52 protein-coding genes, 2 tRNA genes and 1 pseudogene (1 of these 55 only partly in view) are annotated in these 56,757 nt (G+C 69.7%); 21 read left to right on the top strand and 34 right to left on the bottom strand.

The genetic code is table 11. The features are described from left to right. On the top strand, positions 1-364 hold the 3' portion of the coding sequence (locus tag Ate02nite_RS35465) for a TetR/AcrR family transcriptional regulator (RefSeq protein WP_203812275.1). Its footprint begins 224 nt before the window's first position; 364 of the gene's 588 nt are visible here — the last part of the coding sequence; its start codon lies off the left edge, out of view; its stop codon occupies positions 362-364. Here the strand turns inward: Ate02nite_RS35465 and Ate02nite_RS35460 are convergent. From Ate02nite_RS35460 to Ate02nite_RS35435, 6 genes are all read right to left on the bottom strand, one after another. Continuing rightward, the gene (locus Ate02nite_RS35460) at positions 347-742 is read right to left on the bottom strand and encodes a hypothetical protein (protein WP_203812274.1); all 396 of its coding nucleotides are present in this window, start codon (positions 740-742) and stop codon (positions 347-349) included. The genes Ate02nite_RS35465 and Ate02nite_RS35460 overlap by 18 nt on opposite strands. 7 nt (positions 743-749) lie before the next feature. Next, a complete protein-coding gene (locus Ate02nite_RS35455) occupies positions 750-1,661 on the bottom strand; it encodes a YihY/virulence factor BrkB family protein (RefSeq protein ID WP_203812273.1) in 912 nt (303 codons plus the stop codon). 35 nt (positions 1,662-1,696) lie between these two features. Further along, positions 1,697-2,227, bottom strand: coding sequence for a 2'-5' RNA ligase family protein (locus Ate02nite_RS35450; RefSeq protein ID WP_203812272.1), 531 nt, complete (start codon positions 2,225-2,227; stop codon positions 1,697-1,699). Positions 2,228-2,233: 6 nt separating this feature from the next. Then, entirely contained in the window at positions 2,234-3,256 is a 1,023-nt protein-coding gene (gene trpS, locus Ate02nite_RS35445) for a tryptophan--tRNA ligase (protein WP_203812271.1), read from the bottom strand. Between the two features lie 96 nt (positions 3,257-3,352). Continuing rightward, positions 3,353-6,262: a hypothetical protein gene (locus Ate02nite_RS35440; protein WP_203812270.1), complete on the bottom strand. Its 2,910-nt coding sequence runs from the start codon at positions 6,260-6,262 to the stop codon at positions 3,353-3,355. 2 nt (positions 6,263-6,264) lie between these two features. Beyond that, entirely contained in the window at positions 6,265-6,750 is a 486-nt protein-coding gene (locus tag Ate02nite_RS35435) for a hypothetical protein (RefSeq protein ID WP_203812269.1), read from the bottom strand. Positions 6,751-7,085: 335 nt separating this feature from the next. Between Ate02nite_RS35435 and Ate02nite_RS35430 the strand changes: the two genes are divergently transcribed. From Ate02nite_RS35430 to galK, 3 genes are all read left to right on the top strand, one after another. Then, positions 7,086-7,508: a hypothetical protein gene (locus Ate02nite_RS35430; protein ID WP_203812268.1), complete on the top strand. Its 423-nt coding sequence runs from the start codon at positions 7,086-7,088 to the stop codon at positions 7,506-7,508. Between the two features lie 102 nt (positions 7,509-7,610). Next, on the top strand, positions 7,611-8,585 hold the full coding sequence (galE, locus tag Ate02nite_RS35425) for a UDP-glucose 4-epimerase GalE (RefSeq protein ID WP_203812267.1): 975 nt from the start codon (positions 7,611-7,613) through the stop codon (positions 8,583-8,585). Continuing rightward, positions 8,582-9,712 (top strand): galactokinase, encoded by a 1,131-nt coding sequence (galK, locus tag Ate02nite_RS35420; RefSeq protein ID WP_203812266.1) that lies wholly within the window; start codon positions 8,582-8,584, stop codon positions 9,710-9,712. The genes galE and galK overlap by 4 nt, the downstream gene beginning before the upstream one ends. Here the strand turns inward: galK and Ate02nite_RS35415 are convergent. Further along, positions 9,709-10,728 carry a LacI family DNA-binding transcriptional regulator gene (locus Ate02nite_RS35415; RefSeq protein WP_203812265.1) on the bottom strand — a complete coding sequence of 340 codons (1,020 nt, stop codon included), beginning with the start codon at positions 10,726-10,728 and terminating at the stop codon, positions 9,709-9,711. The genes galK and Ate02nite_RS35415 overlap by 4 nt on opposite strands. Before the next feature lie 138 nt (positions 10,729-10,866). Between Ate02nite_RS35415 and Ate02nite_RS35410 the strand changes: the two genes are divergently transcribed. Then, a complete protein-coding gene (locus Ate02nite_RS35410) occupies positions 10,867-11,625 on the top strand; it encodes an ATP-binding protein (protein ID WP_239147950.1) in 759 nt (252 codons plus the stop codon). Here Ate02nite_RS35410 and Ate02nite_RS35405 read toward each other — a convergent pair. From Ate02nite_RS35405 to Ate02nite_RS35360, 10 genes and pseudogenes are all read right to left on the bottom strand, one after another. Further along, positions 11,609-12,907 (bottom strand): sulfate adenylyltransferase subunit 1, encoded by a 1,299-nt coding sequence (locus tag Ate02nite_RS35405; RefSeq protein ID WP_203812263.1) that lies wholly within the window; start codon positions 12,905-12,907, stop codon positions 11,609-11,611. The two genes, Ate02nite_RS35410 and Ate02nite_RS35405, sit on opposite strands and share 17 nt — an antisense overlap. After that, positions 12,907-13,818, bottom strand: coding sequence for a sulfate adenylyltransferase subunit CysD (gene cysD, locus Ate02nite_RS35400; RefSeq protein ID WP_203812262.1), 912 nt, complete (start codon positions 13,816-13,818; stop codon positions 12,907-12,909). The genes Ate02nite_RS35405 and cysD overlap by 1 nt, the downstream gene beginning before the upstream one ends. 42 nt (positions 13,819-13,860) lie before the next feature. Next, positions 13,861-14,736 (bottom strand): 3'(2'),5'-bisphosphate nucleotidase CysQ, encoded by an 876-nt coding sequence (locus tag Ate02nite_RS35395; protein ID WP_203812261.1) that lies wholly within the window; start codon positions 14,734-14,736, stop codon positions 13,861-13,863. Positions 14,737-14,755: 19 nt separating this feature from the next. Further along, the gene (locus tag Ate02nite_RS35390; protein ID WP_203812291.1) at positions 14,756-16,498 is read right to left on the bottom strand and encodes a sugar transferase; all 1,743 of its coding nucleotides are present in this window, start codon (positions 16,496-16,498) and stop codon (positions 14,756-14,758) included. A 161-nt stretch (positions 16,499-16,659) separates the two neighbouring features. Continuing rightward, positions 16,660-17,247, bottom strand: a complete 588-nt coding sequence (gene pth, locus Ate02nite_RS35385; RefSeq protein WP_203812260.1) for an aminoacyl-tRNA hydrolase — start codon at positions 17,245-17,247, stop codon at positions 16,660-16,662. Positions 17,248-17,330: 83 nt separating this feature from the next. Further along, complete coding sequence (locus Ate02nite_RS35380) at positions 17,331-17,951, bottom strand: 50S ribosomal protein L25/general stress protein Ctc (protein WP_203812259.1); 621 nt, start codon at positions 17,949-17,951, stop codon at positions 17,331-17,333. A gap of 306 nt (positions 17,952-18,257) precedes the next feature. Further along, positions 18,258-19,238, bottom strand: a complete 981-nt coding sequence (locus tag Ate02nite_RS35375) for a ribose-phosphate diphosphokinase (RefSeq protein ID WP_203812258.1) — start codon at positions 19,236-19,238, stop codon at positions 18,258-18,260. A gap of 29 nt (positions 19,239-19,267) precedes the next feature. Further along, a pseudogene (gene glmU, locus Ate02nite_RS35370) lies at positions 19,268-20,732 on the bottom strand (bifunctional UDP-N-acetylglucosamine diphosphorylase/glucosamine-1-phosphate N-acetyltransferase GlmU). Positions 20,733-20,856: 124 nt separating this feature from the next. Continuing rightward, a tRNA-Gln gene (locus Ate02nite_RS35365) sits at positions 20,857-20,931 on the bottom strand. Positions 20,932-20,979: 48 nt separating this feature from the next. Next, a complete protein-coding gene (locus Ate02nite_RS35360) occupies positions 20,980-21,828 on the bottom strand; it encodes a helix-turn-helix domain-containing protein (protein WP_203812257.1) in 849 nt (282 codons plus the stop codon). Between the two features lie 170 nt (positions 21,829-21,998). Here Ate02nite_RS35360 and Ate02nite_RS35355 point away from each other — a divergent pair, with 170 nt between their 5' ends. Together Ate02nite_RS35355 and Ate02nite_RS35350 are read left to right on the top strand one after the other, a co-directional pair. Continuing rightward, the gene (locus tag Ate02nite_RS35355; protein ID WP_203812256.1) at positions 21,999-22,949 is read left to right on the top strand and encodes an acyl-CoA desaturase; all 951 of its coding nucleotides are present in this window, start codon (positions 21,999-22,001) and stop codon (positions 22,947-22,949) included. 292 nt (positions 22,950-23,241) lie between these two features. Continuing rightward, the gene (locus tag Ate02nite_RS35350) at positions 23,242-23,844 is read left to right on the top strand and encodes a TetR/AcrR family transcriptional regulator (RefSeq protein ID WP_203812255.1); all 603 of its coding nucleotides are present in this window, start codon (positions 23,242-23,244) and stop codon (positions 23,842-23,844) included. Here Ate02nite_RS35350 and Ate02nite_RS35345 read toward each other — a convergent pair. From Ate02nite_RS35345 to rsmA, 5 genes are all read right to left on the bottom strand, one after another. Then, a complete protein-coding gene (locus Ate02nite_RS35345) occupies positions 23,841-24,257 on the bottom strand; it encodes a DUF4383 domain-containing protein (RefSeq protein ID WP_203812254.1) in 417 nt (138 codons plus the stop codon). The two genes, Ate02nite_RS35350 and Ate02nite_RS35345, sit on opposite strands and share 4 nt — an antisense overlap. After that, positions 24,257-24,718 (bottom strand): DUF4383 domain-containing protein, encoded by a 462-nt coding sequence (locus Ate02nite_RS35340; RefSeq protein WP_203812253.1) that lies wholly within the window; start codon positions 24,716-24,718, stop codon positions 24,257-24,259. Before Ate02nite_RS35340 ends, Ate02nite_RS35345 begins: the two co-directional genes overlap by 1 nt. 164 nt (positions 24,719-24,882) lie before the next feature. Beyond that, positions 24,883-26,676 carry an ABC-F family ATP-binding cassette domain-containing protein gene (locus tag Ate02nite_RS35335; RefSeq protein ID WP_203812252.1) on the bottom strand — a complete coding sequence of 598 codons (1,794 nt, stop codon included), beginning with the start codon at positions 26,674-26,676 and terminating at the stop codon, positions 24,883-24,885. Between the two features lie 8 nt (positions 26,677-26,684). Beyond that, positions 26,685-27,632, bottom strand: a complete 948-nt coding sequence (locus Ate02nite_RS35330) for a 4-(cytidine 5'-diphospho)-2-C-methyl-D-erythritol kinase (RefSeq protein WP_203812251.1) — start codon at positions 27,630-27,632, stop codon at positions 26,685-26,687. Positions 27,633-27,729: 97 nt separating this feature from the next. Next, positions 27,730-28,620, bottom strand: coding sequence for a 16S rRNA (adenine(1518)-N(6)/adenine(1519)-N(6))-dimethyltransferase RsmA (gene rsmA, locus Ate02nite_RS35325; protein ID WP_203812250.1), 891 nt, complete (start codon positions 28,618-28,620; stop codon positions 27,730-27,732). A gap of 59 nt (positions 28,621-28,679) precedes the next feature. Between rsmA and Ate02nite_RS35320 the strand changes: the two genes are divergently transcribed. Continuing rightward, positions 28,680-29,063 (top strand): hypothetical protein, encoded by a 384-nt coding sequence (locus Ate02nite_RS35320; protein ID WP_203812249.1) that lies wholly within the window; start codon positions 28,680-28,682, stop codon positions 29,061-29,063. Here the strand turns inward: Ate02nite_RS35320 and Ate02nite_RS35315 are convergent. Then, a complete protein-coding gene (locus tag Ate02nite_RS35315; RefSeq protein WP_203812248.1) occupies positions 29,060-29,959 on the bottom strand; it encodes a TatD family hydrolase in 900 nt (299 codons plus the stop codon). The genes Ate02nite_RS35320 and Ate02nite_RS35315 overlap by 4 nt on opposite strands. Before the next feature lie 69 nt (positions 29,960-30,028). Between Ate02nite_RS35315 and Ate02nite_RS35310 the strand changes: the two genes are divergently transcribed. Further along, the gene (locus tag Ate02nite_RS35310; protein WP_203812247.1) at positions 30,029-31,066 is read left to right on the top strand and encodes a hypothetical protein; all 1,038 of its coding nucleotides are present in this window, start codon (positions 30,029-30,031) and stop codon (positions 31,064-31,066) included. A 1-nt stretch (position 31,067) separates the two neighbouring features. On the opposite strand, the gene metG is transcribed toward Ate02nite_RS35310, so the two are convergent. Then, the gene (gene metG, locus Ate02nite_RS35305; RefSeq protein WP_203812246.1) at positions 31,068-32,864 is read right to left on the bottom strand and encodes a methionine--tRNA ligase; all 1,797 of its coding nucleotides are present in this window, start codon (positions 32,862-32,864) and stop codon (positions 31,068-31,070) included. Between the two features lie 132 nt (positions 32,865-32,996). Here metG and Ate02nite_RS35300 point away from each other — a divergent pair, with 132 nt between their 5' ends. Continuing rightward, positions 32,997-34,328 carry a hypothetical protein gene (locus tag Ate02nite_RS35300; protein ID WP_203812245.1) on the top strand — a complete coding sequence of 444 codons (1,332 nt, stop codon included), beginning with the start codon at positions 32,997-32,999 and terminating at the stop codon, positions 34,326-34,328. Positions 34,329-34,332: 4 nt separating this feature from the next. Here the strand turns inward: Ate02nite_RS35300 and rsmI are convergent, their stop codons facing one another. Beyond that, a complete protein-coding gene (rsmI, locus tag Ate02nite_RS35295) occupies positions 34,333-35,184 on the bottom strand; it encodes a 16S rRNA (cytidine(1402)-2'-O)-methyltransferase (RefSeq protein ID WP_203812244.1) in 852 nt (283 codons plus the stop codon). 61 nt (positions 35,185-35,245) lie between these two features. On the opposite strand from rsmI, the gene Ate02nite_RS35290 reads away from it, so the two are divergent. The 3 genes from Ate02nite_RS35290 to Ate02nite_RS35280 all read left to right on the top strand — a co-directional run bounded on the left by Ate02nite_RS35290 (position 35,246) and on the right by Ate02nite_RS35280 (position 40,384). Continuing rightward, positions 35,246-36,820 carry a dolichyl-phosphate-mannose--protein mannosyltransferase gene (locus Ate02nite_RS35290; RefSeq protein ID WP_203812243.1) on the top strand — a complete coding sequence of 525 codons (1,575 nt, stop codon included), beginning with the start codon at positions 35,246-35,248 and terminating at the stop codon, positions 36,818-36,820. A 451-nt stretch (positions 36,821-37,271) separates the two neighbouring features. After that, positions 37,272-38,108: a hypothetical protein gene (locus Ate02nite_RS35285; RefSeq protein ID WP_203812242.1), complete on the top strand. Its 837-nt coding sequence runs from the start codon at positions 37,272-37,274 to the stop codon at positions 38,106-38,108. Next, on the top strand, positions 38,105-40,384 hold the full coding sequence (locus Ate02nite_RS35280) for a bifunctional polysaccharide deacetylase/glycosyltransferase family 2 protein (RefSeq protein WP_203812241.1): 2,280 nt from the start codon (positions 38,105-38,107) through the stop codon (positions 40,382-40,384). Before Ate02nite_RS35285 ends, Ate02nite_RS35280 begins: the two co-directional genes overlap by 4 nt. A 58-nt stretch (positions 40,385-40,442) precedes the next feature. On the opposite strand, the gene Ate02nite_RS35275 is transcribed toward Ate02nite_RS35280, so the two are convergent. Further along, positions 40,443-41,687: a GAF domain-containing sensor histidine kinase gene (locus Ate02nite_RS35275; RefSeq protein ID WP_203812240.1), complete on the bottom strand. Its 1,245-nt coding sequence runs from the start codon at positions 41,685-41,687 to the stop codon at positions 40,443-40,445. 226 nt (positions 41,688-41,913) lie between these two features. Between Ate02nite_RS35275 and Ate02nite_RS35270 the strand changes: the two genes are divergently transcribed. After that, positions 41,914-42,492, top strand: a complete 579-nt coding sequence (locus Ate02nite_RS35270; protein ID WP_203812239.1) for a hypothetical protein — start codon at positions 41,914-41,916, stop codon at positions 42,490-42,492. Between the two features lie 43 nt (positions 42,493-42,535). Here Ate02nite_RS35270 and Ate02nite_RS35265 read toward each other — a convergent pair whose 3' ends face one another. After that, complete coding sequence (locus tag Ate02nite_RS35265; RefSeq protein WP_203812238.1) at positions 42,536-44,092, bottom strand: pectate lyase family protein; 1,557 nt, start codon at positions 44,090-44,092, stop codon at positions 42,536-42,538. A 187-nt stretch (positions 44,093-44,279) separates the two neighbouring features. Between Ate02nite_RS35265 and Ate02nite_RS35260 the strand changes: the two genes are divergently transcribed. Further along, positions 44,280-45,188 carry a dioxygenase family protein gene (locus Ate02nite_RS35260; RefSeq protein ID WP_203812237.1) on the top strand — a complete coding sequence of 303 codons (909 nt, stop codon included), beginning with the start codon at positions 44,280-44,282 and terminating at the stop codon, positions 45,186-45,188. Positions 45,189-45,248: 60 nt separating this feature from the next. Here the strand turns inward: Ate02nite_RS35260 and Ate02nite_RS35255 are convergent, their stop codons facing one another. Then, on the bottom strand, positions 45,249-46,031 hold the full coding sequence (locus Ate02nite_RS35255; protein WP_203812236.1) for an SDR family oxidoreductase: 783 nt from the start codon (positions 46,029-46,031) through the stop codon (positions 45,249-45,251). Positions 46,032-46,155: 124 nt separating this feature from the next. Between Ate02nite_RS35255 and Ate02nite_RS35250 the strand changes: the two genes are divergently transcribed. From Ate02nite_RS35250 to Ate02nite_RS35235, 4 genes are read left to right on the top strand one after another with little or no spacing between them, the layout of a single operon-like run. After that, a complete protein-coding gene (locus Ate02nite_RS35250) occupies positions 46,156-46,662 on the top strand; it encodes a type II toxin-antitoxin system HicB family antitoxin (RefSeq protein WP_203812235.1) in 507 nt (168 codons plus the stop codon). A gap of 50 nt (positions 46,663-46,712) precedes the next feature. Beyond that, entirely contained in the window at positions 46,713-47,552 is an 840-nt protein-coding gene (locus tag Ate02nite_RS35245) for a DUF4097 family beta strand repeat-containing protein (RefSeq protein ID WP_203812234.1), read from the top strand. 16 nt (positions 47,553-47,568) lie between these two features. Then, positions 47,569-48,492: an ATP-binding cassette domain-containing protein gene (locus Ate02nite_RS35240; protein ID WP_203812233.1), complete on the top strand. Its 924-nt coding sequence runs from the start codon at positions 47,569-47,571 to the stop codon at positions 48,490-48,492. Continuing rightward, positions 48,489-49,283, top strand: a complete 795-nt coding sequence (locus Ate02nite_RS35235; RefSeq protein ID WP_203812232.1) for an ABC transporter permease — start codon at positions 48,489-48,491, stop codon at positions 49,281-49,283. Before Ate02nite_RS35240 ends, Ate02nite_RS35235 begins: the two co-directional genes overlap by 4 nt. Before the next feature lie 183 nt (positions 49,284-49,466). On the opposite strand, the gene Ate02nite_RS35230 is transcribed toward Ate02nite_RS35235, so the two are convergent. The 6 genes from Ate02nite_RS35230 to Ate02nite_RS35205 form a co-directional block, all read right to left on the bottom strand. After that, a tRNA-Ala gene (locus Ate02nite_RS35230) sits at positions 49,467-49,540 on the bottom strand. Positions 49,541-49,623: 83 nt separating this feature from the next. Continuing rightward, on the bottom strand, positions 49,624-50,361 hold the full coding sequence (gene sepX / locus Ate02nite_RS35225; protein ID WP_203812289.1) for a divisome protein SepX/GlpR: 738 nt from the start codon (positions 50,359-50,361) through the stop codon (positions 49,624-49,626). Positions 50,362-50,505: 144 nt separating this feature from the next. Beyond that, on the bottom strand, positions 50,506-51,123 hold the full coding sequence (locus tag Ate02nite_RS35220; protein WP_203812231.1) for a GNAT family N-acetyltransferase: 618 nt from the start codon (positions 51,121-51,123) through the stop codon (positions 50,506-50,508). Continuing rightward, the gene (locus Ate02nite_RS35215) at positions 51,124-52,434 is read right to left on the bottom strand and encodes a molybdopterin molybdotransferase MoeA (protein ID WP_203812230.1); all 1,311 of its coding nucleotides are present in this window, start codon (positions 52,432-52,434) and stop codon (positions 51,124-51,126) included. Further along, positions 52,431-53,363 carry a UTP--glucose-1-phosphate uridylyltransferase gene (locus Ate02nite_RS35210; RefSeq protein ID WP_203812229.1) on the bottom strand — a complete coding sequence of 311 codons (933 nt, stop codon included), beginning with the start codon at positions 53,361-53,363 and terminating at the stop codon, positions 52,431-52,433. The genes Ate02nite_RS35215 and Ate02nite_RS35210 overlap by 4 nt, the downstream gene beginning before the upstream one ends. 50 nt (positions 53,364-53,413) lie before the next feature. Next, positions 53,414-55,315, bottom strand: coding sequence for a GGDEF domain-containing protein (locus Ate02nite_RS35205; RefSeq protein ID WP_239147948.1), 1,902 nt, complete (start codon positions 55,313-55,315; stop codon positions 53,414-53,416). An 81-nt stretch (positions 55,316-55,396) separates the two neighbouring features. Here Ate02nite_RS35205 and Ate02nite_RS35200 point away from each other — a divergent pair, with 81 nt between their 5' ends. Both Ate02nite_RS35200 and Ate02nite_RS35195 read left to right on the top strand, forming a co-directional pair. Further along, a complete protein-coding gene (locus Ate02nite_RS35200; RefSeq protein WP_203812227.1) occupies positions 55,397-56,101 on the top strand; it encodes a 5-formyltetrahydrofolate cyclo-ligase in 705 nt (234 codons plus the stop codon). 68 nt (positions 56,102-56,169) lie between these two features. Continuing rightward, on the top strand, positions 56,170-56,589 hold the full coding sequence (locus Ate02nite_RS35195; protein WP_203812226.1) for an FmdB family zinc ribbon protein: 420 nt from the start codon (positions 56,170-56,172) through the stop codon (positions 56,587-56,589). Positions 56,590-56,757 lie beyond the last annotated feature (168 nt).

Below are 56,757 nucleotides of genomic sequence, written 5' to 3'. Positions count from 1 at the left end.
GGCCATCGCCGAGGAGCGGTTGCCGATGATCGAGTCGCTCGAGCGGATCCTCGACGTCGTCGACGAACAGATCGGCCCGGGCGGCAGCCTGCCGATCGCCCTGCAGATCTGGGCCGAGGCCACGCTCGACCCGGCGATCGGCGAGATCGTCCGGGAGCGCTACACCGGGATGCGGCGGGGCTTCCAGACCGTGGTCGAGCACCTCGTCGAGGACGGCGAACTGCCCGCCGACACCGACATCGAGGGGGTCACGTCGGCGTTCTACTCGCTCATGCCCGGCTTCGCGCTGCAGCGGCTGCTGACCGGCTCGCCGGATCGGGCGACCTACATGGCCGGGGTCCGGGCGTTACTGGACCGTCGCTAGGCGGGCGGCGATCCGGGCCCACCCCTCGCGCACCTCGGCCTCGCTGGGTGCCCGCCCCGGGCGTACCCGTCGGGTCTGGTAATCCTCTTGGTCTTCGTCGGCCTCGGCCGACGGTGCCTCGGCCGCGGCCCGGGCCAATTCGATCTCGTCCCGGATCGCCTCGGCGTCGGCCCGGGGCAGCAACGGCTCGACCACTGCCATCAGGTCCTCGTCGGCCACCACGGCCTGGGCGAGGGAGAGGGCGTGCGCCCGTTCGTAGGGACCGCAGACGATGGGTTCCCAGTCCTCCTCGTCGCCCAGCGATCCGATCGTGATGACCCAGGGAAGGTCGGCCACCGGCGAATCAGCCGGCAGGTCAAGCGTCACGAGAGTGCCCACGGGCACATCATTCCGGGCGGCTGTGCCGAATCCAGGTATTTTGCCCCACCGGGGCATTTTTATCGTCAGCTGAAAGGTCGACCACGCGACCGTGCGGACTGGTCGCCGCCCAGGCCGCTCCGAACAGCAGCAACTGGTTGAAGACGTACAGGTAGACCAGCACGCCGACGGCCGAACCGACCAGTCCGTAGGCCGGGTTCCGGGTCACCAGGCCGACGAATGATTTGCCCACCGTGTTGAGCAGCGTGATGCCGAGGCCGACCTGGATCACCGGCGGCGCGATCCGGCGCACCGTCATCCGCAACCGGGGCACCGCGGCCAGCAGGGCCGCGGCCAGGATCATGTTGACCGCGATGGTGAGCAGCCAGCTCACCGTCGACTGCACGAACCCGTCGGCCAGCCAGTCCAGCACCTTCTCCAGGCCGTAGACGGCCACCTGGGAGAGGGCCAGCAGGAGGATCAGGCCGATCAGGACGAGCAGGTCGAGCGCCTGCCGCACGCCGATGTAACCGGGCTGCTCGGGGATCTGCCAGATCAACCGCTGGGAGGAGCGGATCGACTCGACCCAACCGATGCCGGTGAAGGTCAGGCCCAGGATGCCGACGATGCCGACCGTCCGGCCGCTGGCCAGGATCGCCTGGATGTCGAGGAACGGCAGGTTCTGCGCGAGGAACTCGGTGACGATGTTGAGCAGCTCGACGTTGCTGGTCAGCAGGATGCCGAAGATCGAGTACCCGATCAGGAGCAGGGCGAAGATCGCGAAGAACCCGTAGTACGCGATGGCGGCCGCGAGCCGGCCGCCCTGCACGTCCCAGAACCGCAGCAGCGCCCGGCTGAGGTGATCGAAATACCGAGACCGGTGGCGCCAACGCAGGATCTGCGCCTCGGCGGCGTCGTACGCCCGGTCGATCGGGTTCACGGGCGCACGGTAACCGAAATCACGCGGTCGGAAACTCAGACACCCAGAGGGAAATCGCGGCGTCTCCGCCAGGGACCCTCGCCACCGTGCGTGAACAGGGTGAACGAGGCCACGTGGAACTTCGCCGAGAAGTCGCCGAGGTCCTCGAAAACCGCGTCCAGCTGCTCGGGCGGCACGTCCTGGGCGACCGTGACATGCGGGTGGTAGGGGAACCGGGATCCCCGCTCCACGTCGTCCGACGAGGTGATCGCCTCGGCCAGCAGTTCGCACTCGCTGATCCCGACCGCGAGCGCCACGAAGACCACCTCGGTTATCGGCCGGAACGTGCCGGTGCCGCGCAGGTGGATGGTGAACGGCTGCTGCGCGGCCGCCACCTTCTCCAGGTGTCGTTCCACGGCCCCGAGCGCGTCGGTGGCGATCTCGGTGGGACCGAGCAGCGTGACGTGCGCCGGCGTGTAGGCCGCCTGCGGGTCACCGGCCTCGGCCCGGCGGACGGTCAACTGCTCACCCCACGGCTCGGGGATGTCGATCGCGACCCCGATCCGCGTCGTCGATGCGGCGGCCACCGCCGCTCAGAGCTCGCGGGCCGGGCTGAGGAAACCAATGTTCTGGTACGCCGTCGACAGCGTCACCGAGGCGACCGAGCGGGCTTTCTCGGCCCCGATGGCGAGCACCTTGTCGAGATAGCCGGGGTCCTCCAGATAGGCCCGGGTGCGTTCCTGCACCGGTTTCACGAACTCGACGACGACCTCGGCCAGGTCTTTCTTCAGGTCGCCGTAGCCCTTGCCGTCGTAGTGCTCGAGCAGTTCGTCTATGGTCCGCATGGTCAGCGCCGCGTAGATGGTCAGCAGGTTGCTGACGCCGGGCTTGTTCTCCTCGTCGTAGAGGATCTCCCGGCCGGTGTCGGTGACCGCCGACTTGATCTTCTTGGCCGACCGGGCCGGCTCTTCCAGCAGCTCGATGATGCCGTTCGGCGACGAGGCCGACTTGCTCATCTTGGCCGTCGGGTCCTGCAGGTCGGTGATCTTCGCGGTATCGCGCAGGATGTACGGCGCGGGCATCGTGAAGGTCGGGCCGAACCGGGTGTTGAACCGCTGGGCCAGGTCGCGGGTCAGCTCGAGGTGCTGCCGCTGGTCTTCCCCCACCGGCACCTGGTCGGCCTGGTAGAGCAGGATGTCGGCGGCCTGCAGGATCGGGTAGGTGAACAGCCCGACCGTGGTGGTGTCGGCGGCCTTGGCCGACTTGTCCTTGAACTGGACCATGCGGCCGGCCTCGCCGAAGCCGGTGATGCAGCTCAGCACCCAGCCGAGCTGGGCGTGCTCGGGCACGTGCGACTGCACGAAGAGCGTGCAGCGCTCCGGGTCGAGGCCGAGTGCGAGCAGCTGGGCCGCCGAGATCCGGGTGCGATTGCGCAGCGCGATCGGGTCATGTCCCATAGTGATCGCGTGCAGGTCGACAACGCAGTAGTACGCGTCGTGGGTCTCCTGCATCGCCACCCAGTTGCGAACCGCGCCCAGGTAGTTGCCGAGATGGAACGAGTCGGCGGTCGGCTGGATACCCGAAAGGACCCGTGGGCGGTAGGCGGCGTCTGACATAGCGGCCATTCTGTCAGGAGTTACCGAGGAGTGGCGAACACGGTCCGGCGCCGCGCCCGAAGATCGGACGCGGCGCCGGTCAGTGCCTTGCCGGGATCAGTAGGCGGTGTTGCAGGTGGCGCCGGGGGCGTTCTGCGGGATGAACGCCATCGCGTCGTACCCGACGTCCTCGGACGACCCGGCACCCTCGTTGCTCAGCAGGACCTGAGCTCCCCGGCCCATCAGATAGCTGCCCAGGTTGACCCAGTGGTCCTTGCCCTTGTCGTCACCGGTCCGGTCCTGCGGAACGCTGCAGGTGACATAGCCGGTCAGGTCGGAGCGGGACCCGCCCTGGATCAGGTAGGCGGCGTGCTGCGCGGTCGCACCGTGGCTCGGCTGGTGCGCCACCACCGAGTACAACTGCGCCTGCCCGGCACCCAGCGGCAGTTCCGGAGTCCACGCGCCGACCACCTTGTGCTTGGTCAGCGCGTCACCGGAGGCACCGTGGGTGAACCAGATGTGTCCGTTGTAGCCGGCCCCGAGCTGGTGCAGGTCGTACTGGGCGTAGGGGGCGCCGTCCTGCCCGGCCGGCCGGCCGCCGCGCAGCACGAACTTGCCGCCCAGGGTGCCGGACGGGATCGAGCACCCCAGGTTGTAGAGCGAGGTGTCGTTCAGCGTGTAGACCATGTTGATCGACTTGCTGGAGTCCCGGTTCGCCACCTTGCTCGGGTCGAAGGTCTCGCAGTCCCGCTCGTAGACCCGCTGCACGCCCGGCTCCGGATCGTCCCGGAAGTACTTCACGTTCTCCGTGGCGCACATCTGGTCGTCGCAGTTCGCGAAGTCCGCGTGGCCGTGCCACCAGCACGAGCTGTTCACCGCCGGGCAGCCGTTGGCCGCCTGCGAGCAGCCGAAGTCGGCCGAGCAGAACGTCCACTGGCTGGGCAGGGTGAGCTTGCTCCAGTCGCCGTCGTCGGACTCCCGGTGGAAGGTGCCGGCCTTGGCCCCGAAGGCGGGGTAGAGGTACGCGTTCTTGGCCGGGGTGCCCTTGCGCTGCGGCGTCTCGACCCACCCCATGATCCGCTCGGGGTAACTCCACTTGCTCGGCGTCTCGGCGTCTGCCGTGGTCTGCCGCATGAAGCCGTCCCGGCCCGGCTTGTAGTCCGGGTTCGCCGGGTTGTTCAGCCAGCCCAGACCGTAGTAGCCGTTCGCGTCCGGGTCGGTGTTGCGATCGGCGTACCGGTGCAGACCCGAGTTGTACGCCCACAGCGCGAGGAACCAGTTCTCGATGTACTGCGGGTCGTTGTTGTTGACCGACGAGGTGAGCCCGTTCGGCTCGTCGTGCAGCTGGTTCCACTTGTCGATCAGGATGTTGACGCTGGCCGCGATGTTGGCCGCGTAGTCCACCGAGATCGCGATCTGCTCGTCGATCGAGTAGACCGTGTCGCCGTCGGCCATGCCGGTGGTGACCTGGCCGATGCCGTACCCGCAGTCGGACTTCTCGTAGTCGATGACGTTCGGGTCGTAACTGCCGTAGTACGCCGAGATCAGCGGGTTTCCGGTGTCGCCGGGCACCGCGTGCCAGGACGCCTGGGAGAGGTTGGTCTCCTGGGCCAGGACGGCCAGCTCGACCTGGGCCGGGACACTTGCGTAACCGTCCTTGATCACCTCGAGCGGGAACATCCCCTGCGGCGAGTAGGACGGGGTGCGCGACTTCAGATAGTTGTCCGGCCGGGTGATGTCCAGCGTGCCACGAACCGCCCGGTCGACGGCCCACTCCACCTGATCGGGGCTGGGCTGCAGCGGCTGGATCGTCGGGTCGTTACGCGGGACCGCGCACTTCGGCTGGTCCGGGTCCTGGCCCTCGGCGAAGGTGGTGACCGTCTGCACCGGCGACATCAGGTCCAGGTCGACGTCGAGCGTCGGCGCCGCGCGGTCGGTGTCGACCGTGGCGGTGGACTCGGCCCGCCCGGCCACCGTGCTCTGCTTGATGGTCACCTGGCCGGCCTCGTCCGGGCTGGCGGCGACCAGCGGTTCCGCGGCGGCCTGCGACGTCTGCCGGCTGACCGTCGCGTGGACCACCAGGTGCCCGGCGCCGGAGATCGCGTCGACCCGTTCGGCCGAGGCGATCGAGGGCAGGTCGGCCGGGATGGCGCCGCGCCGGTTCACCGTGCCGACCAAGGCGTTGCGACCGCCCTGCAGGCCGAACAGGTCGAGCTGGTTGCGCGGGCCGGAACCGGTGGTGGTGAACCGGCCGTTCGCGAACCGCTCGGCCACCGACTCGGCACCGGTCACCGAGACGACGTCGATCGCGCCACTCCTGGCCGCCCGTACGGCGTACGGAATGCCCTGTGGTTTGGCCAGTGCGGTGAGCTTGCCGTCGGCGCCCACCTTGACCAACCGGCCGCCGGCGATGCCGTAGTCGCCGTCCGGCGCCGGCGCCGGAGTGCTGAGCTGGCCCTCGATGTGCCGGGTCTGCACCACCTTGCCGGCCGCCGCGTCGACGGTGAGCAGGTCGGTGCGCCGGCCGGCCTGGGTGTCGTTCCCGGTGGCGCGGGTCAGCAGGACCTTGTCGCCGGGGCCGCAGGCCGGGTTGAAGTAGGTGAACTGGAGGCCGGCCGCGACCGTCTTCGCCCTGCCGGTGGTGGTGTCGACGACCGCCGCGAGAGCGCCGGCCATCATCAGCGCCGGGTCGTTGGCGGCCTTCTTGGGCGCGAAGATCGCCACCGCGTACCGGCCGGAGCCGGTCACACAGACCGAACCGCCCCACGGGCCGACGTCGATCGCGCTCGACTTCAGCGTGGCCAGCGTCCGCCAGCCGAACGCGTCCTTCTCCCGGGCGATGTAGAGGTGGTAACCGTCGGCGTCGCCGGCCCCGGTGACGACGACGTCCGATGAGGACTTCCAGTCCTTACCGAGCGCGGTGTCCGGCGCGGCGACGCCTCCGGGGTGCGGCACCTCGGCCTGGGCCGGCGCCGCGAATCCGATGGTCGCCAGCGTGGCGACGGTGGTCAGAGCGAGCATCTTCATGGTCATCGCCACCTGGTGCAGCCGCCGATGGCGGTCTGGCTGTCGCCGCCATCGCCGCCCATGCCCTGCTGGGTCCAGCAGAACTTGACCGACTGCATGGAGTTGTACAACTTGGTGGTCCAGACGCCGGGCCCGTTGAAGCCGTCGTAGGTGTCGAGCGCGCGGGAGTAACCGATGCCCCCGTACGCGGAGATGCCCATCAGGGCGAGGTCGACGCCGCCGGCGTCCTTCTGGTTGTACTCACCCCAGAAGGCGTGGCAGGTCGGGCTGTACCAGAGGTCGACCGTCTGCAGGGTGGTGGTGCCGTCGACGACCTTGAAGCCGTCGATGCCGTACGCCCCGGACGTGCAGTTCGTGCCGGCCACCGCGGTGTTGTTGCAGGACTGCTCGTAACAGCTGGGCGCGGCCAGGGCCGGTGTCGCCAGACCGACCAGGCCGGAAATGGCCAGGCCGAGGGCAGCGGCGTACGCCGCTATTCGTCTTTTCACTTGTGGGCCTTCCCCCGTGAATACATAGTGCGCGACCTATCAAACACATTGATTGATCACAATGCAATACTCGATGGCCGGCTCGGCAAAACGGGGAGGAAATCATGCGTTCGACAGGGAAAGTGCTGGTCAGCATCGTTGCGGTGGCGTGCGTGACACTTGCTGGCTGCGATAGTCCGACTGATTCGACGAGCGTCACCATTGCGACATCGGCCACACCGTCCGCCCCGCCATCTTCCGCGCCGCCCTCCGCGCCGCCCTCCGCGCCGTCCGAGGATCCGCCGGTCACCGTCGCCGCCGCCCGCGACAAATCGACGATCCCGACGGTGCACGCCGTGACCCTGACCAAGGCCTGGACCACGCACTGGAAGGTCAAGCTCGAGGTGGTGCAGAACGACGCGGTCCGGGTGCAGCGGACCACAGTCGACTACCCGGCCGCACACGGCAAACTGACCGTCTCGGTGCAGCAGGAGGGCACCGGCACCGACCCGTCACCGAGTCTGGTCGGCTGCGTCGTGCGCGACGACTCGCTGGGCGACAAGTTCATGATGCTCACCAGTGCCCTGGTCGATCAGATGGTGAGCGACTGCTGGGCCGCGATCACGGCACCGCACGAGCGGACGCAGATCACCAAGTGGGTGCTCGCCAACGACAAGCCCGACAAGAACGGCGTCAACCGCACCCAGGCGTTCGCCCGTTTCGCCGTCCGGCTGCAGATCGCTCCCAAGGTGGTGAGCCTCTACCTGCGGGCGAACTAACCCCCATCGGCTGTTCGACTATGTTGACTTGTGATCGGTCATGGCGGAAACTCATGACCGGCCTAGACTTGTCGAAAAGTGCCGACTGAGGGGTTACACGTCGTGAAATTGCTCGTCACCGGGGGTGCCGGCTACGTCGGCAGCGTCACCAGCCGACTGCTGCTCGACGCGGGACACGAGGTCACCGTCCTCGACAGCCTCGTCACCGGCTTCCGCGAAGCCGTCGCACCCGACGCCACCTTCGTGGAGAAGGACATCCGCGACGCGGCCGACGTGCTCACCCCCGACTCCGGCTTCGACGCGGTGCTGCACTTCGCCGGCCTGATCGCGGCCGGTGAGTCGATGACCAAGCCGGAACTGTACTGGCACGACAACGTGGTGAAATCCCTGGCCCTGCTGGACGCGGTGCGGGCCGCCCGGGTGCCGCGGTTCATCTTCTCGTCCACCGCCGCGGTCTACGGCAACCCGGTCGAGCTGCCGATCACCGAGTCGGCCGCGAAGGCGCCCACCAACACCTACGGCGCCACCAAGCTGACCTTCGACCACGCGCTGACCTCGGAGACGTACGCACACAAGCTGGCCGCGGTCTCGCTGCGCTACTTCAACGTGGCCGGCGCCTACATCCGCGACGGCTACGAGATCGGCGAGCGGCACGACCCCGAGACCCACCTGATCCCGATCGCCCTGCAGGTGGCCGCGGGCAAGCGGGCCAAGCTCCAGCTGTTCGGCGACGACTACCCGACCGCCGACGGCACCTGCGTGCGCGACTACATCCACGTCGAAGACCTGGCCCGGGCCCACCTGCTCGCGCTGGACGCGGCCACCCCGGGCGAGCACCGCATCTACAACCTGGGCAACGGCAACGGCTTCTCCAACCGCGAGGTCGTCGAGGTGGCCCGCGAGGTCACCGGCGCGGAGCTGCCGGCCGAGATGGCGCCCCGCCGCGAGGGCGACCCGGCCACCCTGGTCGCCTCCTCGGCCAAGGCCCGCGCCGAGCTGGGCTGGGTGCCGGAGAAGAACACCCTGCAGGCGATGATCGCCGACGCGTGGACGTTCTACCGCTCGCACGTCGCATGAGCGCCGCCGACGTCTTCCGGCAGCAGTTCGGCACCGACCCGGAAGGCCTCTGGGCCGCGCCCGGCCGGGTCAACCTGATCGGCGAGCACACCGACTACAACGAGGGCTACGTTCTGCCCTTCGCCCTGCCGCAGCGCACCGTCGCCGCGGTCGGCCCGGCGCCGGCCGGCGAGTGGACGGTCTGCTCCACCTTCGCCGACGAGCCGGTCTCGTTCGGGGTCACCGAGCCGGGCGCGGTGACCGGCTGGGCCGGTTACGTGGCCGGCATCGTCTGGTCGCTGCAGGACGCCGGCTTCGACGTGCCCGGCGCCCGCATCGCCATCGACTCCGACGTGCCACTCGGCTCCGGCCTGTCCTCGTCGGCGGCGCTCGAGTCGTCGGTGCTCACCGCGCTGATCGACCTGGGCGGGCTGGACGTGCCGCTGGAGCGGCGCCCGGCGCTGGCCCAGCGGGCCGAGAACGTCTACGTCGGCGCGCCCACCGGCATCCTCGACCAGTCCGCGTCGATCCGGTGCCAGGAGGGTCGCGCGCTGTTCCTCGACTGCCGGACGTACGAGATCGACCAGATCCCGTTCGACCTGGCCGCCGAGGGCCTGGCCATCCTGGTGATCAACAGCAACGCCCCGCACCAGCACGTCGACGGGGAGTACGGCGCCCGGCGCAAGTCCTGCGAGGAGGCGGCGCAGATCCTCGGCGTCCCCGCGCTGCGTGACGTGACGCTTGACGACCTGGAAGACGCGCTCGGCAAGCTCGACGACGAGGTGATGCGCCGCCGGGTGCGGCACATCGTCACCGAGGACCAGCGGGTGCTCGACACCGTCGAGTTGCTGCGGGCCGGGCGCACCCGGGACATCGGGCCGCTGCTGACCGCGTCGCACGCCTCGATGCGGGACGACTTCGAGATCACCGTCCCGCAGGTCGACATCGCGGTCGAGGCGGCGCTGGCGGCCGGCGCGTACGGCGCCCGGATGACCGGCGGCGGCTTCGGCGGCTGCGTGCTCGCACTGATCGACGCCGACCGGGCCGACCAGACGGTCGCGACCGTCGACGCGGCCTACGCGAAGGCCGCGTTCACCGCGCCCACCAGCTGGATCGCGACCGCCGGACCGGGCGCCACCCGGATCTAGCGCAGTCGGCCCAGGGTGCTCTCCCGGGCCAGCAGGCGGTGCTCCACACAGATCGCGCGGGGCGGCACGGCGGCGGACACTCCGCCGCCGAGCCGCTCGGCCAGCAGGTCGACGGCGAACTGGGCGATCCGGCCGGTGTTCGGGGCGATCGTGCTCAGCGACGGAGTGCTGTAACGCCCCTCCTCGATCCCGTCGAAACCGATCACCGCAACATCCCCGGGCACGTCGAGGCCCCGGTCCGCGCAGGTGCGGATGGCGCCGAGCGCCAGCGGGTCGGTGAAGCAGAAGATCGCGTCCGGTGGCTGCTCGACCTGGTCCAGCAGCCGCGCCATCGCGGCGGCGCCGTCGGCGCGGTGCATTCCGGACACCGGCACCACCAGCCGCGGATCCACCGCCAGGCCGGAGCCGGCCATCGCGGCGCGAAATCCGGCGAGCCGCTGGGTCCGAGTGACCGCGGTCGGCCGGTCCGGCGCGCCGATCGCCGCGATCCGCCAGCGGCCGAGGCGCAGCAGATGCCGGGTGGCGTCGGCGGCGGCCGCGGCACCGTCGACCGCCACGTGATCGGCCGGGCCGTCCCACATCCGCTCACCGAGCAGCACGGTCGGCAATCCGCCGGTCAGGACCTCGGTGGCGTCGAGCCCGGCCGGGCTGAGGATGAGCCCGTCGATGGAGTGCCGGCGCAGGCCCGAGACCAGATCGCGTTCCCGCTCGGCCCGGCCGTCGGTCTGTTCGATCAGGACGGTCCAGCCGCGCGGCTCGGCGGCCCGCACGATCAACCCGGCCAACTCGGCGAAGTACGGCGAACGCAGCTCGGGAACCGCCAGCGCGATCACCCCGGTGCCGCCACCCCGCAGCCGGCGCGCCGTGGGGTTGGGCACGTAACCCAGCGCGTCGATCGCGGCCTGAACCTTGGCCCGGGTCTCCGGGGCGACGTGCACGTAGCCATTGACGACGTTGGACACCGTTTTGATCGACACGCCGGCCCGAGAGGCGACGTCCTTCAATCGAGCCGGCACGGCTTTGCACGTTACAACGTTGCAGTACTTAAGGCCGATCACCCGGGGGAGCTAAGCGACCGCCAGTGAATCTCGGCTCGCGATTACCGTGGCATCATGCCTGTGAGCGCAGCATGTCGACCCGTCGAGGAATGGTCGGTGTCCGTGGAGGGTGACCTCGACGCGGCGGTGGCCCTGATGTCGGTGCGTGGTTCCTGGGAGCGGCCGCTGCGGCAGGTCACCTCGACAGCGCTGACCCACTGTCTGTCCGCGCATCCCGAGGCCCTGATCGTCGACCTGTCCGACCTGGACGATCGGCCCTGCAGCAGCGCGACGACCTGGCTGGCCGCCCAGCAGTCGGCGGCGGCCCTGCAGCCGCTGGTGCAGCTGGCGCTGTGCATCCCACCCGACCTGCCGCTGGCCGACCGGATGCAGCACCTCGGGACACGCGGCCACCTACCGGTGTACGCACGGCTGCGCCAGGCCCGGGTGGCGATCGCCGGGCGGCTCCCGCTCGACGAGCGGAAGACGTTGACGCTCGAGCCCGAACCGGAGTCGCCGAGCCTTGCTCGTAACCTGATCGGCGAAGCCTGCCTGGCCTGGGAGTTGCCGGAGTTGCTGCACCCGGCCCGGCTGGTGATCTCGGAGCTGGTGACCAACGCGGTCGAGCACGCCCGGACCGCGATCACCGTGTCGGTGAGCCGCCGGGCCGCCGGAATTCACCTGACCGTGTCGGACGGCGCGGCCACCCTGCCGCGGATGCGGAAACCAGTGCGGCCCCGCCCCGGCCGTCCGTTGGACGAGCGGGGGCGGGGCCTGCGCTTGGTGACGGCCTCGGCCGATGCCTGGGGAGCGTTGCCCACCAGCACCGGAAAGGTGGTCTGGGCGACCCTGCAGCCCTCTACTGGGCCTCGATGATCATGCCGGCGCCGACCGTGCGGTTGGTGCCCTCGTCGATCAGGATGAAGCCGCCGGTGGTGCGGTTGCGGCGGTACTCGTCGGCGAGCAGCGGCACGGTGGTGCGCAGCTTGACCCGGCCGATCTCGTTGAGACCGAGTTCGCCGGCGTTCTCGTCGCGGTGCAGCGTGTTCACGTCGAGGCGGTACTGCAGACCGCGGATGACCGTCCGGGCCGTACGGGTGGTGTGCTTGATGGCGTACTTGGCGCCGACCCGCAGCGGGGCGGTCTCGTCCATCCAGCAGATCATGGCCTCGATGTCCTGGGCCACGGCCGGCGCGTTGTGCGGCCGGCAGATCATGTCACCGCGGGAGATGTCGATCTCGTCGGTGAGCCGCACGGTGACCGACATGGGCGGGAACGCCTCGGTGACCGGGCCGTCCGCGGTGTCGATGCCGGCGATGGTGCTGTGCAGGCCGGACGGCAGAACCATCACCTCGTCGCCGGGCTTGAGCACACCCGAGGCGACCTGGCCGGCGTAACCGCGGTAGTCGGTGACCGTGGTGGACTGTGGACGGATCACGTACTGCACCGGGAAGCGCACGTCGACCAGGTTGCGGTCGGAGGCGATGTGCACGTGCTCCAGGTGGTGCAGCAGCGACGGGCCCTCGTACCACGGGCTGTTCTCCGAGCGGGAGGCGATGTTGTCGCCGTTGAGCGCGGAGACCGGGATGATCGTCAGGTCGGTGATCTCGAGCTTGGCCGCGAACGAGGTGAACTCGTCGGCGATCTTGTCGTAGGTGTCCTTGTCCCAGTCGACCAGGTCCATCTTGTTGATGCAGAGCACGAGGTGCGGAACGCGCAGCAACGAGGTCAGGAAGGCGTGCCGGCGGGACTGCTCGACCAGGCCCTTGCGGGCGTCGACCAGGATCAGCGCCAGGTCGGCGGTGGAGGCACCGGTGACCATGTTCCGGGTGTACTGAATGTGCCCGGGGGTGTCGGCGATGATGAACTTGCGCCGCGGGGTGGCGAAGTAGCGGTAGGCCACGTCGATCGTGATGCCCTGCTCCCGCTCGGCCCGCAGGCCGTCGGTGAGCAGCGCCAGGTTGGTGTACTCGTCGCCGCGGGCGGCGCTGACCGCCTCGACCGCGTCGAGCTGGTCGACAAAGATCGACTTGGTGTCGAAGAGCAGGCGCCCGATCAGGGTCGACTTGCCGTCGTCGACGCTGCCCGCCGTGGCGAACCTGAGCAGGTCCATGCGCTGCGCCGGTGCACTCTCGGCCTCCAGGACTGCCTGGCTCATCAGAAGTAACCCTCTCGCTTGCGGTCTTCCATCGCGGCCTCGGAGACCTTGTCGTCGCCGCGGGTGGCTCCACGCTCGGTGATCCGGGTCGCGGCGACCTCGTCGATCACCTTTTCCACCGTGTCGGCCTCGGACAGCACCGCGGCGGTCTGGGAGGCGTCACCGACCGTGCGGTACCGGACCCGGCGCACCGACGAGGTCTCCCCGTCGCGCAGCCGGATGAACTCGTTGACCGCGTAGAACATGCCGTCGCGCTCGACCACCTCGCGGTCGTGCGCGTAGTAGATCGACGGCAGCGGGATCTTCTCCCGGGCGATGTAGTGCCAGACGTCCAGCTCGGTCCAGTTGGACAGCGGGAACACCCGGATCGACTCCCCCGGGTGGTGCTTGCCGTTGTACAGCGCCCACAGCTCCGGGCGCTGGTTCTTCGGGTCCCACTGGCCGAAGTCGTCCCGGAAGGAGAACATCCGCTCCTTCGCGCGGGCCTTCTCCTCGTCCCGGCGGGCGCCACCGAACAGCGCGTCGAAACGGTATTTCTCCACCGCGGCCAGCAGCACCGGAGTTTGGATGCGGTTGCGGGTGCCGTCCGGCAACTCGCGGACCAGGCCGGTGTCGATCGCTTCCTGCACGCTGGCCACCACGAGGTTGAGGCCGAGCGTCGCGACCCGGGAGTCGCGGTAATCCAGCACCTCGGGGAAGTTGTGCCCGGTGTCGATGTGCATGACCGGGAACGGGACGCGCGCCGGGGTGAACGCCTTCTCGGCCAGCCGCAGCATCACGATCGAGTCCTTGCCCCCGGAGAACAGCAGAACCGGGCGCTCGAACTCGGCCATCACCTCGCGCATCACAAAAATGCTCTCGGCTTCGAGAGCATCCAGATGTGAGACGCGGTACGGCTTCGGCTGACTCATCGGTGTTTCCCGACCTTTCCGGGGGGTTACTTACGGTCGTTGTTACGGAAGGTGACGTTGCAACGCTGCAAGCAGCCGCGGCGCGAGGTCCTTCCGGCAGACCACAAGGTCCGGCAGCTTAGGATCGGCCTCGTTGTATTTCAGCGCAGAACCGTCGATTCGGCTAGCGTGCAGCCCGGTGGCCAAAGCCACAGCGACCGGTGCGGCGGAGTCCCACTCGTACTGCCCGCCGGCGTGCACATAGGCATCTGCCTCGCCGTTTATCACCGCGGCGATCTTCACTCCGGCCGATCCCATGGGCACCAACTCGGCCCCGATTTCTTCGGCCAGAGCGGTCACGAAGGCCGGCGGACGGGTGCGACTCGCAGCGATCCTGATCGATCCGCCCGGTCCACCATCGATCGGCATCGGTGGATATGCCGGCGCGTGGTCGGTGGCGATGGTGCGGTGCTGGGCCGGCATCGCGACCGCGCCGGCGGCCAGATGGCTCGCGTTGGCCGAGTCGGAACTCCAGAGAGCGACGTGCACGGCCCAGTCGGTGCGGCCCTGTTCGGAGAACTCGCGGGTGCCGTCGAGCGGGTCGACGATCCACACCCGGTTCGAGCCGAGGCGCTCCGGGCGGACGCTTGCGGGTTCGCCGTCCTGCCAGGCGATCCGGGAGTGGTCGTCCTCCTCGGAGAGCACCGCGTCGGCCGGCCGCCAGCGGGCCAGCTCGGCCCGCAGCAGGTCGTGCGCGGCCCGGTCACCGGCGGTCTTGAGCGCCTGGCCGTCCGCGTACCCCATCTCGTCGCGGACCTGCAGCAGCACCTGCCCGGCCCGGTCGGCGAGCCAGCGGGCGAAGGCCGAGTCGATGACCGGCGGCGTCCCGCTGGGCTCGCCTTCCCGCTGACTGGTGATGCGCTCCGACGTCTCTGTCATTGCCTCGGGCTCCTCACGGTCAGTACGCCCCCGACGAGCGCACCACGGCGGTCATCGTCCGCAAAAGGATCACCAAGTCCAAGCTGAGCGACCAGTTCTCCACATAGCGCAGGTCCAAGCGGACGGCTTCCTCCCATGGCAGGTCCGATCGTCCGGAAACCTGCCAAAGGCCCGTCATGCCAGGTTTGACGGCCAAGCGGCGCCGCACATCTCCGGCGTAGACGGCCACCTCCGCCGGCAGCGGAGGCCGGGGTCCGACCAGTGACATCTGGCCGAGCAGCACGTTCAGCAACTGCGGCAGCTCGTCCAGCGAGAACCGGCGCAACCAGCGGCCCACCCGGGTGACCCGCGGATCGTCACGGATTTTGAAGAGCACACCGTCGTGCTCGTTGAGGTGCCGCAGCTCGGCCAGCCGGGCCTCGGCGTCCACGTACATACTCCGGAACTTGAAAATGCGGAACGAGCGGCCGTCGCGGCCGACCCGTACCTGACGAAAGAGTACCGGCCCTCTCGATGTCAACCGCACACACAGTGCGACCGCGAGCAGCAGCGGACCGAAGCCGGCCAGCAGCAGCACCGCGCCGATCCGGTCGAACATGTCCTTGACCAGCCGCGATCCGCCGTGCAGCCGGGGGTGCTCGACGTGCAGCATGGGCAGGCCGTCGAACGGCCGGATCGTGGTGCGGGCGCCCGCCACGTCCACCAGCGAGCTCGCCACCACCAGGTCGACCTCGTCGCGCTCGAGCCGCCAGGCCAGCCGGCGCAACGCCGTACCGTCCAGCTCCGGGCAGCTGAGCACCACCACGGTGTCCGCGTCGGCGCGCTCCACCGCGCTCGCCACGTCGTCGAACGTGCCGCACACGGTCAGCCCGGTCATGCCCTCGCCGTCATGCCCGGTCGGCAGGCACGCGCCCACCACCTCCAGGCCGTGATAACGCTCCCGGCGCAGCTGCCGGGCCATCCCGATCACCGCCAGCTCGTGCCCGGCCAGCATCACCCGGCGCAGGCTCTCGCCGCGGGCGCGGGCCAGGTGCAACCGCTTACGCAGGGCGAAACGCAAAACCACCGAGGTGCAGATCGCGGTGGGCAGAGCGGCGAGGACATAGCCTCGCGCAAGATCCAGATCGAGGGCGTACGAGACGAGCGCCGCCCCCGCGATCAAGCCGACCCCGCCCCGGAACACGCGCTGATACTCGTCCGTCCCGACGAACAGGAAACGCCGCTCGTACGCCCGGGAGACCGCGAGCACCGCCAGCAGCAATACCGGCAGAAGAGCCGAAAGAATCATGTAGTTCCGGTTGTACGCCGTGACATCGTCGCCGAAGCGCACCCCGAACGTCACCGCACCCGCCACCGTGCCGGCCACCAGGTCGGCCAGCACCAGCGTCCGCACGTAACGGCGTTCCCAGCGCTGCCGGCGGGACATCGCCGCGTGCCGGCCACGCATCCGCACGAACGGCCGGACCGGCGGGCGAACCGCCGCCGACCGGTTGGGCCGGTCGCTGTCGAGTCGGTCGGTCGCCCGGTTCCGTTCGGCCGAACCCTGCGCGGCCAGCGGCGGAGCGTTGTCCGGCCGCGGCCTCGGGCGCCGGGCAGCTCCCGCGGGCGGCGGGCTCAGCGGCACCACCGGCGCCGGGATCTTCGCGTTGCGAACCGTGGTCTTGCGGTTCACCGACCGGTGCGGCCGCGGACCGTAGTTCGCCGGCGGTGTGCCAACCGCGCCCAGACGGACCTCCGACAGGAGAACGGTCGGCTCGGTCATCACCGACTCCTGCTCCTGCACCCCGTACCTCCCCCCGCCGCGCCGGCCGGCCGCACCGAGCGGTGCGTACGTGTGACCAACGCTCGGACAGCGGCCAGCGTCACGGGATTACGAGACGGACAAAACCAGTCAAAAGATCCATCCGTTTCGACCCCGCCAGATCAACCGCCGTGGTATTTGTTCTGCGCCCACTCGACGCCCTCGAGAACGACCGCCTCGACGACGTCCGCCGCCCGGTCGACGAGGAAATCCAGCTCTTTCCGCTCGGTGCCGCTGAAGTCGGACAGCACGTAATCGGCCGGATCCTGCCGGCCGGGCGGGCGCCCGATCCCGAAACGGACTCGTGCGTACTCCTTGCTCGACAGCGACTTCGACATCGAACGCAACCCGTTGTGGCCGCCTTCACCGCCGCCCCGCTTGGCTCGCACCTGCCCGAACGGCACGTCCAGCTCATCATGCACGGCGATCACGTTCTCTACCGGCACCTTGAAGAACTGAGCCAGCGCAACCACCGGCGCACCGGACAGGTTCATAAAAGTCAGCGGCTTGATCAGTACGAGCTTGGGGCCCCCGAAACCTAGTCGGCCCTCGGCAACTTCGGCGTGCACGCGCTTCGGCCGGCCGAACTTCGCACCCACCCGGGAGGCGAGCAGGTCAGCCACCATGAAGCCCACGTTGTGCCGGTTACCGGCGTACTCCTTGCCGGGGTTGCCCAGCCCGACGATCAGCCAGGTGGAGTCGTCGCCCACTCTTCAACCTCCGCATACACGTCAGGGAAAGTGCCGGTCCGGCACTTTCCCTGAGCACTGCTATGAAACCGCCGCGCGGTGACTTACGCCTCGGTCGAAGCCTCGGCCGACTCGCCCGCACCCTCGGCGGCGTCGCCACCCTCGAGCTGCTCGGCACTCTGTGCCTGCGAGATGATCGCGAGCACGAAGTCAGGCTCGACGGCCAGCTCGCTGCCGGTCGGCAGGGTCACGTCGCCGGCGGTGATCTGCGAACCCGCCTCGAGTCCCTCGATCGAGACCTCGAAGCCGTTCGGCAGGTGCATGGCCTCGGCCACGATGGCGAGCGTGGTCGACTCGCTGACGACCAGGGTGTTGCGGGCGGCCTCGCCGACCAGCGTCACCGGGACGTCAACCTGGACCTTCTCGCCACGCTTGACGATGATCAGGTCGATGTGCTCGTACGTGTCCTTGATCGGGTCACGCTGGATGGCCTTGGGGAGCGCGAGCGTGGTGCCCGACGCGCCGTTGATGTCGATCGTGAAGACCTGGTTGAGTCCGCCGTGCCGGATGGCAGCCGCGAACTCGCGGGCGGGCAGGGCGATGTGCTGGGGAGCCTCGCCGTGACCGTAAAGCACGGCGGGCACCAAACCGGCCCGGCGCGTGCGGCGGGCACCACCCTTGCCGAACTCGGTGCGGGGCTCTGCGCTGATCTTTACCTCGGACACGGGGAAACTCCTGAAACTCTTCGATCGGGCTGCGTCGTAAGTCGGCGGGCGTTACGTCCGGCAGTGCGGCGTGCGGCGCTGCCGGGCAAGGGGGCGCGCTGGGCACAGGCCCGGAGCACCGCGTCGATCACGGTGCCTCCGAGCGGCTGCGAACCTCAGCAGACCGCGGGGCACCCTCGCCGTGGCAACCGCACTAGCTTACCTGCCGTCCTGGTGCACGCCGAAATCGGGGCACGCCGTGAGCGCGAGGAGTGAGCCGGTTTTGCGAGCCCCGCAGCGCGAACGAAAAGCGGCACCTGCTGAAAATCAGCTGAGACCACCGAACAGGGTGGTCACCGAGCCGTCGTCGAACACCTCGCGAATGGCCCGGGCCAGCAACGGGGCGATCGACAGCACGGTGATCTTGTCGAGCCGCTTCTCCGGCGGCAGCGGCAGCGTGTTGCACACCACCAGCTCACTGATCCGGCTGTTCTTCAGCCGCTCGGTCGCCGGGTCGGACAGCAGGGCGTGCGTCGAGGCCACGATGACGTCGGCCGCACCCTCGTCGAACAGGATGTCGGCGGCCTTGGTGATGGTGCCGCCGGTGTCGATCATGTCGTCGACGATCAGGCACACCCGGCCCTCGACCTCGCCGACCACCCGGTTGGCCACCACCTGGTTGGGCTTCAGCGGGTCACGGGTCTTGTGGATGAACGCCAGCGGACAGCCGCCCAGCCGATCGGTCCACCGCTCGGCCACCCGCACCCGGCCGGAGTCGGGCGCCACCACGGTCATCGGCCGGCCGGCGAACTTCTTGACCACGTGCTCGGCCAGGATGTCCATCGCGAACAGATGGTCGACCGGGCCGTCGAAGAAGCCCTGGATCTGAGCGGTGTGCAGGTCAACCGTGAGGATGCGGTTGGCCCCGGCGGTCTTCAGCAGGTCGGCGACCAGGCGGGCGGAGATCGGCTCCCGGCCGCGGTGCTTCTTGTCCTGGCGCGAATAGGGATAGAACGGCAGGACCACGGTGATCCGCTTGGCTGATCCACGCTTCAGCGCGTCGATCATGATCAGCGTCTCCATCACCCACCGGTTCACGCCCTCGGTCATCGACTGCACGACGAACGCGTCGGAACCGCGGACCGAGTCCTTGAAGCGGACGAAGATCTCGCCGTTCGCGAACTCGTACGAGTCGGACGGAGTCGGCGCCACGCCCAGCACCTGGCCGATCTCCTCAGCCAGCTCGGGGAACCCCCGGCCGGAGAAAAGCATCAGGCTCTTACGGTTCTCCGCGACGATGCTGCCCATCGGCTCGCTGCTCCCGTTGGATCGAGGGGTTAGTCACCTGAAGTATCACCCGAGGCCATCGTCTGGCCACGCGCCGAGCCCGGCGGGTGGGATGCCTCACCCCTCGGAACGCTACTCGACCTTCTGATCAGCGGCAGCCCGCTCGGCCGCCTCGGCCGACACCGTGCCGGCCCGGCGCCGGGCCGTCCAGCCCTCCACGTTGCGCTGCGGCGCCCGGGTCACCCCGAGGTTGCCCGCGGGGACCTCTTTCTGGATGGCGCTGCCGGCCGCGACGTAGGCGCCCGGGCCGATCTCGACCGGGGCGATCAGTACGGTGTCCGAGCCGACGAACGCGGCCTCGCCCACCGTGGTGTGGTGCTTGTTGACGCCGTCGTAGTTCGCGAAGATCGTGCCGGCGCCGATGTTGGACTTGGGGCCGATGGTCGCGTCCCCCACATACGACAGATGGGGGACCTTGGCGCCTTCGCCCAGCTCGGCGTTCTTGGTCTCGACGAAGCCGCCCACCTTCGACTTGCGGCCCAGCCGGGTGCCCGGCCGCAGGAACGAGAACGGGCCCACGGTCGCCGCCGGACCGATCTGGGCACCGATCGAGTGGGTGCGCAACACCGTCGCACCGGCCCCGACCGTGGTGTCGATCAGCGTCGTGTCCGGGCCGATCACCGCGCCCGTCGCCACCGTCGTCCCACCCTGCAGCTGGGAGTTCTGGTCGATCACCGCGTCCGGCTCGAGCTGCACGGTCACGTCGATCCAGGTGGTGGCCGGATCGAGGATCGCGACCCCGGACCGCATCCAGGCCGTGTTGACCCGGTCGCGCAGCATCGCCCGCAGACCCGCGAGCTGGGCCCGGTCGTTGGCCCCGAGCGTCTCCTGGGCGTCCGGCGCGACGAACACGCCGACCGCGCTGCCCACCTCGACGAGCAGGCCGAACACGTCGGTCAGGTATTCCTCGCCCTGGTCGTTGTCGGTGGAGAGCTTGCCCAGCGCCTCCCGCAACCGGGCTCCGTCGAACGCGTAGATCCCGCCGTTGATCTCGCGGATCGCCCGCACGTCGGCCGACGCGTCCCGCTCCTCGACGATCCGGGCCAGGCCGCCGTCGGTGTCCCGGACGATCCGGCCGAGGCCGGTCGGGTCGTCCACCACGGCCGCCAGCACGGTCGCGGCATGCCGGCCCGACTCGTGCGCCTCGATCAGCGCGGTGACCGTCTCGGCCCGCAGCAGCGGCGCGTCCCCGCTGAGCACCACCACCGTGCCGGACACGTCCGGCACCGCGTCGAGCGCGATCCGCACGGCGTGCCCGGTGCCGTTCTGCTCGGCCTGCAGCACCGGCACGGCCTCCGGCGCGATCTCGGCGAGGTGCGCGCCGACCTGCTCAGCCTGGTGCCCGACCACCACGATCGTCCGCTCGGCGGCGGCCGACGAGGCCGCGACCAGCACGTGCCCCAGCAGCGTGCGCCCGAGCAGCGAGTGCAACACCTTGGGGGTAGCGGACTTCATCCGCTTCCCCTCCCCGGCGGCAAGGACGACGACGGTACGGCTCACGCGGCAACTCCATTGTTCGAACCGGCGGCGAAGGTAAGTCGTCACGTCGCCACACCGGACATCGGCTTTTACCACAAGATGGCTCGGCTGCCAGGACTCGAACCTGAAATAGAGGATCCAAAGACCTCTGTGTTGCCAATTACACCACAGCCGACTGGTTCGTAGGCCAGCCTAGCGCCCGCCTCTGCGACCTAGGAAACCACTATCCCAGGCCGGTCAAGGCATCCATCACACCCTCCACCCTCCAGTAGAGCTCGCGTGACCGAGGCACCGTGATGACCAGGCAACCGTGGTAGTCCGCGCCCGTGTTGACCCTACGCGTGGCCGGGTTGTGCCGCTTGATCGTCGGACGTTCGAAAAGCTCACGCGGCACCCCGAGCCGAGCCGCCCACCAGTCGCCGGCCTCGGCCGCGGCGGCGGTCTCATGGATGTGCACCCGATAACGCAAGGTATCGGCGCTTCGGCCATGGGCCGCCAGGAAGCGCAGGAAGAGCTGGTGCAGCCGAGGATCATTGTTGATGAACTTCATCCGATCGAGCCTCCGCCACGGCTTCGACTTGGCTCCCTCGCACATGTAGATCAACGCGCCACCGAGAAATACATCCCGTTGGGTGATGTCGCCAAGCTCGGCGACCGCCCGGGAGCGCTCCTCCGCCTCGCGGCGATCACGCTCGGCCCGCAGGGCGTCCCACCGGCCGGCAGCCATGAGCGCGGCATGTGCCTGTTTCGCCCGCGCCCGCTCGGCATCCGGATCCAACGGAATATGCCGCACCCACGACCATGCCGTGGACTTGGCGACGCCCAACCGCTCGGCAAGATCCTTCACCGACCAGCCCTCGCCGCGAAGTTCGACCGCTTGCTGTCGCAGATCGTCCTTGGCGTTAGGACGCCGAGTCCAGTGCGGCGGATCGATTCCCCGCAGCCAGTCGGTCAGGGTGGCGCTGCCGACCCGAAAGTGCTTCATCAACTCCGAGAGCGACAGCCCCGGATCGGCCCGTAGCCGTCGCGCCTCGTCCCGGCGGGGATCCGCCGCCAACGATTCGTCCCGCATCAAATCGTCACCCTCTCGCACATACCGACGTACGTACGTTAGAACGTTTGGATGCGGGGTGGTAAGTCTGCCGTCGTGCCCGATTCTCCTGGACCCGATTCCCGCGGCAGCTACGGTGGCGTAAGTTACGGTGACGTAGCCGTAAGTAGTTGATCTCCGTGTGAGGTGTCATGACTTTCGCCGTCGAGGCCACCCCGACGACCACCGGCCCCAAGCCGCTGACCGAGGGACCGCAGGCCCGCGGCGTCCTCCTCGCCCTGTACGCGTTCGTGATCGTCCCGTTCCTGGCGGTCCTGGTCGCGGTCCCGATCGCCTGGGGCGGCTGGCTCTCCTGGACCGACATCGCGATCGCCGCGGTCTTCTACGTGGTGTCCGGCCTCGGCATCACGGTCGGCTTCCACCGGTACTTCACGCACGGCTCGTTCAAAGCCAAGCGCTGGCTGCGGATCGCGCTCGCGCTGGCCGGTTCGGTGGCCATCGAGGGCGAGATCATCCAGTGGGTGGCCGACCACCGGCGGCACCACATGTTCAGTGACCAGGAGGGCGACCCGCACTCGCCGTGGCGCTACGGCACCGGCTACTGGGCACTCACCAAGGGCCTCTGGCACGCGCACCTGGGCTGGATGTTCAGCCGCGAGCGGTCGAACCGGGCGCGCTTCGCCCCGGACCTGTTGGAGGACAAGGACATCCGGCTGATCGACAACCTGTTCCCGGCCATCGTGCTCTTCTCGACGCTCGGCCCGGCCCTGATCGGCGGCCTGGTGAGCTGGTCCTGGACCGGCGCGCTGACCGCGTTCTTCTGGGCCGGCATCGTCCGCATCGGCCTGCTGCACCACGTGACCTGGTCGATCAACTCGGTCTGCCATGTGTACGGCGAGCGCCCGTTCGAGGTGCGCAACGGCGACAAGGCCTCGAACTTCTGGCCGCTCGCGATCATCTCGTTCGGCGAGTCCTGGCACAACCTGCACCACGCCGACCCGACGTGCGCCCGGCACGGCGTGCTGCGCGGGCAGCTCGACAGCTCGGCCCGGCTCATTTGGATCTTCGAGAAGACCGGCGCGGCCTGGGGTGTGAAGTGGCCGAACCGCGAGCGCTTGGCCGCGAAGATGATCAAGGCGTGACCAGGGCCTGTGTCGAAGTGGGGGCCGAAGCGAGGCGAGGTCCAGGTGTCGTCTGGGTGCGCGGCGCGGGCGCCCGGATACCGGTGTTGTATCTGGGTGTTCGCGCCGTGCGGCCAGACGGCGGCTGGGCCACGCCGCAGCACGGTCCCCACTTCGACACAGGCCCGGGCGCGGGACACGATCGATCGATCAGACCTGGCAGGATGGCCGGGTGACCGAGTCAGGCGACAGCAACGGCGACCAAACTCGTGCACGGCGACAGCGGCCGGCGGCGACCCCACCCAGGGTCCGCATGTCGGCGGCGCAGCGGCGGGAACAGCTGATCGCGATCGGGCGGCAGTTGTTCGCCGAGCGGGGCTTCGACGCGACGAGCGTGGAAGAGGTCGCGTCCCGGGCCAAGGTCTCCAAACCGGTGGTCTACGAGCACTTCGGAGGCAAGGAAGGGCTGTACGCGGTGGTGGTCGACCGCGAGGTTCGCTCCCTGCTGGACCGGATCGCCACGGCGCTCACCGCCGGTCATCCGCGCGAGCTGCTGGAGCAGGCGGCGCTGGCCCTGCTCGACTACATCGAGGACGAGCCGCACGGCTTCCAGGTGCTGGTGCGCGAGTCCCCGGTGCTCTCCCCGGCCGGCAACTTCTCCAGCGTGATGAACGACGTGGCACACCAGGTGGAACACATCCTGGGTGGCGAGTTCAAGAGCCGCGGCCTCGACCCGAAGTTCGCCGAGCTCTATTCGCAGGCGCTGGTCGGCATGGTGGCGCTGGTCGGCCAGTGGTGGCGCGAGGCGCGCAAGCCGAAGAAGGAGATGGTGGCCGCCCACCTGGTAAACCTGGCGTGGAACGGCCTGTCCCATCTCGAACCGAAACCGGCACTGCTGACGCGCAAAACGCGCTAGCTGCTGCCCACTTTTCCGTAGAGACCACCAACGAGCGCGACCAGTCCGAGGATGATGGTCACGATCACGTTGATCATCGACACGTTCAGGACGTTGGCGTCGGTCTGGATGAACGCCATGACCAGCAGGGCCAGCCCGCACAGGCCCCAGCCGAGAACCAGCGTGACCTGGTGATAGACGTTGCCGCCGAGCAGCACGGCGAGCAGCAGCAGGACACCTACGATCGTGTAGAGCCAGGCCGCGGCGGGGTTGGTCCGCAGCCCGAGCACCCAGTCGGAGCCCCGGTGGAAGAACTCGTCTCCCCAGGTGGTGGCGAGGCCGATGGCCCCGAAGAGGGTGGCGTACAAGCCGGCCAGGCCGACCAGAAAGCGATACGTCTGACGCAGGTGGTGATTGAGGGGGTAGTGCGCCATCAGGCCGTTCGGCCCTCCCTTACCTGTCGGGGCGCACCGGCCTGCGCGGCGGGCGCGACCTTGCTGTAGAGGCTGACCGTGATGAGCGCGAGCCCGACGATGTAGGTGACGATCACGGTCGCGATGTCCTGCCCGAACACGTTGGCGTCGGTGCGGCTGAAGGCCAGGCCGTAAGTGCCCAGCACCAGCAGGCCGTAGCCCAGATATTGGTCGCCGACGGTGTCGAGGTTGCGGCCGATGGCGGTGATGATCAGAACGATCACGCCGACGGCCAACGAGATGATCGACAGGAGCAGGTTGCCGCCCTGCCCGAGCACGAGGTCAGGGGACTTGCCGGTGAAGTCGTCGCCGGACGTCTGGATCAGGCCCACGATCCCGAACACGACGAGGTAGGCGCCGGCGACAAAGCCGAGCACTCGGTACATCGGCCGCAGCGGGTGGTTGACCGGATTGTGCGCCATGGTGTCCGTCTCCAATATCAGGTGTTGTGCGCCCCCGATTCTCGCGTATCACGATCGGCAGCGCAGCCACACCCCCCGGATCACCAATGAGGCTTGTTCGCGACGGCCCAGACCAATCGGGTCTACCTGCGCAATTGCCACTCAAGGTTGGTCGCGAACAAGCCTCATTCGGGCACCTGCTCGGCCAGTTCGAGCCAGGCTTCCTCGACCTGACCGCGCTCCTCTTGGGTGGCCTTGAGCTGGGCTTCCAGATCAACCAGCTTCGAGTAGTCGGCTCCGTGCGCGGCCAGCGACTCGTTGATCTTGAGGACCTTCTCATCGAGCTTCACGAGCTGACGCTCGAGCCGAGCAAGATCTTTGCGAGCCTGCCGGGCCTCACCCGCGGAGAGGCCACTCCCGCTCGGCGCCGCTTGCGCCTGCGTTTCCGGTACGCCGAGCAGAACGCGCCCGGCCGATCGCTTCAGGTATTCGTCGATGCCGCCCGGCAGGTGCACCAGCCGCCCGTCACCGAACATGCCGTACGCCGTGTCGGTCACCCGTTCGACCAGGTAACGGTCGTGGCTGGCGACGACCATCGTGCCCGGCCAGGAGTCGAGCAGGTCTTCCAGCGCGGCCAGGGTGTCGGTGTCCAGGTCGTTTGTCGGCTCGTCGAGCAGCAGCACGTTGGGTTCGGTCGCGAGCAGCCGCAGCATCTGCAGGCGCCGGCGCTCACCACCGGACAGGTCGCTCACCGGCGTCCAGATCCGCTTGTCGGTGAAGCCGAACACCTCGGCCAGCTGCCCCGCGGACAGCTCCCGGTCGCCGAGCTTGACCCGCTTCGCGACCTCCTCGACCGCTTCCAGCAGGCGCAGCTCGCCGGGCAGCTCCCGGAGTTCCTGGGAGAGGAACGCGGCCCGCACCGTGGAACCGGTGACCAGGCGGCCGCCGTCCGGCTTGGTGACCCCGGCCAGCAGGCGCAGCAGGGTGGTCTTGCCGGCCCCGTTGGCGCCCAGGATCGCGATCCGATCGCCCGGCCCGACCTGCCAGGTGAGCTCGTTCAGGATCGGCTTGGTGCCGGCGGTGAGGGTGACGTTTTCCAGGTCGTAGACCTGCTTGCCGAGCCGGGTGACGGCCAGCCGTTGCAGGCTGACGTTGTCGCGGACCGGCGGCACGTCGGCGATCAGCGCGTTGGCCGCGTCGATCCGGAACTGCGGCTTGGAGGTGCGAGCCGGCGGACCGCGGCGCAGCCAGGCGATCTCCTTGCGCAGCAGATTTTGCCGGCGCGACTCGACGGCGGCGGCGACCCGCTGCCGCTCGGCGCGGGACAGGATCCAGGCCGCGTAACCACCCTCGTACGCGTGCACCTGCTCGTCGACGACTTCCCAGGTGGCGGTGCAGACCGCGTCGAGGAACCAGCGATCGTGGGTGACCACGACCAGCGAACCACGCCGGGTCAGCAGGTAGCGGGCGAGCCAGTCGACCCCGGCCACGTCGAGGTGGTTGGTGGGCTCGTCGAGGATCAGCAGGTCGCTCTCGCGCACCAGCAGCGCGGCCAGCGCGACCCGGCGGCGCTCGCCACCGGACATCGGCCCGACCGGCGTCTCCAGCCCGAGGTGGCCCATGCCGAGCCCGTCCAGGATCTCCCGGACGCCGGCGTCACCGGCCCACTCGTGCTCGGCGCCCATGCCCTCGGCCAGCCAGCCGGTGCCGAGCACGACGTCGCGCACGGTGGCGTCGCCGGCCAGGATCAGGTTTTGCGGAAGCGCGGCGACCCGCAGGTCACGGCGGTGGGTGACGCGACCGGAGTCGGGTTCCTCGCTTTTCTCGAGCATCCGCAGGAGGGTGGACTTACCGGCGCCGTTGAGACCGACGATGCCGACCCGGGCATCGTCGTCGAGCCCCAGTGAGACGTCGGTGAGCAGCTGACCGGCAGCGCCGTAACCCTTGTTGACCCGGTCCAGGTTGATGATGTTCGCCACGATGCGGACTAGGTTACCCGCGCGCCCGGCATCGGCCCGCGCGCGGTGACCGCCTCCCGGCACACACCGGCCGCGTCGAGCGCGGCGGCGATCCGCTCGGCGTCCTTGGCGTCGGCGGCGAGAAAGACGCAGGTCGGCCCGGAACCGGACACCAGACTCGCGAGCGCGCCCGCCTCCCGCCCGGCCTCGAGCACCTCGGACAGCGCCGGGCGCAGCGCGATCGCGGCCGGCTGCAGGTCGTTGCCGAGGGCGGCACCGAGCACCGCCGGATCACGCTGGCGCAGCGCGGACATCAGGTCGTCGGCGTCGGACAGCGCCTTGGGCGGGAACGGGCTGTCCCGCAGCGCGTCGAGCTTGCCGTAGACCTCCGGCGTCGACAGCCCGCCGTCGGCCAGCGCCACCACCCAGTGCCAGGTGGTCGGCCGGGCCAGGATCGGGCTGACCGACTCACCGTGCCCGGTGCCCAGCGCGGTGCCGCCGTGCAGCAGGAACGGCACGTCGGAGCCGAGCGTCGCGCCGACCTCGGCCAGCTCTTCCCGGGACATGCCGGTGCCCCACAACAGGTCACAGGCAAGCAGGGTGGCGGCCGCGTCGGCACTGCCCCCGGCCAGTCCGGCCGCGAGTGGAATGGTCTTACGCAGGTGCAGCCGAGCGTGGGCCGGCACCCGGGCCCGGGCGGCGAGCGCCCGGGCGGCCCGAATGATCAGGTTGGTCTCGTCGAGCGCGAGTGTGCCGGCGCCCTCACCCTCCATGGTCAGCGCGAGCGTGTCCCCCGCCCGCGCGGTCAGCTCGTCGAACAGGCTGATCGCGTGATAGACGGTGTTCAGCTCGTGATAGCCGTCGGCCCGCAGCGGCCCCACGGCGAGGTGCATATTGATCTTCGCAGGCACCCGAACCCGAACCGGCCCATGGTGCCGCCGTGGCTCGTCATCGTCCGGCCCCCACGCCTCCGTCACGGGAGGAGCTCCCGGATCGGCAACTCGATGGCGAACGGCTTGCTCAAACGCAGCACCTCATCAGAGTCACCGGCCCACCGGTAGCGGACTTCTGCTGTCATGAGTCCACCTCCTCGGGCTGTCTGTCGGACGCGCTGAGCTTACCGCCGACGGCTGACAGTTTGGCCGCGGCCGCTATCGCCGTGAACTGCTCGACGGTCAGCATCTCGCCGCGTTCCTGCGGGCTTATCCCGGCCGCTACCAGCACTTTCTCGGCTCGATCCGGGCTTCCGGCCCAACCTGCCAGGGCTGCCCGCAGGGTCTTGCGCCGCTGGGCGAAGGCCGCGTCCACCACCGCGAAAACATCAGATCTATCGATGTCTCCCGCCGGTGGACGACGCCGGCTGAACGAGACGAGTCCGGAATCCACGTTGGGCACCGGCCAGAACACGGCCGGGGGCACCTTGCCGGCCGGTTTCGCGTCGGCGTACCAGGCCAGCTTCACCGACGGCACGCCGTACACCTTGGAACCCGGACCGGCGGTGAGCCGGTCGGCCACCTCTTTCTGCACCATCACCAGGCCCCCGCGCAGCGTGGGGAGTTCGGCCAGCAGGGTCAGCACGACCGGCACCGCGACGTTGTAGGGCAGGTTGGCGACCAGCATGGTCGGCGCCGGGTCGAAGTCGGCCGCCCGGACCCGCATCGCGTCGGCCGGGTGCACGGTCAGGTTGGGGGCGGTGACGGTCGACGGCAGCGCCTCGGCCAGCTTCGGGTCGATCTCCACGGCGTGCACATGGGCGACCGCGCCGACCAGGCCGAGGGTGAGCGAGCCGAGGCCGGGACCGACCTCCAGGGCCACGTCGTCGGGGCGCAGCCCGGCCGCGGCCACGATGCGGCGAATGGTGTTCGGGTCGTGCAGGAAGTTCTGGCCTAGCTTCTTGGTCGGGGCCACGCCGAGGCGCGCCGCGAGCTCCCGGATCTCCGCCGGGCCGAGAAGTGCGTCAGCCATGAGGAAAGAGCCTACGGGCGTACGCGGAACGGCTGGACGCGACGGGGTAGAAAGCAGTGATGACCGAGTTGCTCAAGCTCACGGCCGTGGTCGAGGCGCCGCCCGAGCGGGTGGCGGAAGTCCTGCTGGCCGTGCGGCCGGACGGAGTGACCGGCGACGAGTTCGTGATCACCGACCGGGGCAGCCGGATCACGGTGACCGTCGACCGGGCGGCCCGGTCGGTGAGCCGGCAGGGCGAGTGGTGGTACCGCGGGGTCACCTCGGTGGAACCCGACCCGCGCGGCAGCCGGGTGGTGCACCGCATCTTCAACGTGGCCCCCAAAAACGGCTGGGCGGTCCGGTTCGTGTCCCGGGGACCACTGAACGCGGCGCCCGCGTCGTTCGCCGAGACCGTGCGTGACCTCGGCGAACAACTCGGCGTCAAAGCCTGGGTGATCGACTAGCGCCAGGGGCCGAAGACCCGCTCGCCGTTGGCCGAGATGGCCGCGCACAGGGCGTCCACGTCCTCGCCGCGGGCCTCTGCCAGGGCGCGCACGGTCAGCGGGATCAGGTAGGAGGCGTTGGGCCGGCCGCGGTGCGGCACCGGGGTCAGGTAGGGCGCGTCGGTCTCCACCATGATCTGGTCGGCCGGGGTGATCTCGGCGGCCGCCCGCAGGCCACCGGCGTTGGCGAAGGTGACCGTGCCGGCGAAGCTCAGGTGGTAACCGCGCAGGACGCACTGGGCCGCGAAATCCGGGTCGCCGGAGAAGCAGTGCAGCACCACCGTGTCGGGGGCACCCTCCTCGTCGAGCACGCGCAGCACGTCGCGGTGCGCGTCCCGGTCGTGGATGATCAGCGCCTTGCCGTACCGCTTGGCGATCGCGATGTGCCCCCGGAAGCTCTCCTCCTGCGCTGCCCGGCCGTCGTCACCGGTGCGGAACGTGTCGAGGCCGGTCTCGCCGATTCCGCGCACCCGGGGCTGGGCGGCCAGGGCCTCGATCTCGCGCAGCGCCTCGTCCAGGTCGGACAGCCGGGGCGCCTCGTTCGGGTGAATCGCGACGGCGGCCAGAACCGACTCGTGCCGGGCCGCCAGGTCGGCTCCCCAGCGGGATGACGGCACGTCCACGCCGACCTGTACGAGCCGATCGATTCCGGACTTGGCGGCGGCGTCGATCAGTGCCTCGATCGGGTCGCCGGCCTCCCCGCCGGGCACACCGGCCTCCTGAATCGTCAGGTCCAGGTGGGTGTGGCTGTCGAAGACCGGAACGGACAGTGGCTCGGGTGCGGCCGGGAACTCCCCGCGCCGGCGCGCTTCCCTGTCTTTCCGGGACTGGGACGGTGTCGAAGGCATGTGAGACATTGTGCACTTACGCCCGCACGCCACCTTTTGTTCACCTGATATCCATTGTTGTCGCTTAACTTCCGCCCCGTGACCTTGACCGGCGAAGACAGCGCGGTCAGCGCTGATCCTCTCGAGCCGCCCCTGTCGGCGCCGCTGCGCCGCGATCTCGGCTGGGCCCAGGTGCAGCGGATGAGTCAGTCCGCGGCCTACCGGGACGACCCGCTCCTGCGCCGCATCCGGGCCACCGCGGCGATCAGCCGCGGCACCCGGATGACCAAGGTTCTCTCCCCCGCGCAGGTGGCCGGCCACCTGGGCGGCTGGTTGCCGTACGGCTTCTGCTATCGGTCCTGCGACATCGCCCACCTGCACGACCCGGCCGAGCTGTCGATGCTGGCCACCGACGGCGCGGGCGAGGCCACCGAGGTGGCGTACGCACTGCGCTGGCGGGCCGTGGATCCGGTCGACTACGAGGTGCCGGCCGGACCGGCGCAGCCCGGCCTGGCGCTGTTGCCGGCGCACTCCCGGGTCGGCGCCATGGTGCTCGGCACCGGCTTCAGCCCGAGCACCGACGACCTCATCCCGGAATACGTCACGGCTGGCTTCGCCGACCTGCCGATACCGGCGAACGCGCAGCTCATCGCGTACGTCCCGGGTGGCGAGGAGATCATCCTCTACACCTATCAGCCGGAGCAGCACGGCTGGCTGCGGCTGGCCGGCCCGCGCTGGCGGCACCTGCTGGACAACCTGCCCGGCGTGACCCCCGACCGGGAGTACGTGCCGTGCACGTCGCCCGGCTCGGCGAAGCTGGTCGGCCGGATCAAGGACAAAGAGTACGAAGCGGTCGCCGACCCGCCCGAGGAGTTCCGGGTGCGGGCGCTGACCCGCGCCGCCCGCTACCCGGTGACCACCCTGAGCCGCCGCGCCGAGCAGGCCCTGTGGCGCAACGCGCCCTGCTGGGTGCTGCAACGCGACGAGAGCTGGGCCCGCCTCCGCCTGGTCCGCCCGGACGGCGACAACCTGGCGGCGACGGGCGCCCGCTGCTACGAACGAGGCGTCTACGAGACCTGGGCCCCGGTCCACGAACTCGTGGACCACCACATAGCCGACATCCCGTATGCGCTGTAGATCAGCCCTCCAGGCGGGCCAGTTCCTCTTCGATCACTGACGGCTCGAGCTTGCGGAAGACCGGCTTGGGGGCGGCCAGGGGGGTGCCCGCGACCAGCGGGACCGACTCCCACTTGGCGCCGACCGTGTAGTCGCCGGTCAGCACCGGGTAACCGGGGCCGCCGTCGAGGTCGTCGACCTCCTCGATGCGCGGCATCGGGGCGTGCACGCCGGCGCCGCCGAGCAGCTCGAACACCTTCTGCGCGGAATGCGGCAGGAACGGCGTCAGCAGCGTGTTGGCGTCGCTGACCACCTGCAGCGCCACGTGCAGGACGGTGGCCTGACGCGGCTTGTCCTCGTCGGATTTGAGCTTCCACGGCGCCTGGTCTGAAAGGTATTTGTTGGCCTCGGCGACCACCCGCATCGCCTCGCCGATCGCCGCCTTCTGCCGATGCTTGCCGATCAGCTCGCCGACCGTGGTGAAGCCCTCCTTGGCGTACGCCAGAAGGGTTTGATCTTCGTCGGTCAGCTCGCCCGCCGCCGGGATGGCGCCGAAGTTCTTGGCGGCCAGCGAGATCGAGCGGTTGACCAGGTTGCCCCAGCCGGCGACCAGCTCGTCGTTGTTGCGCCGGACGAACTCGGCCCAGGTGAAGTCGGTGTCGGTGGACTCCGGACCGGCCGCCGCGATGAAGTAGCGCAGGGCGTCGGCGTCGTAGCGCGCCAGGAAGTCACGCACGAAGATGACCACCTTGCGGGACGAGGAGAACTTCTTGCCCTCCATCGTCAGGTATTCGCTGGAGACCACCTCGGTGGGCAGGTTGAGCTTGCCGAGGTCGCCCGGCTCGCCGCCCTTGTTGCCCTCACCCGAGTAACCCAGCAGCAGCGCCGGCCAGATCACCGAGTGGAAGACGATGTTGTCCTTGCCCATGAAGTAGTACGACTGCGAGTCCTTGCCCAGGCCGTCGGTCGACCACCACTGCCGCCAGGCCTCCGGGTCGCCGGACCGGCGGGCCCACTCGATCGAGGCGGACAGGTAACCGATCACCGCGTCGAACCAGACGTAGATGCGCTTGTCGGTGCGGTCGCGCCAGCCGTCCAACGGGATCGGCACGCCCCACTCCAGGTCTCGGGTGATCGCCCGGGGGTGGAGGTCGTCGAGCAGGTTGCGGGAGAACTTCAGGACGTTGGGCCGCCAATTTTCCCGCTGGTCGAGCCAGCGGCCGATGGCCTCGGCGAAGGCGGGCAGGTCGAGGAAGAAGTGCTCGGTCTCGACGAACTCCGGCACCTCGCCGTTGATCTTCGACCGCGGGTTGATCAGCTGCTCCGGGTCGAGCTGGTTGCCACAGTTGTCGCACTGGTCGCCGCGGGCGCTGCCGTAACCGCAGATCGGGCAGGTGCCCTCGATGTAGCGGTCGGGCAGGGTGCGGCCGGTGGACGGCGACCGGGCGCCGAGCGTGGTGCGCGCGACGATGTAGCCGTTGCGGTGCAGCACCGCGAACAGCTCCTGCACCACGGCGTAGTGGTTGCGCGTGGTGGTGCGGGTGAACAGGTCGTAGGTCAGCCCGAGGCCGTGCAGGTCTTCGACGATCACCCGGTTGTAGCGGTCGGCGAGCTCACGAGCGGTCACACCTTCGGCGTCGGCCTGCACCTGGATCGGGGTGCCGTGCTCGTCGGTGCCGGAGACCATGAGTACGTCGTGACCAGCCATCCGCATGTACCGGCTGAAAACGTCGGAGGGCACCCCGAAGCCGGAGACATGACCGATGTGGCGCGGGCCGTTGGCGTAAGGCCAGGCAACCGCGGCGAGAACGTGACTCATGGTTCATAAGAGTAGTGAGGACTGCCGGACAGCCGCGACGGGATTCGACTGTGCCCGAAGCGATATACGTATAAATCGTGACACGCGCTGTTAATGCGGGATCGTGGGACCGCCGCGTAGTCCAATGGGACCGTGATTGGAGAAACGCCGCAGCCTGGGGAAAAGCCCTCCAACGAGGGAAACCCGTGGTCGTTCTCCGACCCCGGCACCTCCTGGTGGCGTGGAGCGACGGAACGCACCGCCACCGACCCGCCCACCGGCCAGCGAAACCCCCGCCGCCGGACCGCACAACACCAGGCCGCCGAGGGCGCACTTCAGGGCGGCACCGGCACCCTGCTGCCGCCGGCCCCGGTCGAACGGGCCGGCGAGGCCGCCGAGGGGCACGCCGCCGGCGCCCGTGACGTCGCCGTACAGCTCGCCGAGCCGCCGGTGGTGGAACGCCACCACGACGAGGCCGACGCGCACCGCTACGACCCGCTCCGGCCGCCGTCCGGGCACACCGCGAAGCACACGGCCGCGACCGTGGCCGCGGACGTCAAAGAAGCCGAGACCGCTCCGGAAGAGGTCCCGGAGAAGCCGGAGCCGCAAACCGCGCCCGAGGTCGTCGCCGAGATGAAGGCCGAACTCGGCGTGCTGCCCGACCCGGACGCCGAGCCGGACGTGATGGTGCTGCCCGAGCCGAGCGCCCGGAACCGCCCGACCGTCCCGCTCGAGCCCAGCGCCCCGGCCGAGCGGGGCCCGATCCCCGGGCTCGGCCGGCAGAGCCGCCGCGGCGGCGTGGACCGGCCCGCCGAGCCGCTCCCGCCGCTCCCCCTGGCGACCGGGGTGCCGGAGGTCGACGCCCGCCTCGAACGACTCGAGAACTCGCCGTTCTGGCAGGCCGACCACGAGAAGCAACTCACCGAGCCGCTGCCGGCCGACAAGCCGGCGCACGCCGCGGGCCGCCGCGGTGGCCGGCCGTCGTCCCGCCGTCAGCCACCGGTGGCCGCGCTCGCCTCGCTGATCGCGCTCGGCCTGCTGGCCGCGTTCTTCGGCTGGGTCAGTGCCGAACCGTTCTGGCTGGCCATGGGACACGGCGACCGCGGGTACGCGACCACCACGCATTGCACCAGCTCCGGCGTCACCCAGCACTGCACCGGCCGGTTCGCGTCGGCCGACGGCGCTTTCACGATCAGCAAGGTGACGTTGCTCGGGGTCGGCCCCGGTCAGCGGGTGCCGGGCACGGTCAACCCGGCCCGGATGGTCAGCCCGGACAGCCCGCGCGCCTACCTGGGCGACACCAGCCCGCTGCTGCAGTTGCGCTGGCTGCTCGGGTTCGGGCTGGTGCTGCTGTGCGGGTACGCGATCGCCGGGGTGACGCACGCTCGCCGGCTGGAGACCGGACGAGCCCGACGAGGAGCCTTGCTGGCCAGCCTGGCCGGGCCGGTACTGCTGCTGCTCGGTTTCCTGATCGGCGCGTACTGATCGCTCAGTGGGCCTGGTGCACCAGGCCGTAGACGTCGCGCTTCTTCAGGCCGTACTCGTCGGCGACGGCCTGAATCGCGTCCCGGCGGGACGCGCCACCGGTTTCCCGGCCCGCCACCGCCTCGCGCAGCTCTTCGTCCGAAGGACGTTCCTTCGGACCGGCCGGCGCGCCGGCCACCACCACGGTGATCTCGCCGCGCGGGTCGCCCTCGGCCGCCCAGGCGGCCAGCTCGGCGAGCGAGCCCCGGCGGATCTCCTCGTAGGTCTTGGTCAGCTCCCGGCAGACGGCGGCCTCGCGCTCGGCGCCGAACGTCGTCACCAGATCGGCCAGCGCGCTCGCGATCCGGTGCGGGGCCTCGAAGAGGACCAGGGTGCGTGGTTCGGCGGCGAGTTCGCGCAGGCGGGACCGGCGGTGCGAGCCGGTCCGCGGCAGGAAGCCCTCGAAGACGAAGCGGTCGCTGGGCAGACCGGAGAGCGCCAGGGCGGTGGTCACCGCACTCGGTCCGGGCGCCGCGGTGACCGGGAAGCCGGCGTCCAGCGCCGCGCGCACCAGCCGATAACCGGGGTCGGAGACGCTCGGCATGCCACCGTCGGTGACCACCGCGACGACCGCGCCGCCGGCCAGGGCCGCCACCAATTCGGGGGTACGCCGTTCGTCGTTGCCTTCGAAGTAGGACACCACCCGCCCGGCGACCGTCACGCCCAGATCACGCGCCAGCCGGGCCAGCCGGCGGGTGTCCTCGGCCGCGATCACGTCCGCGGTCGACAGCACCTCACGCAGCCTTGACGACGCGTCGCCGATGTTGCCCAGCGGGGCGCCCACGAGGACGACCCGGCCCTTCTCGTTGACTGCCACGCCGAAAAGTCCATCACATGCCAGGACTTCGCTTCTCAGCCGTACGTCCTAGGATCGCGGAGTGACGACGGCGACAGCTGAGACAGACCTCACTCCGGAGCCGCCCGCGGCCGTGGAGCCCACCGGTGTGCGCGGCGTTCCCGACGTCGTCCGCCGCCGCCTCGCGACCCTGGAAAACTGGCTGAACCCGCACTCGTGGCTGGTGACCGCCCTGGTGGTGGTGATCGCCGGGATCCTGCGTTTCCAGGGCCTGAGCAGCCCGAAGGGCTACATCTTCGACGAGGTCTACTACCCGACCGACGCCTGGGACATGCTCCAGCACGGCGTCGAGTGGGACGAGAAGACCAACGGCCCGGCGTACGTCGTTCACCCGCCGCTGGGCAAGTGGCTGATCGCCATCGGCGAGAAGATCTTCGGCAACAACGAGCTCGGCTGGCGCTTCACCGCCGCCGTGGCCGGCACCCTGATGATCCTGGTCCTGATCCGGATCGCCTACCGGATGTTCCACTCGGTGCTGCTGGCCGGCACGGCCGGCCTGCTGATGGCGCTGGACGGCTTCCAGCTGGTGCTGTCACGCACGTCGCTGCTGGACATCTTCCTGGGTCTGTTCGTGCTGCTCTCGTTCGCCGCCATGGTCCTCGACCGTGATCATTACCGGCGCCGGCTGCTACGCGCGCTGGAGAACGGCTACGACCCGAGCACCACCCCCTCGGTCCCCCGGATCGTGCCGTGGTGGCTGCTCGCCTCCGGTGCCCTGTTCGGCCTGGCCTGCGGCGTGAAATGGAGTGCGCTGTTCTTCGCGCCGTTCTTCGCCGTCCTGGCGTGGGCGTGGCGGGTGCAGGCCCGCAAGTCGGCCGGCATCCGCGGGCCGTTCCTGGCCGGCGTCTTCGGCGACCTGGGCTGGCTGATCCTCAGCTTCGCGCTGAGCATCATCTTCTACCTGGCCACCTGGACCGGCTGGTTCGTCACCAACACCGGCTACTTCCGGCACTACCGCGACGCGAACGGCCTGAGCGAGCCGCCGATCCTGGGTGCCCTGCTCAACCTGGTCCACTACCACCAGGAGGCCTACAAGTTCCACAGCGGCCTCACCGAGCGGCACGTCTACCAGTCCTGGCCGTGGCAGTGGCTGCTGCTGGGCCGGCCGGTCGCGTTCTACTGGAACAACAGCGGCAACTGCGGGGCGCCCAGCTGCGCCCGGGAGATCCTGCTGCTGGGCACGCCGGTGCTGTGGTGGTCGTTCCTGCCGGCCCTGTTCGCGCTGGTCTGGTTCGGCATCGCGCGCCGCGACTGGCGGGCCTGGGCGATCCTGGTGCCGGTGGTGGCCGGGATGCTGCCGTGGTTCTACTACGCGGTCAAGGACGGCCGCACGATGTTCTCGTTCTACCTGCTGCCGGCGCTGCCGTTCCTCATCCTGGCCGTCGTCTACGTCCTCGGGGCGATCATGACGCCACCCGACGGGATCGTGTCGGGCAAGGGCAGATCGGACCGGCAGTTGATCGGGACGGTGGTGGCAGGCGCCTACGTCATCCTGGTCGCACTGTGTTTTGCCTACTTCCATCCGATCTTCGTGGCGCAGCTGATGACGTACGACAGCTGGTCGTCTCGGATGTGGCTGGGCGGGCGCTGGATCTAGGCACAGACACCGAAAAATAGGGCGCGCCCCGATCGCCTGCCACGGGGGAAGCGGGCGATAGGGGCGCGCAAGATGAAGCTTAACGACCTCCGATGTCGGACACAACGGGTGGCCTGCTGAACTTCAAATTTCGATCAAGGCAGATCGCCACATCGGACATAAGGTATTATTACCAATCAAACGGATCTATCGCCCCGCGAATTACTTTCGCGAAATTGTCGGCTGAGTTGTCGCTGATACGACAGGAAAACGTTCGGATAATTGGCGTAACCTCCTCGAGAGCGCCATTACCTTGCTGCTCAGGGCGATCAATTCAGCGGTGGCACACATGGGGCCCCATCTGGTCAAACGGCGACACTCATCATTTCGGTTGATTTAATGGTGGCGATCATCCGTCACTCAGCCGGGTGACTATCCACAAGATCGCCGTGGATGTTCCTAAGCTCGCCGCGTGACTTCGCAGGAGCCAGAAAACCCGCAATTCGCCGTGGCCGACATTCCCGACACCGAGGTGATCTCCGTGGCGGCGCCGGCGCCGGTGTTCGTGGACAGCACCGGACGCCGCAGCCGGCTGCTGCGGCGCCTCGCGTACGCCTTTGGCGTGCTGGTCATGCTCTACGGCGGCCTGATCAGCGTGAGCCTGGCCGGTGGGCCGGTCCGGTCCAGCGCCGTGCTGCCGCTACCCGGCCTCGAACCCGAGGCCGCCGACGACACCAAGGCGGTGACCCCGAGTCCCACCCCGGCGCCGACTCCCAGCCACACGGCGACCGCCCTGTTCGTCACGGACGCGCTGCCGCGCCGCACCAGTCCGCCCCGCACCACCGGACCCCGTCTCGAATCCACCAGGATCACGACGAAGCCCGCCAAGCCGACCGCGACGAAGAAGACGGCCACGCCGAAGCCGACGGTGACCACCACCAAGCCCACCGAGTCGACCACGGTTCCGTCTTCCGGGCCGGTCACCACCGACCCCAGCACCCCGACGCCGGTGGAGCCGCTGCCGCCGGTCCCGCCGACGACCGGCACCGGCGGCCAGGGCGGCGGCTCGGCCGCTCCGCCCGCGCCGCCGGCCGAACCCACCGAACCTTCCGAGACGACGGTGGCCGAGCCGGTGGAGCCGACCGCGTCGGTGGAGACCACGGCAGCCGAGCCCGTCCGGACCAAGGCGGCTGAGCCCATCCAGACCAAGGCGGCCGAGCTCATCCAGATCGAGGCCGCCGCCCCGGTCGAGACCAGGTCCGGCACCCCGGAACCCAGCACCAGCCCCGCGCCCGAGGCCTCGGCGTGAGCCCGGCCCGCTCCCGCGGCCGGGCCCGTGGCCCGGTTCGTCGCCGTCTGCTGCCGAAACCCCGCGTCATCCTCGCCTCGCTGCTGCTCGTTCTCTTCGTCGGTGTCCTGGTCGTGCAGGCCTACATCAACGCCGAGTTCAAGAGCGACCACATCGAGGAAGAGGTCGGCGACCAGGACGGCGTGCCGCTGGCGATCCGCGGAGGCGGGCCGATCATCAACACCACCGGCGGCCAGGAGAGCAGCAGCCGGATGCCGGAACGCACCATCGCGCTCACCTTCGACGACGGGCCCGACCCGACCTGGACCCCGAAGATCCTCGAGGTGCTGAAGGAGAACGACGCGCACGGCACGTTCTTCGTGGTCGGCTCCGAGGTGTCCCGGCATCCCGAGCTCACCAAGAGGATCACCAACGAGGGCAACGAGCTGGGCCTGCACACCTTCACCCACCCCAACCTCCAACGGGTGGCGCCCTGGCGGCGCACGCTCGAGCTGTCCCAGACCCAGGTCGTGATCGCCCGCGCCACCGGGGTGCGCACCAACCTGGCCCGCTTCCCGTACTCGTCGAAGGCCAACGCGATCGACGAGGCGAACTGGAAGCTGGTCAAGGAGGCCGGCAAGCAGGGTTATCTGGTCGTCGTCAACGACCTGGACAGCGAGGACTGGCAGCTGCCGGGCGTACGCCAGATCGTGCGCAACGCGACCCCGGCCGGCGACTCGTCGGCGGTCATCCTGTTCCATGACGCCGGCGGCGACCGCTCGCAGACGCTGGCCGCGCTGCGCAAGTTCATCCCGCAGATGAAGGAGCGCGGCTACCGCTTCACCACGGTGACCGAGGGCCTGAACCAGAGCATCGCGGAGAGCAAGAAGGCGGTTCCGGCGCTGCCGGAAAACCCGTCCGCGGCCCGCACGGACGTTTGGCGCGGCGCCGCGGTGATCTGGACGGTACGGACGGCGGACGGGCTGGTCTGGTTCATCGCCGGGCTGTTCCTGGTGGTCGGATTGCTCACCATCGGACGTACCCTCCTGCTCCTGGTGCTCGCCAGCCGGCACGCCCGGCAGCGCCGCAAGCCCGGCTGGAGCTGGGGTCCACCGGTGACCGACCCGGTGTCGGTGATCGTGCCCGCCTACAACGAGAAGGAGGGCATCGAGGCCGCGGTGCGTTCGCTGGCCGGCGGCGACTATCCGGTGATCGAGGTGGTCGTGGTCGACGACGGGTCGACCGACGGCACGGCGTCCATCGTGGAGCGGATGGGGCTGCCCAACGTCCGCGTGGTGCGGGTGCCCAACGGCGGCAAGTCGAACGCGCTGAACACCGGCATCGCGCTGGCCCGGCACGACCTGATCGTCACCGTCGACGGCGACACGATCTTCGAGAAGGACTCGATCCGGATGCTGGTGCAGGCGTTCGCCGACCCGACCGTGGGCGCGGTCGCCGGCAACGTCAAGGTCGGCAACCGGGAGAAGATGGTCGCCGCCTGGCAGCACATCGAGTACGTGATCGGCTTCAACCTGGACCGTCGCCTCTACGAGGTGCTCAACTGCATGCCGACCGTGCCGGGCGCGATCGGTGCCTTCCGCCGGGAAGCGCTCGCCCAGGTCGGCGGGGTCAGCGACGAGACCCTGGCCGAGGACACCGACGTCACCATGGCGCTCTGCCGGGCCGGCTGGCGGGTCGTCTACGAGGAGCGGGCCAAGGCCTGGACCGAGGCACCGACCACGTTGGAGCAGTTGTACCGGCAGCGCTACCGCTGGAGCTACGGCACCATGCAGGCGATGTGGAAGCACCGCCGGGCGCTGCGCGACTCCGGTCCGTCCGGGCGCTTCGGCCGGGTCGGGCTGCCGTTCCTGGCGCTGTTCGGGGTGGCGCTGCCGATGCTCGCCCCGGTCGTCGACATCATGCTGCTTTACGGCCTGGTCTTCTGGGAGCTCCAGGAGACCCTGGTGGCCTGGTGCGGGATGCTGACGCTCCAGCTGTTCACCGCGGCGGTCGCGTTCCGCTTCGACCGGGAGTCGATGAAACCGCTGTGGCGGCTGCCGCTGCAGCAGTTCGCCTACCGCCAGCTGATGTACCTGGTGCTGATGCAGTCGTTCACCACCGCGATGACCGGTGGCCGGCTCCGCTGGCACAAGCTGCACCGGGCCGGCCTGGCGCAGCGCTCGGAGATGCTCGACCTGCCCGCCATTCCCGTCCAGTCGACAGCACTGGATGACGTGGAACTTCCGTCAGCCGGCTCGCCCCCGGGTGGCGGCTCCGGCCCGGTCTACACCGGGTGAGCGCGCCGGTCCGCACCCGACCGAACTGCAGCCGGGCGGGTGCGGGCCGGTGACGTCGTCAGGCCGCCACCAGTTCGCTGAACTGGTCGTGCACCTGCGACTGCGCGAACGGGAAGACCACGTGCAACGAGGTGCCGTCGCCGGGCCGGTCGGAGAGCGCCACCGTGGCGTGATGCGCGTCCAGGATCTTCTTCGCCACCGCGAGGCCACGGTCCGGCCCGGCGGCGTCCGACGGGTTGGCGATCGTGCCGTAGTACAGGTGCGGGAACAGTTCGGGTCGCAGTCCGTCGGGCATGTCCATGTCGTCGAGGCGGACGGTCGGGCCCGACTCGATCTCGGTGCCGACCCGGACCCGGCCGCCGGGATGGGTGTACTTCACCGCGGCGAACAGCAGATGGGTGAGCACCTGCTCGAGGCGCACCGGATCGGCGATGATCGGCAGTGCCGGGCCGCCGGCCTGGTTGAGGATCCAGATGTGTTTGGTCGCCGCGATCGGCCGCACCGCCTCGACCGCCCGCTGGGTGACCCGGGTCAGGTCACACTCGCGCATGTGCAGACTCTCGCTGCCGAAGCCGGCGTCGGCCATGCTGTTCAGATGGTGCAGCAGGTCGAGAAAGCCCCGGATGTGCCCGGCGGTGGCCCGGCCGACCAGCTCGGCCATCTCGGCGTCGTGGCGTCCGGTGGTGCCCAGCTTCTCCAGATAGCCGGAGATCAGCCGCAGCGGTGCCCGCAGGTCCCCGCCGACCAGCCAGGCCAGGTCGTCCTTGCGCCGTTCCAGCTCCTGCAGCCGGGCCGTGGTGTTGGCCAGCGCGATCGCGTGCCGGCGCAGCTCCATCTGTGAGGTGACCTGCCGGGCCAGCGCCCGCAGCGCCTGCAGCTGCTCGATGTCGAGGCTGCGCGGCGAGTTGTCGATCACGCACAGCGTGCCGAGCGCGAATCCGTCAGTGGTGACCAGTGGCGCCCCGGCGTAGAAGCGGATGCCGCCGTCCATGTCGACCGACGGGTTGTCGGCGAACCGGGCGTCCTTGGTCGCGTCCGGCACCACCAGCAGGTCCCGGCCGAGGATCGCGTGGGCGCAGAACGAGAGGTCGCGGGACGTCTCGGTGAGATCGGTGCCGACCCGCGCCTTGAACCATTGCCGGTCCGTGTCGACGAGCGTGACCAGGGACATCGGTGTCCCGCACACGTTCGAGGCGAGCTGCACGATGTCGTCGAAGTCCTGCTCCGGGGCGCTGTCCAGGATGTCGAGCGCGTAGAGAGCGGAGAGACGGTCGATTTCGTTGTCGGGCGTGTGAGCTTGCATGGGACACCTCCGAGGCTTCGCTCAAGAGATACCACCCAAAAGTAGCGAATCGGGTCTTACTGAGTAAGCACGGCGCCCTGACCTGGGCCGACGCAACCTAAACAATCCGACCAATACGGATATTTCATACTCCGAAAATGCGGCCTATACATCGGTCGTTTTCGATGCGGTCAGCCGGGCAGGGATGGGGGCGACAGGAACCGCCATTCCGAACAGGGAGATCCACATGCGCGTGGGAAGCATGATCAGCAAGCTACTGATGGCCGGTACGCTTGCCGTCACCATGACCGCCGTCGCGGCCGCCCCGGCGAACGCCGCCGTCGACGACCCGGCCGGCACCCTGGTGTCCACGGTGGACGGCACGTTCACCGACGCGACCGGCGCGGTCGGCACGGTGACCGGCTCGTTCACCCCGAGCGAGTTCGCCGTTCAGGACGACACGATCGTCGCCACCGGCGTTCTGCACAGCGTCCTGACCAACGCCGACGGCACCACCGCCGGTGAGACCGACACCCCGGTCACCCTGCCGCTCCAGCTGCCCACCGGCAGCAACGGCGACGTGAGCACCCTGGCCGCGTGCAACATCCTGCACCTGGTGCTCGGCCCGCTGGACCTGGACCTGCTGGGCCTGCATGTCCACCTGAACACCGTGGTCCTCGACATCACCGCCAACTCCGGCCCGGGCAACCTGCTCGGCAACCTGCTGTGCGCGGTGGCCGGCCTGCTGGACGGCGCCGGTGCGCTGACCGACATCGTGGCGCTGCTGAACCAGATCCTGGCGCTGCTGGGCCTGCTGGGCCTCTAATCCGTTGAAAAAGGGGGCGCGGATTGCGCCCCCTTTTTCATGCTCAGATCTTGCCGGTGCCGACGCCCGCCTTGACCAGGGCGGAGACGTCGGCTGTGGCGCCGAGCGGGAACGCGTACGGCGGCGTGGCGAACGTCCCGGTCTGGGTGATGACCGGCGCCTCGCCACCGAAGTCGTTGCCGCTGATCACCGCGAAGCCGTCCTCGTCGGAGTCCTCGGTGGTCCAGACCGGCAGCTTCACGTTGACGAACACGTTGTTCTGCACCAGGCACTGCGCCGACATCAGGCAGTGGATGCCGCTGGTGGCGGCGTTGGTGAACAGGTTGTTGTAGAGGTGCGCGGTGCCGAACCGCAGCCGCGGCAGCCGGGACGCGACGTTGTCGAACCAGTTGTGGCTGTAGGTGACCCGCAGGTGCCCGGTGTCCTCGGCGGCGTTGCTGTCGCTGTGCCCGACCAGCGAGCCCTTGAAGTGGTCGTGCAGGTAGTTCCAGGAGACCGTGACGAAGTCGGTGGCGTGCGTCAGGTCCACCATGCCGTCGTAGAAGTCCTTGTCGTGGCTGGTGTCGTTGAACAGCTCGTTGTGATCGATCCAGATGTGGTCGGACACCTGGGCCGCGATCAGGTCGGTGGGCGCCTGCGCGAACGAGATCTTCAGATTGCGGATGATGACGTTGCTGGCCTTCTTGATGAAGAAACCACCGCCGGTCAGGCCCGCGTTGGCCGTGACACCCACGATCGTCTTGTCCGACGAGACGACGACCTGGTCATCGCCGCCGCCCTGAATGACCGTGGAGAGCTGCAGAACCTTCGGCCCGTCCGAGGCGGCTTCCGCAACCAGCTGCGCCAGCGAGGTGATCTGCACGGTCGTGCCGCCGGCGCCACCGGTGGTGCCGGCCCCGAACCCGATCGGGCTGCTCTCGAAGCTCCCGCTGGGGCTTGCGGTCGGGCTTGTGGTGGGGGATGACGTCGGGGTCGAGGTACTGCCGACGGTCACGCTCACATCATCAAACTGCGCACTTGCACCGTACGTCTGAAGCCCGATCCGCCCCTTGGCGAAAGCGGTGGCCGACGCCGTGACCACCGAGGCCCCGTTGACCGACCCGCTCAGCGTGCTGCCATTCACCGAGAGACCCAGGGTGTACGTCGTGCCGGCGGTCACCGTGAGTGCCGCCTCGCTCAGCACCGTGGCGGTGCCCGACTTCACCGATTCCAGCCGCACCTTGTTGGTGCCGGTCACGGCCAGCCGGTAGAAGCTTGTCGCGCTGGTCGACCGGGCCACGATCGCGGCGTACCCGTCGGCGGCGACCGACAGCGGCTCGACCCGCGCCTGCACCGTGTAGTCGGCCCAGTCGGTCAGTCCGGCGAACTGCCGGGCCAGGGTCGCGCCGGTCTTGGTCTGCTTCAGCACCTTCGACCCGTCACTGACCACCGACCAGGTGCCGCCCGACTTGCTCCAGCCGGCGGTGTCGCCGTCCTCGAAGTTGTCGGAGAAGCCGGCGTCGGTGGCTGAGTCGGCGTCGGCGAACGACACGGAGGCCAGGCTGCCGAGCCCGACCACGACGGTCGTGATGCCGGCCGCGAATACGATTTTCCTGCGCAACGGGGGATTCCTTCCAAGGGGGACGGCTCTGCATGGGGGTGGTCGTTGCCGCCCCGGAAAGTTGCCGCCCGGGAAAGTGACCCCGGTCACAGCCGCCCACAGCTCATGGACAGCTTCCATTTAGACATTTCAAAGTATCGATACATACCGTCGGCCGGATTCCCTGCACATCCACAGAGGAGATCTGATGCACGACGACGACGAACCCGTCGGCCGGCTGCTCAGCCGCCGTCAGGCTTTGGTCACCCTGGGCCTGGCCACCGGGGCCGGCTTAGCCGTGGCCGCGGGCGCCACCACTGCCCAGGCCGCCGGCCGCCCCGCGACCACGACGATCGACTGTGTCGCCAAGCCCGAGATGACCGAGGGCCCCTACTTCGTGGACGAGGGCCTGAACCGGTCCGACATCCGCATCGACACCTCGGACGGCTCGGTCTCAGCCGGCACCAAACTCACGCTCGACCTGAGCATCCTGCAGATCACCGAGGGCGTCTGCGCCCCGCTGGCCGGCGCTCAGGTGGACATCTGGCACTGCGACGCCGCGGGCGTCTACTCCGACGAGGCCGCCAACAACTCGGTGGGCAAGACCTTCCTGCGCGGCTACCAGCTCACCAACAGCCGAGGCGTGGCCCGCTTCATCACCGTTCTTCCGGGTTGGTACCAGGGCCGTACGGTGCACATCCACCTCAAGGTCCGAACCACCGGGACCGACGGGAACCCGTACGAGTTCACCTCGCAGTTGTTCTTCTCCGAGGAATTCAACGCGGCGTTCCTGGCCACCGAACCGTACGCCGCCAAGGGCACCCCGGACACCACAAACGCCACCGACGGCATCTTCAACACGGTCGGCGACCAGATGCTGCTGTCCCCGCAGCGCCAGGGCCGCGGCTGGTCGGCCTGCTTCTCGATCGGCATGGATCTCTCCGACACCGCGGTGGGCGCCCCCGACGGCGGCATGGGTGGTCCGGGCGGTCCCGGCGGCCCCGGCGGTCCCCCGCCGAGCGGCCCGCCGCCGTCCGGCAGCCCGTCACCCAGCCCGTCCACCTCGGAAAGCCCTTCCGAGAGCCCCTCCGAAAGCCCCTCACCCTCCGCCTCCTGACGGGAAGATGCGGGGGCCGGACCGCGATCGATGCGGCCCCGCCCGGCCCCCGCACGCCCTTCACCAGACGGAGTCACCCCGGATGACGGCGTCGCTGCCGCCGTCGACGTAGATCACCTGGCCGCACAGATGCGTGTTCTCGGCGCTGCCGAGCCAGGCCAGCAGGCCGGCCACCGACCCCGGCTGGGCGACCCCGTTGAGCGGCATCGGCACCAACTCGAGCAGCGCCGCCGTCTTCTCCTCGGTCGAGATCATCTCGGCCGTCATCGGCGTGACGATGATCCCCGGACCCACCGCGTTGAGCGGAATGGACGCACCCGCCCAGTCGGCCGCCGGCGCCTCCCGTCGCACCCAGCGGGAGAGCGCCCGCTTGCTGGAGCTGTAGATCAACGACCCGACCGTCTCTGGTTCCTTGGCCAGCACCTCGGCGCGCTCGATCGCCGCCGCCTCGTCCCCCGCCGTCAGCAACGCGACAAGCTCGTCGTCGACCGGGTGCAGTGCCGCCATCGACGACACGACGACGGCCCGCGGCGCGGCCGAGGCCAGCAGGAACGGACGCAGGCCGGCGAGCGTCGCGACCGCCCCGAAGTAGTTGACCGCGACCGTGGCCGGCACCGGCAGCGCCAGGCCGGCGACCGCGTAGACCGCGTCGACGACCCCGCCGCTGAGCCGCCGGACCTCCTCGACGAGGGCGACCCGCCCCGCGGCGGTGGTCAGATCGACCTCGATGTCGGCGTCGTGCAGATCAACTCCGATGACCCGCTCGCCGCGGCTCTCCAACAGCTCTTTGGTGGCCTTGCCAATGCCGGAAGCCGATCCGGTGACCACCGATGTTCGTGTCATGGTGCACCTCCATCACCTCGATGGTCCCGGCATATCCCCTGGTCACAGCAGAGTCGAACGACATGGTGCCAAAGAGGTGCCAGATTGGCTTGCGTGTGTGCCATCGCGGTGCCATAGTAGTGCCATGGACTTGACCTCGTATGTGAACAACCTCGGCCGCGAGTTCGCCACGCTGGCCGAAGCCGGCGGCGAGGAGTCGCGTGCGCTGGTCGAGCGCCTGACCGGCCCGCTCGAGTCGGCGATCCGGATGACCCTGCTGGACGCGCTGTCGGCCGCCGCCGACGAGATCACCCAGGACCTGGTCCCCGGCTCGGTCGAGGTGCGCCTGCGCGGCCGCGACCCGGAATTCGTGGTGACCGTGCCGACCACCGAGCCGATCGACCGCCCGGCCGAGCCGGCCCCGGCCGACACCTTCCCGGACGACGGCCCGGCCGCCCGCATCAACGTCCGCATGCCCGAACAGCTCAAGACCGCGATCGAGGACGCCGCGGCCCGGCAGGGCCGCTCGGTCAACGCCTGGCTGGTCCGGGCGGCCACCGCCGGCCTGCAGCAGGCCGACCCCGCCGCGCGGCCCGAGCCGCGCGAGACCACCAAGCGCACCTCGCAGAGCTTCAGCGGCTGGGTGCACTAACCCCTCCCACCTGCTTAAACGCCAACCCGACCCGTGAAGTGGGGACCACCATGCCTAAATTCGAGACGCCCGAACCGATCTCCGTGACGCTCGACTACGCCGTCGGCAACGTGCGAATCGCCGCGAGCGACCGCACCGACACCGTCGTCGAGGTCCGTCCCAGCCACGAATCCGACGAGTCCGACGTCCAGGCGGCCCGCGAGACCCGGGTCGACTACAGCAACGGCACGCTGCAGGTCACCGGCCCGAAACGCCTCTTCGACTTCTCCAAGAAGACCCGGGCGGTCGAGGTGACCATCGAACTGCCGGCCGGTTCCCGGCTGGACGCCCACCTGCAGATGGGCGAGGTACGCACCACCGGCCGACTCGGTGACAGCAAGATCAAGACCACCGGCAACATCCTGCTCGAACGAACCGGCCCGCTGCGCCTGCACACCGGGTACGGGCACGTCACCATCGACGCCGTCACCGGCGACGCCGACATCTCCACCGGCTCCGGCAAGATCCAGGTCGGCGAGGTCACCGGCACCGTGGCGGTCAAGAACGCCAACGGCGACACCCTCATCGACGCCGCCACCGGCGACGTCCGGGTCCGCAACTCCAACGGCAACATCGAGGTCGACCGGGCCGGCGCCGGCGTCGACGCGAAGACGTCCAACGGCAACATCCGCCTCGGCGAGGTGATCCGCGGCGCGATCACGCTCGCCACCGCGGCCGGCGGCCTGGACGTCGGCATCGCCGCGGGCACCGCCGCCTGGCTCGAACTGAACACCGGCTTCGGCAACGTGCTCAACCAGTTGGAAAACACCACCCGGCCCGACGAGACCGCCAGCACCGTCGAGGTCCGCGGCCGCACCGGCTACGGCGACATCGCCATCCACCGTTCCTGACCCAGGGAGACCCCCCATGATCACTGTTACCGGCCTACGGAAGTCCTTCGGCGATCAGGTCGTACTCGATGGTCTTGATCTGAATGTGCCCGGCGGCACGGTCTTCGCGCTGCTCGGCGCGAACGGCGCCGGAAAGACCACCACCGTAAAAATTCTGTCCACATTGCTCAGTGCCGACGCCGGCGACGTGCGGGTCGCCGGGCACGACGTCGCCCGCGAACCGGACGCGGTGCGCGCCGCGATCGGCGTCACCGGCCAGTTCTCCGCGGTCGACAAACTCCTCACCGGCGCGGAGAACCTGCGGTTGATGGCCGACCTGCACCAGCTCAGCAAGGCCGAGGGCCGGAAGCGCACCGGCCGGCTGCTGGAGCAGTTCGACCTGACCGACGCGGCGAAGAAGCCGGCGTCCACCTACTCCGGCGGCATGCAGCGCCGGCTCGACCTGGCGATGACCCTGGTCGGCAGCCCTCAGGTGATCTTCCTCGACGAGCCGACCACCGGCCTCGACCCGCGCGGCCGCCGCGACATGTGGCAGATCGTCCGCGACCTGGTGGCCGACGGCGTAACCATCCTCCTCACCACCCAGTACCTGGACGAGGCCGACGAACTCGCCGACCGGATCGCGGTCCTCGGCCAGGGCCGGGTGATCGCCGAGGGAACCGCCGAGGAGCTGAAGCGCCGTATCCCCGGCGGCCACGTCCGCCTGCGCTTCGCCGACCCCGAACGCCTGGACGCGGCCTTGAGCGTGCTGGGCGACGCCTCCCGCGACACTGACGCGCTAGCTCTGCGGGTGCCCAGCGACGGCAGCCTGCACGCCCTGAAGACCCTGATCGACCGGCTGGACGCCCAGGCCATCGTGGTCGACGAGCTGTCCGTGCACACCCCCGACCTCGACGACGTCTTCCTAGCCCTCACCGATCAGAAGGTGGCCACCCGATGAGCACCCAAGCGCTCCCACGCCTCCACCCGATCCACGACTCGGCCACGATGCTGCGCCGCAACCTCAAGCGCATGCTCCGCTACCCGTCGATGACCATCACGCTGATCGCGATGCCGGTCGTCTTCCTGCTGCTGTTCGTCTACATCCTGGGCGGCACCCTGGGCGCCGGCCTACCAGGCGGCGGAGGCCGAGCCGCGTACGCGAATTATGTGGCCCCAGCGATCATCCTGATGACGGTGATGTCCACCGTCCAGGGCACCGCGATCTCGGTGGCAATGGACATGACCGAGGGCATCATCGCCCGCTTCCGAACCATGCACATAGCCCGAGTCTCGGTGCTGACCGGCCACGTACTGGGCAGCGTGCTTCAGGCAATCTTCGCCGTAACGGTGGTGACCGGCGTGGCCCTGCTGGTCGGCTTCCGCCCCACGGCCAACCCGCTGGAGTGGCTGGCCACGGCCGGCTTCCTGGTAGCAGTGGCCTTCGCCTTCGTCTGGCTGTGCGTAGCCCTGGGCCTGGCCAGCAAGACGGTAGAGGGAGCCAGCAACGCCCCGCTCCCCTTGATCCTGCTCCCGTTCCTGGGCAGCGGCTTCGTCCCCACCGACTCCATGCCGACCGCAATCCGCTGGTTCGCCGAGTACCAGCCCTTCACCCCGATAATCGAGACGGTCCGAGGCCTACTGATGGGCACCCCCATCAACAACAGCGCCTGGATAGCCCTGACCTGGTGCGCAGCAATCGCCCTGACCGGCTACCTCTGGGCCAAGCGCCTCTTCAACCGAGAGTCCTGAACGCCAAGCGCGACCACCCCACCAAGCGCGACCACCCCACCAAGCGCGACCACCCCACCAAGCGCGACCACCCCACCAAGCGCGACCACCAGATCGCGGGGCTTCCGGGGGCTCGGCCCCCGGAGCAGAAATGACAAACGCTCCCTGTCCGCGCATTTTGCGGACAGGGAGCGTCAAAGTTTGTGGAGCTGTGGGGATTTGAACCCCAGACCCCCTCGATGCGAACGAGGTGCGCTACCAGACTGCGCCACAGCCCCAACTACAGCCGTCGGACATCGTCCGGCGAACCGCAGCAAGGTTAACAGGTCGGCGGGCCCGGCCGCGAACCGACCCACCCGACTCACGCCGTGTGGTGTCGGCCGCCCGCCTCGTACGCCCGGCCCCGCAGGCCGCCCACTCGGCGGTAGGAGACCGAGCCGGTGGCGGGCAGGTCCGACGGGTCGCGGTCCAGGCCCATCGCTGCTCGCCGTACCGCTTCCTTCTGGGCCGCCAGGCGTCGTTGTGCCTCGCGGCGTGCGGCGGCCCGCCTGGCCTGCTCCCGACGGACCTCCGCCTGCCGGGCGGCCAGCCAGGCGGCCTCCCGCGCCTCCAGGCGTCGCCGCCGGCGGTCGGTGATCGCCCGGTTGCGCAAGTGCACCAGGTACAGGCCGAGCAGCGAGCCGGTGACCGCGAACCCGATCCAGAAACCGGGGCCGACGGCGATGACGCCGACCAGCTCGATCACGTTGAGAAGGAGAAGCGCCGCGAAAACGCGGCGCCGGCGGACCACGGCGGGGGTGTGCCGGCGTGGTGGTGGGCGGCGCGCGGGGCGCTTGCCGGTGACCAGGCGCAGGCGGCGCTGGGGTTTTTCGGTGGAGGCCGGTGCGGGCAGGACCGTAACCGTTACCGCCCGGCTGGGGTTTATCGGTCGGCGTCCGGGCACGGTGCGGCGACGGCGGCGGCGCTGCAGCACCCGCGCCGTCGACGACGCCCGCTCCGCGGCCAGGCGCTCGGTGGCGTCGTACCGGCGGACGAGTGCCGGTGCGAGAGCGAGCAAGCCGGCCGCGGCGAGGACGGCGAGGAGCACCGAGGTCGGCACCCTCACCCCTCCCGTCAGCTTCGGGCGGCCCGCTTTACACTTCCCCAGCGGCGGACCGCAAGACCCAATTAACCGAGGCTACGGGCGCGAGCTGCGGAAATGCGCGCGCCGCGCCGGGCGCGTCACGCTGTGAAGATCGGCGAGTCAGGCGCGTACGCGTCGCCAGCGGGCCAGCAGGCCGCCTTCGGCCGACACTTCCTCGCTGGTCAGGGCGTATCCAAGATGATCGCGCCAGCCGCCGTCGATGTGCATGTAGCGCTGGTGGTACGCCTCTTCGCGGAAGCCGAGCTTCTCCACCACGCGCCGGGACGGCACATTTTCCGGGCGGATGTTCACCTCGATGCGGTGCAGGCCACCGGCCCCGAAGGCGTGGTCGACGGCGAGCGCGAGCGCGGTCGGGATGACGCCCCGGCCGGCGACCCGGGAGTCGACCCAGTAACCGGCGTACGCCGAGCTGAACGCCCGCCGCACGATGTTGCCCAGGTTGAGGTGCCCTACCAGTTCGTCCTGGAAGCAGACGGCGAACGGCATGCTGTCGCCGCGCCGGGCCGCCCGTTTCATGTCCTGGTAGACGTAGCCGTACGCGCGGGTCGAGTTCATCTCGGCCCACGGCCCGGGCGGGGCTGATTCCCAGGGGGCGAGCCACTTCTGGTTGGCGATCCGCACCGACGACCAGGCGCGGGCGTCGCTCCGTTTGTAGGGTCGCAGCAGGACGGCACCATCCGCCAGGACGGCGGGCCATCCGGGCACGGACCCCAGCATTCATCGCCTCCGGTCGAGCAACAACACGTCCACGGTCGAGCCGGCCGCCGCCGTGGTGACCCGCTCGCCGAGAACGAGCAGTCCGTTCGCCTCGGCCAGGCCGGAGAGAGTGTAAGGCCCACCGGCGAGTGGCTGCACGGTGTGACCCCCGCCGCGCCGCTCGGCCACGTGTGCGGGACGGAACTCGCGCAGGCCGCCGGGCGAGGAGACGGTCTCCAGCAGGTGCGCCTTGACGCTGTGCCGGAACACCGGCTCGGCGCCGGCCAGCAGCTGGATGACCGGGCGGGCCAGCACCTCGAAGCCGATCAGGGCGGCGCCGGGTTCGCCGGGCAGGCAGACGACCGGCACCTCCTCGCCGCCGACGGTGCCGAAGCCGAGGGTGGCGCCGGGGCAGAGGGCGACGTCGGTGAACTCGACGACGCCACGGCCGGGGTCGCGACGGGACAGCACGCGGCGCAGCATGTCGCCGGGGCCGGTACCCGTACCCCCGGTGGTGATGATCAGATCGGCCCGCAGCGTCTGGTCCTCGAGCAGGCCGCGCAGGCCTTCCGGGTCGTCATCGCAGATGCCGATCCGGTAGGCGAGGGCGCCGGCCTCGACCGCGGCGGCGGTTAGCGCGTGCGAGTTGGCGTCGACGACCTGGCCGGGCTGGCTGGGCCGGCCCACGTCGACCAGTTCGTCGCCGGTGGCCACCACGACCACCCGCGGGCTGGGCCGGACCAGCACGTGCCCGATGCCGGACGCGGCGAAGGTGGCCACCATGGCCGGGGTGACGTAGGTGCCGGGGCCGGCCAGCACCTGGCCGGCGGCCAGCTCCTCGCCGGTGCGCCGGACCCCGGAACCGCGCTTGGGGGCGTGCAGGATCTCCACGGCGGCCATGCCCTGGTCGGTCCAGTGCACCGGCACGACCACGTCGGCGCCGATCGGCAGCGGCGACCCGGCCGCCACCGAGAAGCAGGTGCCCGGGGTGACCCGGACCGGGCGCCAGCTGGCCGCGCCGAGATCGCCGACCACGTTGAGCCGGACCGGCCGCGGCCCGCCCTCGTGCTTGCCGAAGGACGGGTGCGAGCCGACCCGGCCCGCCGACGCGAGGTCTTCCCAGCGTGCCGCGTACCCGTCGATGGCGGCCTGGTCGAAGGCCGGGTACGGATGTGGGGCGAGCACGTCGGCGGCCAGCGTGTTGCCGTGCGCCTGGGTGAGGTCGAGGTCGAGCGGAGGCAGCGCCCGCAACCTGCGCAGCACGCTGCCCAGGTATTCGGCGAGAGGCATCAGCTCGTTGGCGGCCGCCTCGGCATCGGCCGTCGCCGTCATCCCTTCTTACCGCCGGCGACCGAAGAACCTCCGGCGACGAAGGCGGCCAGCCAGGTCCGGAACTCCTCACCGATGTCCGCCCGCTCGCTGGCCAGCTGAACCACGGCTTGCAGGTAGCCCAGTGGCATGCCGGTGTCGTACCGGTGGCCGCGGTAGATGATGCCGTGCACCGGCACCCCGTCCTGCAGGAGCTGGAACATCGCGTCGGTGAGCTGGATCTCGCCGCCGTTGCCGGGCTTGGTGTTGTCGATCGCCTCGAAGATCGACGCCGGCAGGATGTAGCGGCCGAGGACGGCCAGGTTGCTCGGCGCTTCCTCCGGGGAGGGCTTCTCGACCAGGCCGGTCACCTGCACGATGTCCTCGCCGAGGTCGGACGGCGCCACCGAGGCGATGCCGTAGCGCGACGTCTCCTCCGGCTTCACTTCCATAAAAGCAAGAACAATGCCCCCGGTACGCGCCTGCAGGTCGAGCATGGCCGGCAGCAGCGGCTTGTCCTGTTCGACGAACTCGTCGCCGAGCAGCACCGCGAACGCGTTGTCGCCGACGTGCGAGGCCGCGGTGCCGACCGCGTGGCCGAGGCCCAGCGGCTCACCCTGGCGGCAGGTGTAGATATCGGCGAGCTCGCTGGTGCGGCGCACCGCGGCGAGCCGCTTGAGGTCGCCCTTCTCCTCGAGCCGCTGCTCGATGTCGGGGCGGCGGTCGAAGTGGTCCACCATGGACGTCTTGCCACGGCCGGTGACGAGCAGCACGTCGGTGATGCCGGCCGCGGCCGCCTCCTCCACGATGTACTGCAGGACCGGCCGGTCGACGACCGGCAGCAGTTCCTTCGGCACGGCCTTGGTGGCCGGTAGGAACCTGGTGGCCAGACCGGCCGCGGGAATGACCGCCTTGACCGCCCGGCGGCCGGTCGCATGCGCGTTCGTGGTCATCGAGGTCACCGCACCCTTCGCTCAGATCGTGCCCGGGATATTCCGCGAGACTATCGGCCGCGCGCCTGGCGCGGAGGCTGCGGCCCACCGGTCGTGGTAGTGGTGGGATCAAAAATAACTTCGGGTACGCCGGTGGCCAGTGTGGCGAGCCGATAGGTGTCCCGCCCAGCGTTCTTGGCCGCATACAGAGCGTCATCGGCGGCGTCCAGCACCCGCCGCGCGTCGGCGCCGTGCTCGGGGAAGACGGCGACCCCGATGGAGACCGTGATCGAGATGGGGCCGCGGGTCTCGACCAGCACCGGTCGCTCCCGCACCGCCGCGCCCAGACGCTCGGCCACGATCGCCCCGCCGTACGCGTCGGTCTCCGGCAACAGCACCACGAACTCCTCCCCGCCCTGGCGGAATGCCACGTCCACCTCCCGCAGCCCGATGCGGATGCGCCGGGCGAACTCGCCGAGCACCACGTCCCCGGCCGCGTGCCCGTACGTGTCGTTGACCTCCTTGAAATGATCAAGGTCCAGCACGAGTACGGCGAGCATCCGGCCGAAGCGGCTGGCCCGTTCCACCTCCCGGCGCAACGACTCCTGCAGGTAACGGTAATTCCACAGGCCGGTGAGCGGGTCGGTGAGGGACAACCGCTGGGCCTCCTCGTGTACCCGGACGTTGTGCACGGCAATCCCGGCCTGCCCGGCGAAGGTGCGCAGGGTACGCAGGTCGGCGTCGTCGAAGTGGTCACCACCGACCCGGTCGTAGAGGGCGAGCACGCCGAGCGTGGCCGGCTCCGGCTCGGTCTGGGTGAACGGGTCCTCGACCAGCGGCGCCCGGATCGGCACCGCCACGTAGGTGCGGCAGGGCGGCTCGATCGACCCCACCTCACCCGGCCCGCGGCGGGCCTCGCCGGCCGCGGCCACCCCGCCGAGAACCCCCGGCCCGACCGGCAGCCGCAGGTTGGGCAGGTCGTCCTCGGGCACGTCCCAGCTGCCGGTGAGCCCGACCGCGCAGCGCGGCACGAGCTGCCCACGGACCGGGTCGAGCAGCAGCACCAGGCCGGCCCGGGCGCCAGTGGCGGCGAGCGCGGTCCGCAGGATCACCTGCAGGATCCGGTCGACGTCGTGGGTGCTGGACAGCGTCTCGCCGAGGATCGCCAGGTGTCCGCGCAGCTGGTCGCGGCTGGCGGTGAGCGCCTGCACGTACGCCTTCAGCTCGCGGGTCATCCGGTTGAAGGTGGCGGCGAGCCGGCCCAGCTCGTCCGGCCGCACGATCGGCACCCGGGTGTCCAGATCACCGCCGGCCACCTGGTCGGCGGCGTGGGCGAGATCACCCAGCGGGCGGGTGGTGGAGGTGGCCAGCCAGCGCGCCACCACCACCGCCGCCGCGCCGGCCGCGAGAACGACGGCGAGCAGGACGGCGTACAGGAACGTGGGGTTGCTCTTGGGCACGGTCAGCGTGAGCGGCAGCGGTTGGCCCGGCCCCGCGCTGAGCGTGCGGCTTTCCGGCGCGTGCCGGACGCCGAAGGCAATGCCGGCGCCGCTGGTGGCGGCGAGCCGGGCCAGAAAGTCGCCGTCGACGGCCTGGGTCGCGGTGATCGTGACCGAGCCGGCGGTGGCGGTGGCGACGATCGCGGTGGCCGGCTGTCCGGCGGGTGCCGCGCAGTCCGCGCCGGCCGCCGGACCGATCTGAATGTCACTGGCCAGACCACGGATGACCAGCTGGCGGGCGACGGCCTCGCGGTCGGCGGCGGGCACCACGGCAACCGCGTCGGCGGCGGCCTGGAGCTGCCGGCAGATCGCCCCGATGCCGGTGCGGACCGTGGTCACGGCATGATCGAGCCGTTCCGACGTGCGGTCCTGACTGACCGTAGCGACGGTCAGGGCGACAAAGATGGACCCGAGCAGGACCGGACCGAACACGACCACCAGGAACGCGGTGGTGAGCCGGCCACGTAACGTCACGCATCCTCCCGAGAATGGCCCTCTTTGGAGCGATGCTGACATAGTGTGCACCGTTTGCCGCTTTTCGAAAGGGGGTGTTGCATGCCCGATTTAACCGGTGGCGTAGAAGGATCTCCAGCAGCCAAGATCGCGCTACGCAATCGCTTGATTACCGCCCGGCGCCACCTGACCCCTTCCGACCGCCAGACGGCAAACACCCAACTTCAAGGTCAAATTCTCGCTTTCGTACGGCGTGAGCACTCGCCCGTCACCCAGCGTGAGGACCCGACCCCTGTTCGGCCTTCCTCCCCCGCCGACCCGCAGGTCGCACCGCCCGGCCGTCTGCCGACGATTGCCGCGTACGTCCCGGTCGGCACGGAGCCCGGCGGGGCCGACCTGCCCGCCGTTCTGGCCGCCTACGCCCGTGTCCTGCTCCCGGTCCTGCTGCCCGACAATGACCTGGACTGGGTCGCCTACACTGGCCCGTCGTCGCTCGCACCCGGCCCGCGCGGCCTGCGCGAACCGACCGGCCCCCGCCTGGGCCCGGACGCGATAACCACGGCCGGCCTGATCCTGGTGCCCGGCCTGGCGGTGGACCGCCGGGGCATGCGCCTGGGGCGGGGCGGCGGCTCCTACGACCGCGCCCTGGCCCGAATTCCCGCCGGCCGGACACTGGTAATTGCGCTGCTGCACGACGGCGAGTTGGTCGACGAGGTGCCGGCCGAACCGCACGACCGCCCCGTGGACGCCGTCATCACGCCGCATGGTGTCGTAGGGCTCAGCCGGGCCACCGAGTGGACGAAATGACCTCCGATGGCGCAACATTGGCACTCGGAGTTGGCGAGTGCCAGCAGCCGACAGTTTCCGGAGGAGCCGTGCCCACTTATCAGTACGCCTGCACCGAGTGCGGTCACCAGCTCGAGGCGGTCCAGTCGTTCTCCGACCCGGCCCTGACCGAGTGCCCGAACTGCACCGGCAAGCTGCGCAAGGTCTTCAACTCGGTGGGCATCGTCTTCAAGGGCTCGGGTTTCTACCGTAACGACTCCCGCGCCGGCGGCGTGAGCGCCGAAAAGCCCGGCACGAACGGCAGCGACGCCGGCAAGAAGTCCGACGCGTCCACGTCGTCGACCTCGTCCGATTCCTCGTCGTCCGGGTCATCGTCGTCGTCCGGTTCATCGTCGTCGTCCGGCTCATCTTCCTCCGGCTCGTCGGCATCCGGCTCGTCCGCGTCCTCGTCGTCCGGTTCGTCGTCGTCCGGCTCCTCGGGCAGCGCGAAGGCCACGTCCGCCTCCTGATCTCCGAACCACAAGCGCGCCAGGCCTGGAGGCCTGGCGCGCTTGTTCGCGCGCCCAGCGGGGGCGGGCCCATCGCGCTTGTCGCCTGCCCAGCTGACGGACCCGGCGCGCTAGTTCGCGTGCCCAGCTGGCGTACCCAGCGCGCTAGTTCGCGTGCCCAGCTGGCGT

Origin of the sequence: Paractinoplanes tereljensis (assembly GCF_016862435.1) — a bacterium.
GTDB classification, from domain to species: Bacteria; Actinomycetota; Actinomycetes; order Mycobacteriales; family Micromonosporaceae; genus Actinoplanes; species Actinoplanes tereljensis.
Note: the sequence above shows the minus strand (reverse complement) of the source record. Positions and strands in the feature narration are given on the sequence as shown.

Coding starts and splice junctions, on each gene's coding strand:
- Ate02nite_RS35200 (WP_203812227.1), top strand. CDS start 55,397: ATGCCCGATTTAACCGGTGGCGTAGAAGGATCTCCAGCAGCCAAGATC.
- Ate02nite_RS35390 (WP_203812291.1), bottom strand. CDS start 16,498: ATGACCGAGCCGACCGTTCTCCTGTCGGAGGTCCGTCTGGGCGCGGTT.
- Ate02nite_RS35270 (WP_203812239.1), top strand. CDS start 41,914: ATGCGCGTGGGAAGCATGATCAGCAAGCTACTGATGGCCGGTACGCTT.
- Ate02nite_RS35245 (WP_203812234.1), top strand. CDS start 46,713: ATGCCTAAATTCGAGACGCCCGAACCGATCTCCGTGACGCTCGACTAC.
- Ate02nite_RS35275 (WP_203812240.1), bottom strand. CDS start 41,687: ATGCAAGCTCACACGCCCGACAACGAAATCGACCGTCTCTCCGCTCTC.
- Ate02nite_RS35355 (WP_203812256.1), top strand. CDS start 21,999: ATGACTTTCGCCGTCGAGGCCACCCCGACGACCACCGGCCCCAAGCCG.
- Ate02nite_RS35250 (WP_203812235.1), top strand. CDS start 46,156: ATGGACTTGACCTCGTATGTGAACAACCTCGGCCGCGAGTTCGCCACG.
- Ate02nite_RS35440 (WP_203812270.1), bottom strand. CDS start 6,262: ATGAAGATGCTCGCTCTGACCACCGTCGCCACGCTGGCGACCATCGGA.
- Ate02nite_RS35350 (WP_203812255.1), top strand. CDS start 23,242: ATGTCGGCGGCGCAGCGGCGGGAACAGCTGATCGCGATCGGGCGGCAG.
- Ate02nite_RS35340 (WP_203812253.1), bottom strand. CDS start 24,718: ATGGCGCACAATCCGGTCAACCACCCGCTGCGGCCGATGTACCGAGTG.
- Ate02nite_RS35210 (WP_203812229.1), bottom strand. CDS start 53,363: ATGACCACGAACGCGCATGCGACCGGCCGCCGGGCGGTCAAGGCGGTC.
- Ate02nite_RS35215 (WP_203812230.1), bottom strand. CDS start 52,434: ATGACGGCGACGGCCGATGCCGAGGCGGCCGCCAACGAGCTGATGCCT.
- rsmA (WP_203812250.1), bottom strand. CDS start 28,620: ATGGCTGACGCACTTCTCGGCCCGGCGGAGATCCGGGAGCTCGCGGCG.
- metG (WP_203812246.1), bottom strand. CDS start 32,864: ATGAGTCACGTTCTCGCCGCGGTTGCCTGGCCTTACGCCAACGGCCCG.
- Ate02nite_RS35345 (WP_203812254.1), bottom strand. CDS start 24,257: ATGGCGCACTACCCCCTCAATCACCACCTGCGTCAGACGTATCGCTTT.
- Ate02nite_RS35320 (WP_203812249.1), top strand. CDS start 28,680: ATGACCGAGTTGCTCAAGCTCACGGCCGTGGTCGAGGCGCCGCCCGAG.
- Ate02nite_RS35375 (WP_203812258.1), bottom strand. CDS start 19,238: ATGGGCAGCATCGTCGCGGAGAACCGTAAGAGCCTGATGCTTTTCTCC.
- Ate02nite_RS35240 (WP_203812233.1), top strand. CDS start 47,569: ATGATCACTGTTACCGGCCTACGGAAGTCCTTCGGCGATCAGGTCGTA.
- cysD (WP_203812262.1), bottom strand. CDS start 13,818: ATGAGTCAGCCGAAGCCGTACCGCGTCTCACATCTGGATGCTCTCGAA.
- Ate02nite_RS35235 (WP_203812232.1), top strand. CDS start 48,489: ATGAGCACCCAAGCGCTCCCACGCCTCCACCCGATCCACGACTCGGCC.
- Ate02nite_RS35220 (WP_203812231.1), bottom strand. CDS start 51,123: ATGCTGGGGTCCGTGCCCGGATGGCCCGCCGTCCTGGCGGATGGTGCC.
- Ate02nite_RS35315 (WP_203812248.1), bottom strand. CDS start 29,959: ATGTCTCACATGCCTTCGACACCGTCCCAGTCCCGGAAAGACAGGGAA.
- galK (WP_203812266.1), top strand. CDS start 8,582: ATGAGCGCCGCCGACGTCTTCCGGCAGCAGTTCGGCACCGACCCGGAA.
- Ate02nite_RS35260 (WP_203812237.1), top strand. CDS start 44,280: ATGCACGACGACGACGAACCCGTCGGCCGGCTGCTCAGCCGCCGTCAG.
- Ate02nite_RS35405 (WP_203812263.1), bottom strand. CDS start 12,907: ATGAGCCAGGCAGTCCTGGAGGCCGAGAGTGCACCGGCGCAGCGCATG.
- trpS (WP_203812271.1), bottom strand. CDS start 3,256: ATGTCAGACGCCGCCTACCGCCCACGGGTCCTTTCGGGTATCCAGCCG.
- Ate02nite_RS35255 (WP_203812236.1), bottom strand. CDS start 46,031: ATGACACGAACATCGGTGGTCACCGGATCGGCTTCCGGCATTGGCAAG.
- Ate02nite_RS35360 (WP_203812257.1), bottom strand. CDS start 21,828: ATGCGGGACGAATCGTTGGCGGCGGATCCCCGCCGGGACGAGGCGCGA.
- Ate02nite_RS35395 (WP_203812261.1), bottom strand. CDS start 14,736: ATGACAGAGACGTCGGAGCGCATCACCAGTCAGCGGGAAGGCGAGCCC.